General features: G+C 74.7%; 39 protein-coding genes (1 of these 39 running past the window's edge). 26 read left to right on the top strand and 13 right to left on the bottom strand.

Annotated features, from left to right (window positions below):
• The 11 genes from ACGFZ2_RS28400 to ACGFZ2_RS28350 all read left to right on the top strand — a co-directional run.
• Window positions 1-597, top strand: the 3' portion of a protein-coding gene (locus ACGFZ2_RS28400) for a hypothetical protein (protein WP_393458754.1). 882 nt of this gene lie to the left of the window's left edge; the window shows 597 of its 1,479 coding nt (coding positions 883-1,479); its start codon lies beyond the left edge, outside the window; it ends in the stop codon at window positions 595-597.
• Window positions 598-751: 154 nt separating this feature from the next.
• Window positions 752-1,156 carry a DUF2267 domain-containing protein gene (locus tag ACGFZ2_RS28395; RefSeq protein WP_393458751.1) on the top strand — a complete coding sequence of 135 codons (405 nt, stop codon included), beginning with the start codon at window positions 752-754 and terminating at the stop codon, window positions 1,154-1,156.
• A gap of 337 nt (window positions 1,157-1,493) precedes the next feature.
• Window positions 1,494-4,964, top strand: a complete 3,471-nt coding sequence (locus ACGFZ2_RS28390; protein ID WP_393458748.1) for an AMP-binding protein — start codon at window positions 1,494-1,496, stop codon at window positions 4,962-4,964.
• Window positions 4,961-8,080, top strand: coding sequence for a thioesterase domain-containing protein (locus ACGFZ2_RS28385; RefSeq protein ID WP_393458745.1), 3,120 nt, complete (start codon window positions 4,961-4,963; stop codon window positions 8,078-8,080). Before ACGFZ2_RS28390 ends, ACGFZ2_RS28385 begins: the two co-directional genes overlap by 4 nt.
• A 76-nt stretch (window positions 8,081-8,156) precedes the next feature.
• Window positions 8,157-10,466 carry a lantibiotic dehydratase gene (locus tag ACGFZ2_RS28380; protein ID WP_393458742.1) on the top strand — a complete coding sequence of 770 codons (2,310 nt, stop codon included), beginning with the start codon at window positions 8,157-8,159 and terminating at the stop codon, window positions 10,464-10,466.
• Entirely contained in the window at window positions 10,463-13,972 is a 3,510-nt protein-coding gene (locus tag ACGFZ2_RS28375) for an amino acid adenylation domain-containing protein (protein ID WP_393458739.1), read from the top strand. The genes ACGFZ2_RS28380 and ACGFZ2_RS28375 overlap by 4 nt, the downstream gene beginning before the upstream one ends.
• Before the next feature lie 14 nt (window positions 13,973-13,986).
• The gene (locus tag ACGFZ2_RS28370; protein ID WP_393458736.1) at window positions 13,987-19,449 is read left to right on the top strand and encodes an SDR family NAD(P)-dependent oxidoreductase; all 5,463 of its coding nucleotides are present in this window, start codon (window positions 13,987-13,989) and stop codon (window positions 19,447-19,449) included.
• A 29-nt stretch (window positions 19,450-19,478) separates the two neighbouring features.
• Window positions 19,479-20,432, top strand: coding sequence for a TauD/TfdA family dioxygenase (locus ACGFZ2_RS28365; RefSeq protein ID WP_393267892.1), 954 nt, complete (start codon window positions 19,479-19,481; stop codon window positions 20,430-20,432).
• Complete coding sequence (locus tag ACGFZ2_RS28360) at window positions 20,432-20,620, top strand: MbtH family protein (protein WP_393458733.1); 189 nt, start codon at window positions 20,432-20,434, stop codon at window positions 20,618-20,620. The genes ACGFZ2_RS28365 and ACGFZ2_RS28360 overlap by 1 nt, the downstream gene beginning before the upstream one ends.
• Window positions 20,617-23,736, top strand: a complete 3,120-nt coding sequence (locus tag ACGFZ2_RS28355) for an amino acid adenylation domain-containing protein (RefSeq protein ID WP_393458730.1) — start codon at window positions 20,617-20,619, stop codon at window positions 23,734-23,736. The genes ACGFZ2_RS28360 and ACGFZ2_RS28355 overlap by 4 nt, the downstream gene beginning before the upstream one ends.
• Entirely contained in the window at window positions 23,736-29,243 is a 5,508-nt protein-coding gene (locus ACGFZ2_RS28350) for an amino acid adenylation domain-containing protein (RefSeq protein WP_393458727.1), read from the top strand. Before ACGFZ2_RS28355 ends, ACGFZ2_RS28350 begins: the two co-directional genes overlap by 1 nt.
• 39 nt (window positions 29,244-29,282) lie before the next feature.
• Here the strand turns inward: ACGFZ2_RS28350 and ACGFZ2_RS28345 are convergent, their stop codons facing one another.
• From ACGFZ2_RS28345 to ACGFZ2_RS28315, 7 genes are all read right to left on the bottom strand, one after another.
• Complete coding sequence (locus tag ACGFZ2_RS28345) at window positions 29,283-30,554, bottom strand: hypothetical protein (protein WP_393458724.1); 1,272 nt, start codon at window positions 30,552-30,554, stop codon at window positions 29,283-29,285.
• 64 nt (window positions 30,555-30,618) lie between these two features.
• Window positions 30,619-31,134: an NUDIX hydrolase gene (locus ACGFZ2_RS28340; protein ID WP_393458721.1), complete on the bottom strand. Its 516-nt coding sequence runs from the start codon at window positions 31,132-31,134 to the stop codon at window positions 30,619-30,621.
• A 99-nt stretch (window positions 31,135-31,233) separates the two neighbouring features.
• A complete protein-coding gene (locus ACGFZ2_RS28335) occupies window positions 31,234-32,136 on the bottom strand; it encodes an alpha/beta fold hydrolase (protein WP_393458718.1) in 903 nt (300 codons plus the stop codon).
• A gap of 32 nt (window positions 32,137-32,168) precedes the next feature.
• Window positions 32,169-33,134 carry a class D beta-lactamase gene (gene blaOXA / locus ACGFZ2_RS28330; protein WP_393458715.1) on the bottom strand — a complete coding sequence of 322 codons (966 nt, stop codon included), beginning with the start codon at window positions 33,132-33,134 and terminating at the stop codon, window positions 32,169-32,171.
• Window positions 33,135-33,171: 37 nt separating this feature from the next.
• On the bottom strand, window positions 33,172-33,333 hold the full coding sequence (locus ACGFZ2_RS28325; RefSeq protein WP_393458712.1) for a transposase: 162 nt from the start codon (window positions 33,331-33,333) through the stop codon (window positions 33,172-33,174).
• A 59-nt stretch (window positions 33,334-33,392) separates the two neighbouring features.
• Window positions 33,393-34,883, bottom strand: a complete 1,491-nt coding sequence (locus ACGFZ2_RS28320) for a glycerophosphodiester phosphodiesterase family protein (RefSeq protein ID WP_393458709.1) — start codon at window positions 34,881-34,883, stop codon at window positions 33,393-33,395.
• 134 nt (window positions 34,884-35,017) lie between these two features.
• Window positions 35,018-35,140, bottom strand: coding sequence for a hypothetical protein (locus ACGFZ2_RS28315; protein WP_393267907.1), 123 nt, complete (start codon window positions 35,138-35,140; stop codon window positions 35,018-35,020).
• A gap of 134 nt (window positions 35,141-35,274) precedes the next feature.
• Between ACGFZ2_RS28315 and ACGFZ2_RS28310 the strand changes: the two genes are divergently transcribed.
• The 9 genes from ACGFZ2_RS28310 (at window position 35,275) to ACGFZ2_RS28270 (ending at window position 45,649) form a co-directional block, all read left to right on the top strand.
• Entirely contained in the window at window positions 35,275-35,598 is a 324-nt protein-coding gene (locus ACGFZ2_RS28310; protein WP_393267910.1) for a GNAT family N-acetyltransferase, read from the top strand.
• 709 nt (window positions 35,599-36,307) lie between these two features.
• A complete protein-coding gene (locus ACGFZ2_RS28305) occupies window positions 36,308-37,597 on the top strand; it encodes an MFS transporter (RefSeq protein WP_393267913.1) in 1,290 nt (429 codons plus the stop codon).
• Between the two features lie 270 nt (window positions 37,598-37,867).
• Entirely contained in the window at window positions 37,868-39,049 is a 1,182-nt protein-coding gene (locus tag ACGFZ2_RS28300; RefSeq protein ID WP_393267915.1) for a hypothetical protein, read from the top strand.
• Window positions 39,046-40,377, top strand: a complete 1,332-nt coding sequence (locus ACGFZ2_RS28295; RefSeq protein ID WP_393458706.1) for an MFS transporter — start codon at window positions 39,046-39,048, stop codon at window positions 40,375-40,377. Before ACGFZ2_RS28300 ends, ACGFZ2_RS28295 begins: the two co-directional genes overlap by 4 nt.
• Entirely contained in the window at window positions 40,370-41,461 is a 1,092-nt protein-coding gene (locus tag ACGFZ2_RS28290) for a hypothetical protein (RefSeq protein ID WP_393458703.1), read from the top strand. The genes ACGFZ2_RS28295 and ACGFZ2_RS28290 overlap by 8 nt, the downstream gene beginning before the upstream one ends.
• Complete coding sequence (locus ACGFZ2_RS28285) at window positions 41,433-41,669, top strand: phosphopantetheine-binding protein (RefSeq protein ID WP_350708107.1); 237 nt, start codon at window positions 41,433-41,435, stop codon at window positions 41,667-41,669. The genes ACGFZ2_RS28290 and ACGFZ2_RS28285 overlap by 29 nt, the downstream gene beginning before the upstream one ends.
• The gene (locus ACGFZ2_RS28280) at window positions 41,666-42,874 is read left to right on the top strand and encodes a cytochrome P450 (protein ID WP_393267922.1); all 1,209 of its coding nucleotides are present in this window, start codon (window positions 41,666-41,668) and stop codon (window positions 42,872-42,874) included. Before ACGFZ2_RS28285 ends, ACGFZ2_RS28280 begins: the two co-directional genes overlap by 4 nt.
• Entirely contained in the window at window positions 42,871-44,172 is a 1,302-nt protein-coding gene (locus tag ACGFZ2_RS28275; protein ID WP_393267925.1) for an amino acid adenylation domain-containing protein, read from the top strand. Before ACGFZ2_RS28280 ends, ACGFZ2_RS28275 begins: the two co-directional genes overlap by 4 nt.
• Entirely contained in the window at window positions 44,165-45,649 is a 1,485-nt protein-coding gene (locus tag ACGFZ2_RS28270) for an aminotransferase class V-fold PLP-dependent enzyme (RefSeq protein ID WP_393267928.1), read from the top strand. The genes ACGFZ2_RS28275 and ACGFZ2_RS28270 overlap by 8 nt, the downstream gene beginning before the upstream one ends.
• 110 nt (window positions 45,650-45,759) lie before the next feature.
• On the opposite strand, the gene ACGFZ2_RS28265 is transcribed toward ACGFZ2_RS28270, so the two are convergent.
• The 4 genes from ACGFZ2_RS28265 to ACGFZ2_RS28250 form a co-directional block, all read right to left on the bottom strand.
• Window positions 45,760-48,369, bottom strand: coding sequence for a tetratricopeptide repeat protein (locus ACGFZ2_RS28265; protein WP_393458700.1), 2,610 nt, complete (start codon window positions 48,367-48,369; stop codon window positions 45,760-45,762).
• Window positions 48,370-48,584: 215 nt separating this feature from the next.
• Window positions 48,585-48,806 (bottom strand): nucleoside monophosphate kinase, encoded by a 222-nt coding sequence (locus ACGFZ2_RS28260; RefSeq protein WP_393267932.1) that lies wholly within the window; start codon window positions 48,804-48,806, stop codon window positions 48,585-48,587.
• Window positions 48,807-49,719: 913 nt separating this feature from the next.
• Window positions 49,720-50,100, bottom strand: a complete 381-nt coding sequence (locus ACGFZ2_RS28255; RefSeq protein WP_393458697.1) for a hypothetical protein — start codon at window positions 50,098-50,100, stop codon at window positions 49,720-49,722.
• Between the two features lie 92 nt (window positions 50,101-50,192).
• Window positions 50,193-50,795: a DUF4291 domain-containing protein gene (locus ACGFZ2_RS28250; RefSeq protein WP_393267937.1), complete on the bottom strand. Its 603-nt coding sequence runs from the start codon at window positions 50,793-50,795 to the stop codon at window positions 50,193-50,195.
• 88 nt (window positions 50,796-50,883) lie between these two features.
• Between ACGFZ2_RS28250 and ACGFZ2_RS28245 the strand changes: the two genes are divergently transcribed.
• Complete coding sequence (locus tag ACGFZ2_RS28245) at window positions 50,884-51,366, top strand: type II toxin-antitoxin system PemK/MazF family toxin (protein ID WP_393458694.1); 483 nt, start codon at window positions 50,884-50,886, stop codon at window positions 51,364-51,366.
• Between the two features lie 44 nt (window positions 51,367-51,410).
• Here the strand turns inward: ACGFZ2_RS28245 and ACGFZ2_RS28240 are convergent, their stop codons facing one another.
• Window positions 51,411-52,061 carry a flavodoxin family protein gene (locus ACGFZ2_RS28240; protein WP_393267939.1) on the bottom strand — a complete coding sequence of 217 codons (651 nt, stop codon included), beginning with the start codon at window positions 52,059-52,061 and terminating at the stop codon, window positions 51,411-51,413.
• Between the two features lie 230 nt (window positions 52,062-52,291).
• On the bottom strand, window positions 52,292-52,942 hold the full coding sequence (locus tag ACGFZ2_RS28235) for a GGDEF domain-containing protein (RefSeq protein ID WP_393267944.1): 651 nt from the start codon (window positions 52,940-52,942) through the stop codon (window positions 52,292-52,294).
• Window positions 52,943-53,207: 265 nt separating this feature from the next.
• On the opposite strand from ACGFZ2_RS28235, the gene ACGFZ2_RS28230 reads away from it, so the two are divergent.
• The 5 genes from ACGFZ2_RS28230 to ACGFZ2_RS28210 all read left to right on the top strand — a co-directional run bounded on the left by ACGFZ2_RS28230 (window position 53,208) and on the right by ACGFZ2_RS28210 (window position 57,583).
• On the top strand, window positions 53,208-53,447 hold the full coding sequence (locus ACGFZ2_RS28230; protein WP_350684094.1) for a DUF397 domain-containing protein: 240 nt from the start codon (window positions 53,208-53,210) through the stop codon (window positions 53,445-53,447).
• Between the two features lie 133 nt (window positions 53,448-53,580).
• A complete protein-coding gene (locus tag ACGFZ2_RS28225; RefSeq protein ID WP_393458691.1) occupies window positions 53,581-54,468 on the top strand; it encodes a helix-turn-helix domain-containing protein in 888 nt (295 codons plus the stop codon).
• 165 nt (window positions 54,469-54,633) lie between these two features.
• Window positions 54,634-55,689, top strand: a complete 1,056-nt coding sequence (locus tag ACGFZ2_RS28220) for a LacI family DNA-binding transcriptional regulator (RefSeq protein ID WP_393458688.1) — start codon at window positions 54,634-54,636, stop codon at window positions 55,687-55,689.
• A gap of 2 nt (window positions 55,690-55,691) precedes the next feature.
• Window positions 55,692-55,895, top strand: coding sequence for a hypothetical protein (locus ACGFZ2_RS28215; protein WP_393458686.1), 204 nt, complete (start codon window positions 55,692-55,694; stop codon window positions 55,893-55,895).
• A 131-nt stretch (window positions 55,896-56,026) separates the two neighbouring features.
• Complete coding sequence (locus ACGFZ2_RS28210; RefSeq protein ID WP_393458683.1) at window positions 56,027-57,583, top strand: protein kinase; 1,557 nt, start codon at window positions 56,027-56,029, stop codon at window positions 57,581-57,583.
• Window positions 57,584-57,671 lie beyond the last annotated feature (88 nt).

Here is a 57,671-nt window from a genome sequence, read left to right as displayed (position 1 = left end):
GAGTGTCCGCTGCTCAACGCGGCGATGGGCGCCGCCGAGCACGCGCTCGCCCGGATCGCGCCGGTGGTCGGGGCCGACCCCGGCCCGCACCGGGAGCGTGCCGTCCGGATCACCGAGGCCCTGGTGCGCCGGCTGTACGACCCCACGACCGGCACCTTCCAGCCCCGGGACCTGCGCGCCGACCGCCTCGTGCCGGCCCGGACGGTGCTCGGCCTCGTCCCGCTGATCCTGCCCGACCTGCCCGCCCGGCAGGCCACGGCGCTGGTCGCCGAGGCGTGCTCGCCGCGGTTCGGGCTGGCCGCCCGGATGGACCGGCCGCTGCCCAGCCACGACCGCACGGCGCCGGACTTCGAGCCGCTGCGCTACTGGCGCGGGCCGAGCTGGATGAACATCAACTGGCTGGTGCGCCGGGGGCTGCTCACCCACGGCCGCCCCGACCTGGCGGCCGGCCTGCGCGACTCGATGATCGAGCTGGTGGCCCGCTCCGGCTGCCACGAGTACTTCCACCCGGACACCGGCGCCGGGCTCGGCTCACCCGCCTTCGGCTGGACCGCCGCGCTGCTGCTCGACGTCCTCGCCGACGACCGGACCGGCTGAGCCTGCCGCTCGGCGCCCGCCAGCATGATCCGCTCGACCTGGTCGGGGTGAACTCGTCCCGCTGGTCGCCGCCGGGCGCGTACGCGGCCCGGTTGCGTCGTTTGCCGGCGGCGGGCGCGGGTATGCGCGGGGCCGGTGACGACAGGAGGGCACCGTGCGGTTTCCCCTATTCGTCGACGCGGTGTCCCGCCGGGCGGGGCTGTCGACCGCGCAGTCTGCCACGATCGCCCGCGCCGTGCTGCAGACGATGGTGGAGCGGATGACCGGCGACCGGTCGGGCGACCTGGCCGGGCACCTCCCCGACGAGCTGGACGGCTACCTGACCGGGCCCGACCCCGCCGACGGCCGGCCGGCCCCCCTCGGGCCGGCGGAGTTCCTGCGCCGCGTGGGGGAGCGGGCCGGAGTGGACGAGGCCACCGCCCGCGTCGGCACCGGCGCCGTCTTCGCCACCCTGCGGGAGGCGGTCACCGTCGACGAGTTCCGCGACATGGTCGCCCGGCTGCCCGGGGACTTCGACGGCACGAGCCAGCCGATCCCCCGCCCGCCATATGACAGCTGACGACCCAGCCGGTCATCCGTCGTTCACAAAGTCGTCTGTGGACATCGACCCCGGTCGCAGGAAGACTGAAGGTCCACGAGCCGTTTGGCCGGAGAATCGTCGGCCGGCTCGCAAGTAGACGGAAGCTCCTCTATGCGCTAGAGGGATGATCGGACGGTTTTACCCATCCGTTGCGTGAGGGGTCCGTCGACTGTTCGGATGGACTCTAAACGATGATCTTTCCCGCCATGCATCGAGCCTTATGCTGCTTCCATTGTGAAGTCCTGGGGGGGATCGATGGTTGCGTTTGTCGAACGCTGCGCGCTGTCCATGAGCGGGTCCGCCACCGCGCGCTGACATGGCAGAACCGACCGTAGTCAATCGTTTCGGTGCTGTCGCCGCCCGCCAGCCCGATCAGCCGGCCGTCCTCGGCGAGGCCGCCCCGCTCAGCTATGCCGCGCTCGCCGGCGCCGCCGGCGGGCACGCCGCCGCCCTCGCCGGAGCCGGGTGCCGACCGGGCGACCGGGTGGCCCTGCTCACCGGGCACGGGCCCGCGACCATCGCCGCCATCCTCGGCACGCTCGCCGCCGGGTGCGCGTACGTGCCGCTGGATCCGGGCTTTCCGGAGCAGCGGCTGCGGCACATGCTCGCCGCCGCGGAGGTCGGCACCGTCCTGTGTGGAGTCGAGCACGCCGGGCTGGCCCGCCGGCTCACCGCCGACCGGCCGGCCGTCCGGGTGCTGACGGTCGACGACCTCCCGGCCGCGCCGCTGCGGCCCGTGCCCGTCGACCCGGACGCGCTGGCGTACGTGCTGTTCACCTCCGGATCCACCGGCGTGCCGAAGGCGGTCGGCCAGACCCACCGCAACCTGCTGCACGTGGTGGACAACCAGATCGCGGCCCTCCACATCGGCCCGGAGGACCGGCTCAGCCTGCTCGCCTCGTTCAGCTTCGACGCGGCGATCCCCGACCTCTACCCGGCGCTGCTCGCCGGGGCCGCCGTCGTCCCGGTGGAGCTGCGCCGGCACGGCCTCGCCCACGCCGTCGAGCAGCTTGCCCGGCACGGAGTCACCGTCTACCACTCCACCCCTACCGTCTACCGCTTCCTGCTCGACACCCCCGGCCCCCGCCTCGACCGGGTACGGGTCGTGCTGCTCGGCGGCGAGCAGGCCACCCACGCCGACGCGGCCCGCGGGCGGGACCGCTTCGGCCCCGACTGCGTGCTGGTCAACGGCTACGGCGCCACGGAGATGACCTTTGCCGCCCGGTACGCGCTGCCGCTCGCCGACGCCGACCCCGCCGCCACCGGGCCGCTGCCGATCGGCACGGCGCTGCCCGGGTACGAGCTGCGCCTCGGCGAGGGCGACGAGATCGTGGTGCGTAGCCGGCACCTCGCCCCCGGCTACCTCGGCCAGGACAGCGACCGGTTCGCCGTCGACCCCGACGGCGTGCCGACGTACCGGACGGGGGACCTCGGCGCGCGGCTGTCCGGCGGCGACCTCGTCTGCCTCGGCCGGCTCGACCGGCAGGTGAAGGTGCGCGGGTTCCGCGTCGAGCTGACCGAGATCGAGGCCGTGCTCGCCGACCAGCCGGGCGTCGCCGCGGTCCGCGCCATCGCGCGCGACGGCGAGCTGCTCGCGTACGCCCGGCCGGGCGGTGCCGGGCTGGACCCGGTGGCCCTGCGCGACGCCCTCGCCCGACGGCTGCCGGAGTACGCGCTGCCGCGCGCGGTGGTGGTGGTCGACGAGTTCCCGCTCACCGTCACCGGCAAGATCGACGAGCGGGCGCTGCCCGACCCGGCGCGGGAGGTGCCCGCCGGGGAGGCGCCGGCCACCCCCACCGAGCGGATCGTGCACGACATCTGGTGCGAGGTGCTCGGTCGCCCGGCCGTCGGCCGCTCCGACAGCTTCTTCGACGTCGGCGGCCAGTCGCTGCTGCTCGGTCGGGTGCAGCAGCGGCTCGCCGAGCGGTTCGGGGTGCGACTGCCGATGCTGCGGCTCTTCGAGCACCCGACCGTGGCCGCCCAGGCCCGGCTGGTCGACACCCCGCCGGAGCCGGTCCGCGCGCCGGCCGTGCCCGCCCCGGTCGCCCCGGCGACCGCCGCCCGGGAGTACACGGGCGACGAGATCGCCGTGGTCGGCCTCGCCGGCCGGTTCCCGGGCGCGCCCGACGTCGGCACCTTCTGGTGGAACCTCTGCGCCGGCGTGGACTCCATCCACGACCACAGCGACGAGGAACTGGCCGCCCTCGGCATCGGCCCCGGCCTGCGCGCCGACCCCCGGCACGTCAAGGCGGCCGGCCGGCTGGACGGGGTGGCCGACTTCGACGCCGAGTTCTTCTCCTTCGGCGCCGACGAGGCGGCCCGCACCGACCCGCAGCACCGGCTCTTCCTCGAGACGGCCTGGGAGGCCCTGGAGGACGCCGGGCACGACCCGGCCCGGTTCCCCGGGCTGGTCGGCGTCTACGCCGCCACCTCCGCCAACCGGTACTTCCTGTTCCACCTCATGGACAACCCGGCCGTGATCGGCGACGTCGACCCCGACGACTGGGAGGCCCGGCTCGTCGGCCGGCAGTTCACCGACCACCTGCCCGGGCAGGTGGCCTACCGGCTGGGCCTGACCGGGCCGGCGGTCGCCGTGCAGAGCGCCTGCTCCAGCTCGCTGGTCGCGGTCTGCCTCGCCGCGCAGAGCCTCGCCGACTACCAGTGCGACATCGCCCTGGCCGGCGGGGTGAACGTCACCTGGCCCCGCTACCGGCACACCCCCGGCGGTCTGGCCTCCCCGGACGGCCGCTGCCGCGCCTTCGACGAGGCCGCCGCCGGCGCCGGCTTCGGCTCCGGCGCCGGTGTGGTCGCGCTGCGCCGGCTCGCCGACGCCCAGGCCGACGGCGACCGGATCTACGCGATCCTGCCCGGCTGGGCCGTCACCAACGACGGCGCCGACCGCGCCGGGTTCGCCGTCCCCGGGCCCGCCGGGCAGGCCGCCGCCGTCGCCGGCGCGCTCGCCGCGGCGGAGGTCGCCCCCGGTGAGGTCCGCTTCGTCGAGGCCCACGGCAGCGGCACGCCGCTCGGCGACGCCATCGAGGTCGCCGCGCTGCACGAGGTGTACGCCGGCGCCGGGCCCGCCGAGACGTGTGCGCTCGGCTCGGTGAAGACCAACATCGGCCACCTCGACGCGGGCGCCGGCATCGCCGGGCTGATCAAGGCCGTGCTCGCCGTGCAGCACGGCGTCATCCCGCCGAACCTGCACTTCACCCGTCCACACCCGGAGATCGACCTGGCCGGCGGTCCGTTCTACGTGCCGACCAAGGCGCGGGACTGGCCCGAGGCGACCCGTCGCGTCGCCGGGGTCAGCTCGTTCGGGCTGGGCGGCACGAACGCGCACGTGGTGGTCGAGCAGCCGCCCCCGGCCGAGCCGGTCGACGGCGCGGACGCGCCCGCGTACCTGCTGCCGGTGTCGGCGCGGACCCCGACGGCGCTGCGGGCGGCGCTGACCCGGCTGCGGCAGCACCTCGCCGGGGCCGCCCCGGCGCTCGCCGACGTGGCCGCCACCCTCGCCCTGGGTCGGCGCGCCTTCGGCTGCCGGGCGGCCGTGGTGGCGGCCGACCCCGCCGGCGCCGTCGCCGCGCTGGACGAGCTGCTCGCCACCGACGCCCGGCTGGCCGGCGAGCCCGGCGAGCTGCGCGAGCTGGCGGCGGCCTGGGTCGCCGGGCGGGACGTGGACTGGGCGGCGCTGCACCCCGAGGGCTCGGTCCGGCGGACCGGGCTGCCGACCTATCCGTTCCAACGCCAGCGGTACTGGATCGACCCCCCTCAGAAAGGTGCGCGGTGAACTGGTTCGTCTCCGCCGGCCGCCGTGACCCGGCACCGGTGCAACTGTTCTGCCTGCCCTACGCCGGCGGCGGCGCGAGCGTCTTCCGGCGCTGGCAGGACGGGCTCGGCCCGGACGTCGAGGTGCTGCCGGTGCAGCTGCCGGGCCGGGAGAACCGGATCAGCGAGGACCCGGAGTTCCGGGTGGCCGACGTCGCGTCCGCCATCGCCGACCGGGTCCGCGGCCCGTACGCGATCTACGGCCACTCCATGGGCGGCCGGGTCGGCTTCGAGGTGGTCCGCGAGCTGCGCCGCGCCGGTCGTCCGCTGCCGCTGCGGCTCTACGTCGGCGGTGCCCGCGCCCCGCACGTGACCGCGGCCAGTCTCTTCGACGGGCTGTCCGACGTGGACGACGACGAGCTGCTGCGCCGCCTCGGCGCCGGCGGCGGCCTGCCGGCCGAGCTGCTGGCGCACCCCGAGCTGGTCGAGTTGCTGCTGCCGCTGCTGCGCGCCGACTTCGGCCGGGTCGACAGCTACCGCTACACCCCGGGCGAGCCGCTGCCGGTGCCGATCGTGGCGTTCAGCGGCCGGGACGACCGCGCCGTCCGCCGGGAGCACAGCGACGCGTGGCGGGAGCACACCGCCGCCGGCTTCATCCTGTACGAGATCGAGGGTGGGCACTTCTTCCTCAACGACCGGCTCCCCGACCTGCTCGCCGCGATCCGCGTCGACCTCGACGGCGTCCTGGCGGCGGCGACGGAGCGGGTCCCCGTCGACGATCATGCTGCCCGGGGCGCCGGTGCGGCCCCGGCCGCCAGGGCGGGCGGGCACCGGGTGCCGCTCGGCGACACCGGGTGGTCGGTGTGGCGGGACGCCATCCTGCGTACCACCGGCTTCCCCGCCGACGGCCTGACCATGCTGTCCGCTCCGCAGGCCGCGGCGGCCGCCGACGAGCTGCTGGCCACCGGCGACGGCGCGGAGCGGTTCGACAAGGAGTTCGCCGAGGCGGTGGCGGCGACCGGGCGCCGGCTCACCGCGCTGGCCGCCGATCCGCTGCTGCGCGAGGCGGTCGGCTGGCAGAACCGGGGTGCCCTGGTCGCGCTGGACGGCCTGGCGCGCGGCGGCCCCGACCCGGCCCGCAACGTGCGGCGGCGGGACCGGGAGCGCGCCCTGCTGAAGTACTGGCAGCGGTACTGCGGCAAGAACGAGACGGTCGGCTTCTTCGGCCCGAGCTGCTGGGTCACCCTCGACCCGGCGCGCCCGGAGACCGCCGACGTGCGCCCCGGCCCGGGCCTGACCCGGCGACGCTGGGTGTGGTTCGAGTCCTGGGCGCTCAGCGCGTACGCCGACCGGATCGGCCGGGACGTGGCGGTGCGCAGCTGGTGGGCGCCGATGCTCTGCCCGCAGCTCAGCCTCGCCGACCGCACGGTCCGCCGGCCGGGCCGGCCGCCGGTGGCGCTCACACCGGTGGAGGCGGCGCTGCTGGCCGCCGCCGACGGCCGGCGCGCGGCCCGCGAGCTGGTCGCCGACCCGGCGATCGGGTTGCGCCGGCCGGAGGACGGCTACGCGCTGCTGGACCGGCTCGTCGAGCGCGAGCTGATCACCTGGGACGCGGCGCTGCCGGTGAGCCCCGACGCCGAGGACGTGCTGCGGCGGCGGATCGAGGAGATCGGCGACGAGCCCGCCCGGCTGGGCGCCCGCGCCGGCTTCGACCGGCTGTGCGGCGCCCGGGACGAGGTGGCCGCCGCGGCCGGCGACCCGGAGCGGCTGCGTACCGCCCTGGACGCGCTCGACGCGACGTTCACCGAGCTGACCGGGGAGCCCCCGCGCCGCCGCGCCGGCCAGATGTACGCCGGCCGCACCCTCTGCTACGAGGACACCAGCCGGGACCTCGACGTGGTCTTCGGCAAGCCGCTGCTCGACCGGATCGCCGCCCCGCTCGCGGTGCTGCTCCAGGCGGCCCGCTGGATGGTCGACGCGCTGGAGCGGGCGTACGACGCGGCGTTCCGCGAGCTGTACGACGAGCTGCGCGCCGAGGCGGGCGACGGCCCGGTGTCCCTGGCCGACCTGTGGTTCCTGGCGCAGGGCCTGTTCTGGGGCGACGGCGCCCGGCCGGTCGACGCGGTCGCCGCCGAGTTCGCCGACCGCTGGGCCGGACTGTTCGGCCTGGCCGCGCTGCCGCCCGGGACGACCGAGGTCCGGCTGCCGGTGGCCGACCTGGCCACCCGGGTCGCCGAGGCCTTCCCCGCCGCGCGGCCGGCCTGGCCCAACGCCCGGCTGCACAGCCCCGACCTGCAGATCTGCGCCGCCGACGCGGAGGCGCTGGCACGCGGCGACTACACCGTGGTCCTCGGCGAGCTGCACGCCGCCTGGGCGTCCTTCGACTGCCAGGTCTTCACGCCGTCGCACCCGGACGTGGAGCGGCTGCGCGACGCGCTGACCGAGGACCTCGGCGAGCGGCGGATCCGGCTGCTCGTCCCGACCGACTGGCCCCGGCGCACCAGCCGGGTCGCCGAGGCGCTCACCGGGCCGACCGACCGGCAGTTGGCCTTCGCGCCCGCGCCCGGCGCCGACCCCGACCGGGTGCTGCCCACGGTCGACCTGACCGTCGCGGAGGAGGGCGGCCGGCTGGTCGCCACCGCCCCGGACGGGCAGCGCTGGACGCTGCCCGAGATCTTCTCCCCGCTGCTCAGCGCGCACGCCGTCGACGGGTTCAAGCTGGTCAGCCCGGCGCCGTACACGCCCCGGATCACGGTCGGCGAGCTGGTGGTGGCGCGGCAGACCTGGCGCACCACGGTCGGCGCGAGCGGGCTCGCCGCCGTCACCGGCGAACGGGAACGGTTCCTCGCGGTCCGGGACTGGCGCCGCCGCCTCGGGCTGCCGGAGCAGGTCTACGTGAAGCTCGGCACCGAGACCAAGCCCTGCTTCGTGGACCTCAGCAGCCCGGCGTTCAGCGCCATGTTCTGCGCGATGGTGCGGGCCGCCCGCACCGACGGCGGCGACGACGCCTCGCTGATGGTCAGCGAGATGCTGCCCACGGTCGGGGACGCCTGGGTGCCCGACGCGGCCGGCCGGCGCTACTTCAGCGAGCTGCGGCTGCACATCGTGGACGCCGACGAGCGGGAGGACGCCCGATGAGCGTGCGTCAGCGAGTGAATCATCGGTGCAGCGCGTTGGTGCCTCATGGCGGCACGGAGCGAAGCGGAGTGCGGTCATGAGCCACCGGATCCCCCTCGGCGACACCGGCTGGTCGGTGTTCCGCGACGTCGTCCTGCGTACCGCCGGCTTCCCGGCGGCCGGGCTGGCCGCCTTCGCCGCGCCCGAGGCGGCGGCCGCCGCCGACGCCCTGCTCTCCGGCGAGGGCGAGGCGGACACGTTCGAGAAGGCGTTCGCGACGGCGCTGGCGGACGGCTCCGAGGTGGCCAACCAGATCGCCGCCGACCCGCTGCTGCGCGAGGCGGTCACCTGGCAGAACCCGGAGATGCTCATCGCGCTGGACGGCCTGCTGCGCACCGACCCGACGGTGCGCAACGTACGCCGCCGCAAGCGCGAGCTGAGCCTGCTGCGCTACTGGCAGCGCTACTGCGGCAAGGCCGAGACGATCGGGTTCTTCGGCCCGGTCTGCTGGGGCCGGATCGATCCCGACGAGCCGGCCACCCGGCTGCGGCCCGGGCCCGCGTTGGTGTCCCGGCGCGAGGTCCACTTCGAGGCGTGGGCGCTGATCGCGTACGCCGACCGGCTCGCCGACGACCTGGCCGTGCGGCGCTGGTGGGCGCCGACGCTGCCGCCGCACCTGAGCCTCTCCGACCGGCAGGTCACCCGCCCGCTGCTCCCGCCGACCGAGCTGACCGGAACGGAGGCCCGGCTGCTCGCCGTCTGCGACGGGCGAACCCCGGCGGTCACCCTCGTGGAGCGGCTTGTCGCCGGCGGGGAGGCCGGGCTGCGCAGCGCCGACGACGGCTACCTGCTGCTCGACCGGCTGGTCGACCGGAGCCTGCTGACCTGGGACGCCGGCCTGCCGGTCAGCCCGGACGCCGAGCGCGTGCTGGGGCAGCGGATCGAGGCCATCGGCGACGCGTCCGTCCGCGCCGAGGTGGCGACCGCGTTCGACCGGTTGCGCGCGGCGCGCGACGCGGTGGCCGCGGCGGCCGGGGACCCCGACCGGCTCGGCGCCGCGCTGGCCGCGCTGAACGCCGAGTTCACCGCCGTCACCGGCCGGCCCGCCACCCGCCAGGCCGGGCAGATGTACGCCGGTCGCACGGTGCTCTACGAGGAGACCGCCCGCGACCTGGACTTCACGGTCGGCTCCCGGGTGCTGGACGCGCTGGCCGAGCCGCTGGCGATCGTGCTGGCGGCCGCACGCTGGCTGACCGCCGAGGTCGGTGCCGCCTGCGAACGGCTCTTCGCGGAGCTGCACGCCGAGCTGCGCGGCGACGGGCCGGTGCGGCTGGCCGACATCTGGGCCCTGGCCCAGGGGCTGCTGCTCGCCCCGGACGGCCCGATCGCCCAGGCCGGCGCCGGGCTGACCGCCCGCTGGGCGGAGCTCATCGGCCTGGACACGGTGGCCCCTGGGCAGACCGAGCTGCGGCTGCGCAGCGCCGACCTGGCCGGGCGGGCCCGTGCCCTGTTCGCCGCCGACCGCCCCGGCTGGCCGTCCGCCCGGATCCACAGTCCGGACGTGCAGATCGCCGCCGCCGGGCTGGACGCCCTCAACCGGGGCGACTTCCTGCTCGTCCTCGGCGAGCTGCACCCGGCCTACGTCCCGTTCGACAGCGCGGTGCTGACCCCGTTCCACCCCGACCAGCCGTCGCTGCGGGCCGCGTTGGACGCCGAACTCGGGCCGGCCCGGGCGCGGGTGCTCTACCCGGAGAGCTTCCCGCGGATGACGACCCGCATCACGTACGCGCTCAACGGTCCCCGGGACCGGCAGTTCGGCATCGACACGGCCCGGGGCGCCGACGTCGACCGGCTGGTCCGCGCCACCGAGGCACGGGTGGAGAACGACGGCGACGAGTGGCTCGCGGTGCTGCCGGACGGCACCCGCTGGCCGCTGATGGAGATCTTCGCCAACCTGCTCGGCGCGTTGCTGCTGGACACCTTCAAGCTCCTCGCGCCGGCCCCGCACACGCCCCGGATCACCATCGACCGGCTGGTCGTGGCGCGGCGGACCTGGCGGACGACGGTGGCGGAGACCGGCCTGGCCGGCGTCACCGGCGAGGCCGAGCGGTTCCTCGCCGTACGCCGGTGGAGGGCGGGTCTGGGGCTGCCCGAGCGGGTGTTCGTCAAGGTGGGCACCGAGATCAAGCCCTGCTACGTCGACCTCACCGCCCCGCTGCACGCCCAGTCCCTCTGCGCCATGGTCGACGCCGCCGCGAAGAGCGGCCCCGACGTCACCGTGACGGTCGGCGAGCTGCTGCCGGACCCGGCGGACGCCTGGGTGACCGACGCGAGGGGACGCGGCTACGTCAGCGAGCTGCGGTTGCAGATCACCGATCCAGTGAGCTACCGGGGAGAGAACGGGTGACCGACATCCTGTCCACCAGCGCCGTCCACGGGGAGACCCTGCCGTGGCCGGACGCGACGCTGGCCGAGCTGATCGCCGCCCAGGCCGCTCGGACCCCGGACGCGGTCGCGGTGCGTCAGTGGGACACCCGGCTCACCTACGCCGAGCTGGTCGGCCGGGCGGCCGGGGTGGCCGCCGCGCTGCGCGGGCGCGGTGTCGGCCCGCAGACGCGGGTCGGCGTCTGCGGAGCCCGCAACCCCGACCTCGTGGCCACCGTGCTCGGGGTGCTCTTCGCCGGCGGCTGCTACGTGCCGCTGGAGCCGGGCGGCCCCCGCCGGCGGCTGCGGGAGATCGTCGCCGACGCGGGGGTGACCGTGGTGGTTGGTGACGCCGCCGTGGCCGAGTTCGGCGACGTGCCGGGCGTCGAGGCGCTCGGGCTGCCCGGGCCGGCGCCGCTGGCCGCCTGCCCGGCCCGCCCCGGCGACCCCGCGTACGTGCTGTTCACCTCGGGCTCCACCGGCCGGCCCAAGGGGGTGGTCGTCACCCACCGGAGCGTGGTCGAGTTCGTCACCGGCTGCGCCGCCGTGACCGGCGCCGACGCGGGTGTCCGCAGCCTCGGCTACGCCTCGCTCAGCTTCGACGCGGCGATCATCGACCTCTTCGTACCGCTGCTGCTCGGCGGCGCCGTCCAGCTCGTCGGCGCCGACGACCGGGCCGACCCGGTGCGGCTGGCCCGGTTCATCGCCGCGCACGAGGTGAACTGGGGGCTCCTCACCCCGACCGTGCTGTCCATGCTGGACCCGGCGGAGCTGCCCGCCTGGCGGGTGGTGCTCTGCGGCGCCGAGGCGGTGCCGGCCGAGCTGGCCGCCCGCTGGGCCCCCGGCCGGCTCTTCGTCAACGCGTACGGCCCGACCGAGGCCACGGTGATGGCGGTCAGCGGCGAGCTGACCGGTGCCGAGACCGACCCGGTGCCGATCGGCCGCCCGGTCCCCAACCACCGCGTGTACGTGGTCGACGCCGGGCTGCGCCCGGTGCCGCCAGGGGAGGCCGGCGAGCTGCTGGTCGGCGGTCCCGGGCTGGCCGACGGCTATCTCGGCCGGCCCGGCCTGACCGCCGAGCGGTTCGTCCCCGACTCGTTCGGCGAGCACCCGGGGCAGCGGCTCTACCGCACCGGCGACCTGGCTCGGCAGGAGCCCGACGGCCGGCTGGTCTACCTCGGCCGCATCGACCGGCAGGTCAAGATCCGGGGCCAGCGCATCGAGCTGGGCGAGGTGGAGGCCGTGCTGGCCGACCTGCCCGGCGTACGGCAGGTCGCCGTGGAGGCCGTCCCCGGCCCGGCCGGCACCGAGCTGGTCGCCTTCCTCACCCCGGCCGACGCCCCCGACGACGAGCGGCTCCGGGCGTACGCCCTGTCCCGGCTGACCGCCGCGATGCTGCCGACCCGGGTGCTGCGCCGCGACGCCCTGCCGGTCAGCCCGACCACCGGCAAGTTGGACCGGCCGGCGCTGCGCGCGCTGGCCGCCGCCGCCGACGTCGCGGTCCCCGCCGGCCCCGTGGACGCGGACGAGCCGCTCGCGGCGGCGGTGGCCCGGATCTGGGGCCGGCTGCTCGGCGGGACGCCCACCCCGGAGACCGACTTCCTCGCCGCCGGCGGCAACTCCATCGCCGCGATGCGCCTGGTCGCCGCGCTCCGGGCCGAGCTGGGCCGGCACGTCGACACCCGGGACGTCTTCACCGGCCGTACCCTGGCCGGCCTGGTGGAGCGGATCACCGCCGCCGCCCCGGCCGACGGCGACGGGCTGACCACCGGCAACCCGCCCACCCTCTCGGCGCCGCAGCGCCGGCTCTGGTTCGTCGACCAGATCGCCCCCTCCAGCGCTCCCTACAACATCGCGGTGGCGCACCGGCTGCGCGGCCCGCTGGACACCGCTGCCCTCGGGGCGGCGCTGCGGGCGGTCGCCGAACGGCACGACGTGCTGCGCTGGCGCATCCCGCAAACTGCCGGCGTGCCGTACGCGGTCCGCGAGGAACCGACCGACGTGGCCGTCCCGGTGGTCGACCTGACCGGCAGCGCCGACGCCGAGGCGGAGCTGGCCGGGATGCTCGCCGCCGGGGCGGCGCACTCCTTCGACCTGGCCACCGGGCCACCCTGGCAGGTGACCGTCTACCGGCTCGGGCCGGACGAGCACGTCCTGGCGATCACCCTGCACCACGCGGTCTTCGACGGCTGGTCGGAGAAGCCGCTCTACGACGACCTCGCGGCGGCGTACGACCGGGCGCTGGCGGGCGGCAGCCCGACGCTGCCCGCGCTGCCCGCCACGTACGCCGACTACGCCGTGTGGCGGGCGGAGCGGGACCGGCGTCGCGGCGCCGCCGACCTGGACTGGTGGGTGGCGCACCTGCGCGACGTGCCCACCGTGCTGGACCTGCCCCGCGACCGGCCCCGGCCGGCGGTGGCCACCTACACCGGCGCCGAGGCGGCGGTGTGGCTGCCCGAGGCGTGTGACCGCGGGGTGCGGGAGCTGGCCGAGCGGCGCGGCACCACCGTGGCGGCGGTGCTGATGGCCGGCTTCGGCGAGCTGCTGCGCCGGCTCACCGGCCGCGACGACCACGTGGTCGGCGCCATCGTCGCCGACCGCCGGCTGGCCGCGTTCGACGACGTGGTGGGCTTCTTCATCGACACCGTGCCCGTGCGGGTGCGCGGCGGCGCGGCCAGCTTCGCCGAGCTGGTCGACCGGTGCGCCGGCGAGCTGCACGAGGCGACCGCCCACCCCGGCGCCCCGCTGGAGCGGATCGTCGAGGCGCTCGCCGTGGGCCGGGACACCTCCCGCGCGCCACTGGTGCAGGTGCTGTTCAACGTGCTCAACTTCGCCCCGCCCCGGCTGGCGTTGACCGGCCTGGACACCGAGCCGGTCGCGGTGCCCAAGCCCGGCTCGCCGTTCGACATCACCGTCTACGTGGTGGAACGGGCCGGCCGGTACGGCGTCGAGGTGGTCTACAACCCCGACCTCTTCGACGCCGGCCGGATCGACGACCTGCTGGCGGACCTCGCCGCACTCGTCGGCGCGCTGGTCGCCGCGCCGGACACACCGACCGACCGGGTGGCCACCGAGCTGCCCCGCCCGACGGTGGCCACGCCCCAGCTCGGCGCGATGACCGTCGCCGCCGGCGAGGCGCCGCGCGGCGTGCTGCCGGCCGGCCCGGACGGGCTGACCGACACCGAGGAGCTGATCGCCGGGATCTGGCGCGAGGTCCTCGAACGCGACCAGGTCGGGGTCACCGACAACTTCTTCGACATCGGCGGGCACTCGCTGGCGCTGGCTGCCGTGCACGCCCGGCTCACCGCCGCCACCGGCCGCTCGATCAAGATGCTCGACCTCTTCCGCCACCCCACCATCCGGGCGCTCGCCGCCAGCCTCGACGGCGCCGCCGACCGGCCGGAGCTGGCCCGCGCCGCGCTGCGCGCCGCCGCCCGACGCAGTCGTACCCGCCGCAACCCACCCCGCCGCCCCGGCGGCACCGCGTGACGAAGGACAGCCTGATGAGCAACCCGACCGCAACCGACCTCCCCGAGGGCGACGGCATCGAGCCGATCGCCATCGTCGGGCTGGCCGCCCGCCTGCCCGGCGCGGCCGACGTGAACGAGTTCTGGCGCAACCTGGTCGACGGGGTCGAGTCGGCCACCGAGCTGACCCGGGAGGAGCAGCTCGCCCGCGGCGCCACCGCCGACGAGGTCGACGACCCGGGCTGGGTCAACCGCGCCCCGCTCGTCGACGGGTACGACGAGTTCGACGCCGGGCTGTTCGGCATGACCGCCCGCGAGGCGGAGATCACCGACCCGCAGCACCGGCTGTTCCTGGAGTCCTGCTACACCGCGTTGCAGGACGCCGGCTACGACCCGACCCGCTACGACGGCTCGATCGGCGTGTACGCCGGCACGGGCGGCAACACCTACCTGCACCGCTTCGTGCTGCGCAACAAGCGGGTCGGCGGCAACCTCCACGGCACCGTCTCGCTGGCCACCGGCAACTCCCCGAACTACGTGGCCACCAACGTGTCGTACCGGCTGGACCTGCGCGGCCCGAGCCTGACCGTGCACACCGCCTGCTCCACCTCGCTGGTCGCGTTCCACCTGGCCTGCGAGGCGCTGCGCAACGGCGAGTGCGACATGGCCCTCGCGGGCGGCGTCAACATCGAGCTGCCGCACGTCGGCTACCTGGGCATGGACGGCTTCACCTCGCCCGACGGCCGGTGCCGCCCGTTCGACGCGGACGCCAACGGCACGGTCTGGGGCAGCGGCGCTGGGGTGACCCTGCTCAAGCGGCTCTCCGACGCGATCGCCGACGGCGACGCGATCCGCGCCGTGGTGCTCGGCAACGCGATCAACAACGACGGCGCCGGCAAGGTCGGCTTCACCGCCCCGAGCGTCGACGGGCAGATGGAGGCGATCGCCCAGGCCGTCGCGATGGCCGACGTCGACCCGCGCACCATCAGCTACGTCGAGGCGCACGGCACCGGCACCGCGATGGGCGACCCGATCGAGATCGCCGCGCTCTCCGCCGTCTACACCAAGGACACCGACGAGCGGGGCTGGTGCGGCATCGGCTCGGTGAAGTCCAACATCGGCCACCTCAGCCAGCCCTCCGGCATCGTCAGCGTGATCAAGACGGTGCTCGCCATGGAGCACGGGCTGATCCCGCCGACCATCAACTACGAGACGCCGAACCCGGCGATCGAGTTCGCCGACACCCCGTTCTACGTGGCGAACACGCTGACCAAGTGGGACACCGACGGCACGCCCCGCCGCGCCGGGGTCAGCTCGTTCGGGATCGGCGGCACCAACGCGCACGTGGTGCTGGAGCAGGCGCCGGCGGCGTACCGGGAGCGGCGGGTCCGCCCGGCGCAGCTGCTGCACGTCTCGGCGAAGACCGCCGGCGCGCTGGAGACGGCGGTGCAGCGGCTCGCCGAGCACCTGGAGTCCGCCGCCGACCGGGGGCCGGAGCACCTCGCCGACGTCGCGCACACCCTGCGCGTCGGCCGCCAGCAGTACCCGCACCGCGTCGCCGTGGTCGCCACCGACCTGGCCGACGCGGTCGCCGCGCTGCGCACCAAGCGCCGCCGGCAGGCCGGCGTGGCCGAGGGCCCGGCGCCCCGGACGGCGTTCCTCTTCTCCGGCCAGGGCTCCCAGTACGCCGGGATGGGTGCGCAGCTCTACGCCGAGGAACCGGGCTTCGCGGCCGTCGTGGACGAGTGCGCCGAGCTGCTCCGCCCGGAGCTGGGCCTGGACATCCGCGACCTGATCCTCGACCGCGACCCCGAGGCGGGGGAGAAGCTCACCGAGACCCGCTACACCCAGCCCGCCCTGTTCGTCGTCGAGTACGCCCTGGCCGTGCTCTGGCAGTCCGCCGGCGTGCGGCCGGCCGCGATGATCGGGCACTCGATCGGCGAGTACGTCGCCGCGACGGTGGCGGGGGTGCTGAGCCTGCCCGACGCGCTGCGGGTGGTCGCCGCCCGGGGCCGGCTGATGCAGTCCGTCGCGCCGGGGTCGATGCTCGCCGTGCCGCTGGACGAGTCGGTGGTCGCCGAACGGCTGCCCGAGGGACTGGCCATCGCCACCGTCAACGGCCCGGGCACCTGTGTGGTGGCGGGCCCGAGCGACGCGGTCGCCGCCTTCGCCGACACGGTCGGCGCCAAGACCAAGGCTCTGCGGACCTCGCACGCCTTCCACTCGCCGATGATGGACCCCATCCTCGCCGAGTTCACCGCCCTGATGGCGACGGTGACGCTGCGGCCGCCGGCCGTCCCGTTCCTGTCCAACGTGACCGGTACCTGGATCACCGAGCAGCAGGCCACCGACCCGGCGTACTGGGCGGCGCACCTGCGCCAGCCGGTGCGCTTCGGCGCCTGCGTGGCCACCCTGCTCGCCGAGGGCACGTGGTCGCTGGTGGAGTGCGGCCCGGGCCGCCAGCTGGCGAACCTGGCCCGGATGCAGGTGGCCAAGGCGTCCGAGGCGCAGCGCAAGCTCGTCCCGCTGGGCAGCCTGCCCGGCCCGGGCGAGCCCACCGGCGACCTGGCCACCCTGCTCGGCACGGCGGCGGCGCTCTGGTGCGCCGGTACGCCGGTGCGGCTGGGCTCCGACCCGGACGCGCGGCGGGTGCCGCTGCCGACGTACCCGTTCGAGCGGCGCCGCTACTGGGTCGACCCGGACCCGGTGCAGCCGGGCGCCGCCGCGCCGGTCGAGACCGGGCCCCGGCCGCTGCCCGAGTGGTTCGCGGTGCCGGTGTGGCGGCAGGCGGCCCCCGAGCCGCGGACCGCGCCGCTGGGCCGCTGCCTGGTCCTCGCCGACGGCCCGCGCGGCGACGCGCTGGTCGCGGCGCTGCGGGCCGCCGGTGAGCAGCCGCTGACGGTACGCCCCGGCGACGGCTTCGCCGCCGAGGCCGACGGCTGGCGGCTGCGCCCCGGCGTGCGGGACGACTACGACGCGCTGGTCGCCGCCCTCGCCGCGGACGGCGTGCCGGCCCGGCTGGTGCACGCGTTCGCCCTCGACGGCGAGCCGACCGGCGCCGACATCGCCGCCACCTGGGCCGCCCAGGACCGGGGCTTCTTCAGCGCGCTGCACCTGGTGCAGGCCCTGGCGGGCGCCGGCCTGACCGCCGAGGAGGGCGCGTTCACCCTGGACGTCGTCACCGCCGGCATCGGCGACGTGACCGGCGCCGACCTGACCCGGCCGGAGCACGCCACCCTGGCCGGCCTGGCCCGGGTGCTCCCGGCCGAGGTCCCCGGCCTGACCGTCCGGCTGCTCGACGCCGGCCCGGCCGACGCGGGGGAGCGGGCCCTCGTGGCCGAGCTGCGCCGCCCGGTCGACCCGGAGCGGCCCGAGGTGACGTTGCGCGGCGGACGCCGCTGGGTGACCGGCTACGAGCAGGTCACCGTCGACGCCGAGGGCGAGCCGGGGGCGCTGCGCGAGGGCGGCCGGTACGTGATCACCGGCGGGCTCGGCGGTATCGGCATCACCCTCGCCGAGGACTTCGCCACCCGGGCCCGGGCGAAACTGGTGCTGCTGGCCCGCTCCGGGCTGCCGGCCCGCGAGGAGTGGGACGACCACCTGGCCGTGCACGGCGGCGACCGGGCCGGCCGGGCCATCGCCGCGATCCGCCGGATGGAGGCCGCCGGCGCCGAGGTGCTGGTGCTCGCCGCCGACGTCACCGACCCCGCCGACCTGGCCCGCGTGCGGGCCGAGGCCGAGCGCGCGTACGGGGGAATCGACGGCATCGTGCACGCGGCCGGCCTGCCCGGCGGCGGCATGGCCGAGATCAAGGAGCGGGCCGAGGCGGAGCGGGTGCTCGCCCCGAAGCTCGCCGGCACCCTCGCCCTGGCGCGGGTCTTCGGCGACCTGCCGCTGGACTTCGTGGTGCTCTGCTCCTCGGTCACCGCGGTGATCGGCGGCTTCGGTCAGGTCGACTACTGCGCGGCGAACAACTTCCTCGACGCGTACGCCCGGGCCGGTGCCGGCTTCGCCGCGCCCGTGGTGTCGCAGAACTGGGGCGGCTGGGCCGAGGTGGGCATGGCCGTGGAGACCGACGTCCCCGCCGGCTTCCGGGCCGCCGCGCGGGACACGGTCGCCACCCCGGTGGACCACCCGGTGCTCACCACGAAGGTCACCGGCCCCGACGGCACCGTGCTGCACGGCCTGGTCTCCGCCACCAGCCACTGGCTCCTCGACGAGCACCGCATCGGCGGGGTGCCCGTGGTGCCGGGCACCGCCCACCTGGAGTCCGTCCGCGCGGCGGTGACGGCCGCGCTGCCGGCCCCGGCCGGGGACGCCGCCGTGGAGCTGCGCGACGTGGTGTTCCTGGAGCCGTTCTCGGTGCCCGACGGCACCGTCGCCCAGTACCGGGTGGAGCTGACCCCCGCCGAGGACGGCGTCGACTTCGCCGTGTGCAGCCTCGCCGCCGGCCAGTCCCGCACGCACGTGCGCGGGTCGGCGGGCTGGACGGTCGAGCCCGCCCCGCCGGCGGAGCAGCCGGCCGTGACGGGCCGCCGGGTCGACGACGACTCGTCGTTCGGCCGTGGACGCACCAGCATGCTGACCTTCGGGCCGCGCTGGGCCGCGCTGCGCGAGCACCACCTCGGCGACGGCGAGGAACTGGCCCGCATCGAGGCCCCCGCCGAGGCGGTCGGGGACCTGCCGTCGTGGGGCCTGCACCCGGCGCTGCTGGACGTGGCGACCGCGTTCGGCCGCGGCCAGGGCTCCGGCACCTACCTGCCGCTGTCGTACGGGCGGATCGTGGTGCGCGGGTCGCTGCCGGCGCGGTTCCACAGCCACCTGCGGCACCGGGACAGCGCCACCGCCGAGGTGGTGGCCGCGGACCTGTCGCTGCGCGACGCCGACGGCCGGGAGCTCGTCGCCATCAGCGACTTCGTGCTGCGGCGGGTCGACCAGGGCGCGGTGACCGGTGGCCTGGCCGCCGCGCCGGAGGCGGACCCGGCGGCGACCTCCGCCGGGCCGACCGAGGACATCCGGCCGGTGGACGGGGTGGAGGCGTTCCGGCGCAGTCTCACCGCCGGGCTGGGTGCCCAGGTCGTGATCACCACTCGGACGGTGGCGGACATCCGCAGCCGCGCCGGCCGGATGACCACGGAGAGCCTGGAGAACGAGCCGGAGACGACCTCCACGGCGCCGTCCGGCACCGGCGGCGGCTCGGCCGCGCCCCGCACCGAGTTGGAGATGATCATCGCCCGGGTCTGGCAGGACGGGCTCGGGGTGGCCGAGGTCGGCGTCGACGACGACTTCTTCGCCCTCGGCGGCAACTCGCTGGTGGCGGTGCAGCTGATCGCCGCGATGCGCAAGGCGACCGGGGTGCGGCTGCCGATGCGCAGCCTCTTCGAGACGCCCACCGTGGCCGGGATCGCGGCGCGGATCGAGGAGATGCGGGCCGCCGCCCCCACCGACGAACCGGCCGCGCCGACCACCCCCAACATCCCGCGGCTGCCCCGCGCGTGACGACGAGCGACAACAGGAGTGAGGAAGCAATGAGCGACACGATCGCCACGCTGCCGGTGGTCGTCGAGAACGACGGCCGGGAGCTGACCGAGCTGATCGCCGCCCGCCGCGCGGAGCTGCGCGCGAGCCTCGTGGAGCACGGCGGGCTGCTGTTCCGCGGGTTCGACGTCGGCGGCGTCGAGGGCTTCGACCGGGTGGTGCGGGCGCTGGCCGGCGAGCCACTCGTCTACACCGAGCGCTCGTCTCCCCGGCACGCCATCGCCGGCCGGGTCTACACCTCGACCGACTACCCGCCGGACGAGGAGATCTTCCTGCACAACGAGAACTCGTACCAGGCCCGTTGGCCACTGACGCTGTTCTTCTACTGCATTACCCCGCCGCTGACGCAGGGCGCGACCCCGCTCGCCGACGTGCGCCGGGTGTACGCCGAGATCGACCCGGCGGTCCGCGAGGAGTTCGTCCGCCGCCGCTGGATGCTGGTGCGCAACTTCCACGGCGACTTCGGCACCCCGTGGCAGCACGTGTTCAACACCGACGACCGCGCCGAGGTCGAGGCGTACGCGGCGGCGAACCGGATCGAGCTGGAGTGGCTCGGCAAGGACGGGCTGCGTACCCGCGCGGTCCGTGACGTGGTGCACCACCGGCCCGGCTCGGACACCCCCCGCTGGTTCAACCACGCCACGTTCTTCCACCTGAGCACCCTCCCGAAGGACTACCAGGAGGGGCTGCTGGCCATGTTCGGCCCCGAGGGGCTGCCGTCGAACACCTACTACGGCGACGGCGGCGAGATCCCCGCCGACGTCATGGACCACCTGCGGGCCGCGTACCGGGCCGCCAGCGTCCGCTTCGACTACCAGCGCGACGACGTGCTGGTGGTGGACAACATGACCGCCGCGCACGGGCGGGAGCCGTTCACCGGCCCCCGCAAGATCGCCGTCGCGATGGCCGAACCGCACACCCCCGAGAGCGCTGGAGAGAAGTGATGGCCGAAGCCCGATTCCTGGTCGTTCGCAACGACGAGGAGCAGTACTCGATCTGGTCGGCCGACCGCGACCTCCCGGCGGGCTGGCACGAGGCCGGCTTCGCCGGCACCCGTGAGGAGTGCCTCGCGCACATCGACACCGTCTGGACGGACATGCGCCCGCGTTCGGTACGGGAGGCTGGCGCATGAGTACCCCGAAGGAGTGGACCTTCCCGGCCTCCTACGCCCAGGAGCGGGTCTGGATGGCCAACCAACTCGACACCGACTCGCCGGTCTACAACGTCTCCAACCCGTGGCGCTTCGCCGCCGGGATCACCCCGGAGCAGGCCAACGACGTGTTCGGCCAGGTCGTCGCCCGGCACGAGTCCCTCCGCACCCACCTGCGGATGGACGACGGCACCCTCACCCAGGTGGTCCGCGCTGCCGAGCCGGTCGCGCTGCCGGTCGACGACCTGCGCGGCCTCGCCGGGCCGGAGCGCGACGAGAAGGTGGCGGCGCTGCTGGGCGGGCTGGCCCGCACGCCGATCCCGCTGGACGCGCCGCCGCCGTGGCGGGCCCGGCTGGTCCGGCTCGCCGACGACGAGGTCGCGCTGCTGTTCGTGGCGCACCACGCGGTCTTCGACAGCCACTCGGCGGTGGTGTTCACCAACGAGCTGGCCGCGTTCAGCCGGGCCGCGCTGACCGGCGCGCCTGCCGACGTGCCCGAGCTGCCCATCCAGTACGCCGACTTCGCGGTCTGGCAGCGCGACCAGCTCACCGGCGCGGAACTGGACCGGCAGCTCGGATTCTGGCGGAACCACCTGGCCGGCGCGCCGCCGGTGACCGCCCTGCCGCTGGACCGGCCGCGCCCCGCGCAGCTCGGCTTCGCCGGCGACGAGGTGCGCTTCGACCTGCCCGACGGCCTGCTCGACCGGGTCGGCCAGCTCGCCGCCGGCTCCGCCGCCACCCCGTACATGGTGCTGCTCGCCGCGTTCACCGCGTTGCTGTCCCGGATCTCCGGCGACGACGACGTGGTGGTGGGCGTCTCCACCGCCGGCCGGGACACCGCCGAGGTGGCCCCGCTGATCGGCATGTTCGTCAACCCGGTCGCGCTGCGCTGCGACCTGACCGGCGACCCCACCTTCGCCGAGCTGCTGGGCCGGGTGCGCGGCGGGCTGGTCGACGCGATGGAGCACGGTTCGACCCCGTTCCAGAAGATCGTCGAGTCGATCGCCCCGCAGCGGGACCCGTCGGTGCAGCCGATCTTCCAGACCGCGCTGAACTTCATCCCGGACTCGGGGCTCGACGCGGTGGAGCTCGGCACCACCAAGGACGACCTGGCGTTCGACATCACCACCGGCCCCAGTCGGCTGGTCTACCGCACCGCGCTGTTCGACCGGGCCACCGCCGAGGCGGTCGTCGCCCGGTACGTCCGGCTGCTCGCCGCGGCCGTCGCCGACCCGGCCCAGCGGATCTCCGCCCTGCCGCTGCTCGACGACGCCGAGCGGCACCAGGTGCTGTCAGGCTGGAACGAGACCGCGCACGAGGTGCCGGCGTCCACCCTGGTCGCCGAGTTCGAGCGGCAGGCGGCGGCCACCCCGACCGCCATCGCCCTGGTCCGCGACGGCGTCACGCTGACGTACGCCGAGCTGAACGCCGCCGCGAACCGCCTGGCGCGCGTCCTGGTGGCGCGGGGTGCCGGACCGGAGGCCCGGGTCGCGCTGGCCCTGCCCCGCTCCGCGGAGCTGGTGGTGGCGATCCTCGCGGTGCTCAAGTCCGGCGCCGCGTACGTGCCGGTGGACACCGGCTACCCGGCCGGGCGGATCGCCTACCTGCTGGCGGACTCCGAGCCGGCGCTCGTGCTCGCCACGCCCGAGACCGCCGGGCTGGTGCCCGCCGGCGCGCTGGTGCTCGACGGGCCGCTCGACGGCGACGACGCCGACCTGACCGACGCCGACCGGGTCGCCCCGCTGCGTCCCGGGCACCCCGCGTACGTCCTCTACACCTCCGGCTCCACCGGCCGCCCGAAGGGCGTGGTGGTGGAGCACCGGGCGGTCACCGCCTACCTGGCGTGGGCCCGGGACACCTACCCGGGGCTGGCCGGCACGGCGCTGCTGCACTCGCCGGTGTCGTTCGACCTGACCGTAACCGGCCTGCTCGGCCCGCTCACCGCCGGCGGCACCGTTCGGCTCGCCGCCATCGACGAGGCCGCGGCCCGCGTCGGCGACCGGCCGGCGTTCCTCAAGGTCACGCCCAGCCACCTGCCGCTGCTCGACGCCGAGCTGTCGCCGACGACCGACCTGGTCATCGGCGGCGAGGCGCTGACCGCGGAGCAGCTCGCCGACTGGCGGGCCGCCCACCCGGGCGTCGCCGTGATCAACGAGTACGGCCCGACCGAGGCGACGGTCGGCTGCGTGGCCGCCCGCGTCGCGCCGGGGGAGGAGCTGCCCGCCGGGGCGGTGTCGATCGGCCGGCCCACCTGGAACACCCGGGTGTACCTGCTCGACGCCGCGCTGAACCCGGTCCCGCCGGGCGTGGCCGGTGAGCTGTACGTCGCCGGTGACCAGCTGGCCCGGGGCTACCTGCGCCGGCCCGGCCTCACCGCCGAGCGTTTCCTGCCCTGCCCGTACGGGCCGCCGGGGCAGCGGATGTACCGCACCGGCGACCTGGCCCGCTGGCGGGCCGACGGCACGCTGGACTACCTCGGCCGCCGCGACAACCAGGTCAAGATCCGTGGCATGCGGATCGAGCTGGGCGAGATCGAGTCGGCCCTGCTGGCCCGGCCGGACGTCCGCGAGGCGGCCGTGGTGGTACGCATCGACTCCGGCGAGCCGACCCTGGTCGGTTACGTCGTCGGCGCGGCCGACGAGGCGGCGCTCGCGGCCGACCTGGCCCGGGAGTTGCCGGCGCACCTGGTGCCGGCGGCGTTCGTCCGCCTCGACGCGCTGCCGCTGACGCCGAACGGCAAGCTGGACGCCGCGGCGCTCCCCGCCCCGGCCGTCGCCCCGGCCGCCGACGCGTTCGTCGCCCCGCGCACCGACGCCGAGGCGCTCGTCGCCGAGGTGTACGCCGACATCCTCCAGGTGGACAAGGTCGGCGCGCTGGACGACTTCTTCGCCCTGGGCGGCAACTCGCTGCGCGGCATGCGGGCGATGGCCCGGATCCGGGCCGAGGTGGACGTGGACCTGCCGATGCGGGCGCTGTTCAGCACCCCGGTGGTGGCCGACCTGGCCGCCCAGATCGAGCAGCGGATCGCCGCCGAACTCGACGAGCTCTCCGAAGCCGAGGTCGCCGCGCTGCTCGCGGCGGAGAAGGACACTCCCTGATGACCGACGTGAAGGACCCGGCGCGGGACGCGGCCCGCCAGGCGCTCATCGCGCAGCGCCTGCGCAAGCGGCAGGCCGCCACGCCCACCGCCCGGATCACCCCGCGTCCGCCGGACGCAGAGGTGCCGCTGTCGTACGCCCAGGAGCGGGTCTGGTTCATGGACCAGCTCGCTCCGGGCGAGGCGGCGTACCACATCGCGGTGCCGCTGCGGGTGCGCGGGCCGATCGACGTCGCGGCGCTGCGTCGGGCGCTGGCCGACCTGAGCCGGCGGCACGAGTCGCTGCGCACCCGGTTCCCGGCCGACGCCGACGGCCGACCCACCGTGGTGGTCGCGGACTCCGTCGAGGTGCCGCTGACCATCGTGGACGCCCCCGACGAGGCCGCCGCGCAGGCGCTGGTGGACGCCGCCGCCGCCGAGCCGTTCGACCTGGCCGAGGGCCCGCTGCTGCGCGCCCTGCTGATCCGGCTGGCCGACGAGGACCACGTGCTGTTCCTCGGCAAGCACCACATCATCGGCGACGGCTGGTCGGTCGACGTGCTGCTGCGGGACCTCATCACCCTCTACCGCGGCGGGGAGCTGCCGGCCCTGCCGATCCAGTACGGCGACTTCGCCCACTGGGAGGCCCAAGAGCTGGACGGGCCGCAGGCCCGCGGACACCTCGACTACTGGAACCAGCGGCTGGCCGGCATCACCCCGCTGGAACTCCCGCTGGACCTGCCCCGCCCGGCCACCCAGACCTACGCCGGCGACTTCGTCGAGTTCCGGCTGGACCGGGCCGCCGCCGACGGGCTGAACGCGCTCACCCGCTCCTACGGCGGCACCCTGTTCATGACGCTGCTCGCGGCGTACCAGGTGCTGCTGGCCCGGCACGCCGGCCAGGACGACTTCGCCGTCGGGGCGTCCGTGGCCGGCCGCTCCGCGCCGGAGCTGGAGAACGTCGTCGGCATGTTCATCAACATGCTGCCGCTGCGGGCCGAGCTGGCCGGCGACCCGACCTTCGCCGAGCTGCTGGAGCGCACCCGGCGCAGCGTGCTGGACGGGCTGGAGCACGGCGAGGTGCCGTTCGCCAGGGTGGTGCACGAGCTGGGCCTGCCCCGCGACGTGAGCCGCTCCCCGGTTTTCCAGGCGATGTTCGTGCTGCAGAACTACGAGATCGGCCGGTTCAACGAGGTCTCCGACGCCACCGACGTCACCTTCAACTGGACGCCGATGGAGCTGCGGGCCACCCGGTTCGACTTCGAGTTCCACGCGGTGGAGATCCTCGACGGGCTCTACGGCAAGCTGGTCTTCAACACCGACCTGTTCACCCGCGACACGGTGGAGCGGGTGGCGCAGCGGTTCAGCACCCTGCTGCGCGCGGTGGTGGCCGCCCCCGACACCCCGATCTCCGCGCTGGACCTGCTCCCCGCCGACGAGCGGGACCTGCTGGCGGGGTGGAACGACACCGCCGCCGACTTCCCGGCCGCGCAGACGCTGCACGGGCCGATCGAGGAGCGGGCCGCCCGCACCCCCGACGCGGTGGCCGTCACCTTCGAGGGCCGCAGCGTCACGTACGCCGAGCTGAACGCCGCCGCCAACCGGGTCGCGCACCGGCTGCGCGCCGCCGGCGTGGGCCCGGAGACCCTGGTCGGGGTCTGCGCGGAGCGCTCGGTGGAGCTGGTCGCCGGGCTGCTCGGCGTGCTCAAGGCCGGCGGGGCCTACCTCCCGCTGGATCCGGAGTACCCGGCCGACCGGCTGTCCTTCATGGTCACCGACGCGGCCGCGCCGGTGGTGCTGGTCCAGGAACACCTGCGTGACGTGCTGCCGGACACGGGCGCCACGGTCCTCGCCCTCGACGACGAGCGGGTGTGGGCCGACCAGCCGGCGGACGACCCCGCGCCGGTCGTCGACCCCGGGCACCTGGCGTACGTCATCTACACCTCGGGCTCCACGGGCCGCCCGAAGGGGGTGCCGAACACCCACCGGGGCATCGTCAACCGGCTCGACTGGATGCAGAAGACCTACGGGCTCGGCGCCGACGACGCCGTGCTGCAGAAGACCCCGGCCAGCTTCGACGTGTCGGTGTGGGAGTTCTTCTGGCCGCTGCGCGAGGGCGCCCGGCTGGTCGTCGCCAAGCCCGGCGGGCACAAGGACGCCGGCTACCTGCGCGACCTGCTGGTCGCCGAGCGGGTGACCACCGCCCACTTCGTCCCGTCGATGCTGACCGTCTTCCTCGCCGAGGACGGCGTCGAGGCGGCGACGGCGTTGCGCCGGGTGATCTGCTCGGGCGAGGAACTGCCGCTGGCCTCGGCGCTGGACTTCACCGCCCGGCTGCCGTGGTGCGGGCTGCACAACCTGTACGGCCCGACCGAGGCGGCCATCGACGTCAGCTCGTGGCACTGCGACCCGGCCCTGCTGGCCGGGCTGACCAGCGTGCCGATCGGCGGGCCGATCGCCAACCTGCGGCTGCACGTGCTCGACGAGCGCGGCGAGGAGTGCCCGGTCGGGGTGGCCGGCGAGCTGCACATCGGCGGGGTCGGGCTGGCCCGCGGCTACCACCGCCGGCCGGCGCTGACCGCCGAGCGGTTCGTGCCGGACCCGTTCTCCGGTGAGCCGGGCGCGCGGCTGTACCGCACCGGCGACCTCGCCCGCTGGCGGACCGCCCCGGGCGGCACGGGCGGGGTCATCGAGTTCCTCGGCCGCATCGACCACCAGGTCAAGCTGCGCGGCCTGCGGATCGAACTGGGCGAGATCGAGAGCGCGCTGCGCGAGCAGCCGGGCGTGGCCGAGGCGGCGGTGATCGTCCGCGAGGACAGCCCCGGCGACAAGCGGCTGACCGCGTACGTGGTCGGCGGGGCGGAGCACGCCACGCTGAAGTCGGCGCTGAAGGAGACGCTGCCCGAGTACATGGTGCCGAGCGCGTTCGTCACCCTCGACGCGCTGCCGCTGTCGCCGAACGGCAAGCTCGACCGCCGGGCGCTGCCCGCGCCGGTGGTCACCCGCGAGGCGTCCGTGGCGTTGGTGGAGCCGCGCGACGACACCGAGCGGCTGCTGGCCGGGATCTGGTCGGAGGTGCTCGGCGTCGACACGCTCGGCATCGACGACGACTTCTTCGACCTCGGCGGGCACTCGATGCTCGCCACCCAGGTCGTGGCGAAGATCCGCAAGGCGGAACACGGCGGCCGGCCGGTCGGCGTGATGGACCTGTTCCAGCAGCGGACCATCCGCGAGCTGGCCGCCTTCATGTCCGGCAGCGCCGAGGCCGACGGGCCGCGCCGGCTGCTCTACGAGCTGACCAAGCCGATCCCGGCGGCCAAGCGCGTGCTGTCGTACGTCTGCGTCCCCTACGGCGGCGGCAGCGCGATCGTCTACCAGCCGCTCGCCGACGCGCTGCCGGCCGGGCACGCGCTGTGGTCCCTCGCCATCCCCGGCCACGACGTCGGCCTCAGCGAGGACGGCCTGCCGTTCGACGAGCTGACCAGCCGGGTCGCCGAGGAGATCCTGGAACGCGTCGAGGGGCCGATCGCCCTGTACGGCCACTGCGGCGTCGGCAGCGCCATCGTCGCCGAGGTGGCCCGCAAGGTCGAGGCGGCCGGGCGGAACCTGGAGGCGCTCTACATCGGGGCGATGTTCCCGTTCGCCCGCCCGAAGGGCGCGTTCGCCACCCTGCGCAACCGGATGGAGCAGCTGCGCAGCAACCGGCACTACGCGAGCTGGCTCAAGTCGATGGGCGTCGACACCGACGAACTGGACCCGGAGCAGGCGGACCGGATCATCAGCAACATGCGGGCCGACTCCCGGGCCTCGGAGGAGTACTTCACCGGCCTGCTGGACCGGCAGGCGGCCAAGCTGCGCGTGCCGATCGTCTCGGTGGTCGGCTCGGAGGACCCGGTCACCGACTACCACACCGAGCGGTACGCCGAGTGGCAGTTCCTCAGCGACACCCTCGGCCTGGTGGTGCTCGACCAGGCCGGGCACTTCTTCCTGAAGTACCGCGCCGAGGAACTGGCTGAGATCGTCACCCGGGTCCACCCGGCGATCGTGGCCGGCGACGTCTCGGCTCTCACCCCGGCCGCCCGGGGCGAGGACGCCGGCTGGTGGGTCGCCGACCACCAGCGCATCGGCGTCGACGACCGGCCGGAGAAGACGGTGGTCAAGCCGTCCATGGCCAGGTTCGTGGCGGTCACCGCAGGGCAGCTGGTCTCCACCACCGGGTCGGCGCTGACCGCGTTCGCCCTGCCGATCTGGCTGTTCACGCAGACCGGCTCGGTGGCCAACCTCGGGCTGCTCTGGGCGCTCGCCCTGATCTGCGGCGTGCTGATGCTGCCGATCGCCGGGGCGATCACCGACCGGGTCAGCCGTCGGAAGATCATGATGATCGCCAGCAGCAGCGCCGGCTCGATCCAGCTGGTGCTGGCCGCGCTGCTCTGGACCGACAACCTTCAGCTGTGGAACATCTACCTGCTGGTGGCGTTGAGCCAGGTCGCCGGGTCGTTCCAGCGCATCGCGTTCCAGTCGGCGGTGCCGCAGCTCGTGCCGAAGCGCTACCTCGGCCACGCGATGGGCATCACCCAGCTCACCAACGGCTTCGCCATGCTGCTGATGCCGGTCTTCGCGGCCGGCCTGCTGGCCGCCATCGAGCTCAAGGGCATCCTGCTCATCGACGTGGCGAGCTACGTGGTGGCGGTGCTGACCCTGGCCGTGGTCCGCTTCCCCGACCTGCTCGGGTGGCGGCCCAAGGAGCGGCTGCTGGTGGCCATCGCCAACGGCATGCGCTACTCCTGGCAGCACCGGGGCTTCCGGTTGATGCTCGGCTACTTCGCGCTGGGCAACATCTTCCTGGCGCCCGCCCTGGTGCTCACCACGCCGCTCGTGCTCTCCTTCGGCACCGCGACGCAGGTGGCCCAGGTGGCCCTCGCCGAGGCGCTCGGCGCAGTCGCCGGCGGCGTGCTCATGTCGCTCTGGGGCGGCCCCCGGCACCGACGGATGATCGGCGTGCTGATCGGCAACCTCGGCACGGCGGTCGGCTGCATGCTGATCGGCCTGGACGCCTCGGTGGCGATGATCTGCGTCGGCGCGTTCTGGCTGGCGATGGCGATGACCACGGCGCAGTCGATCTACGCCACCATCGTCCAGGTGAAGGTGCCGCAGCGCTTCCACGGCCGGGTGTTCAGCCTCAACCAGACCATCTCCTGGTCGACCCTGCCGATCGGGTTCGCGCTGCTCGCCCCCGGCGCGACCGCCCTGTTCGAGCCGATGCTCGCCCCGGGCGGGTCGCTCGCCGGGTCGGTGGGCGCGGTGATCGGCACCGGTCCGGGCCGCGGCATCGGCTTCGCGTACGTCTGCTTCGGCGCGGCGCTGGTGCTGATCACCCTCGGCGGCTTCGCGATCCGGCTGCTGCGCCGGTTCGACATCGAGGTGCCGGACTCGCTGCCCGACGACCTGATCGGCGCGCAGGAGCGGGAGAAGCGGCTCGCCGCCCGTGCCGCCGAGCGCGCCGAGGAGAAGGTGCCGGTAGGGGTGTGAGTCGTTCCCCGGGGGCCCGGTTGACGGGCCCCCGGGGGCTCACTCGCCGTCGTACCGGTCGGCGAGGTCGGCCTCGGGCACGTCCTCAGGGTCGGCGACCCAGGCCGAGAAGACCGGCACCCCGTCCCACGGGCCGGCCGCGCCGCCACCGGCCCGACCGTCGGTGGCGACCGCCACCACGGCGTACGGGTGGCCGAAGCGCAGCTCGGCGATCCGGACGGTCCCCTCCGGCGGCAGGCTCTCGAGCGTGGCGAAGCCGGTGACCGCGGCCGCCTCGAAGCCGTACCGGCCGTAGCGGGCCATCGCGGCCTGCGCCACCTCGAACCCCAGCCCCGCGGCGCCCAGCAGCTCGCCGAACACCCGCGCGACGGCGGGAAAGCCCAGCTCAGGTGCCGTCAGAACGTGCCGGCTCTCCGCCGACCAGCAGGGCAGCACCGCCGTCGCCCGCTCCTCCCGGCCGCCCGGCGCGAACGTCTCGCCCGGCTCCTCCCGCAGCGTCCACAGCGGAGCGTCGCCCAGCGGAAGGTCGTACAGGGAACGCCGGGACGCCGGCAGGTGGTCCTCCGGCGTGGCGGCGGCGACCGCCGCGACCTCGTGGGCGGCGGCCAGGACGTCCCCGGCGGGCACGTCGGACGCGGCGGCGACCGAGACCACCAGCAGCCCGGCCACACGGTCGGCGGTCCGCGCCGGCCGGGCGGCGGCGGCGTGCACGGCGACGGTGCCGGCCCGCGCGGTGTCCGCGATCCAGCACCGGTGGCCGTACTCCGGGGTGCGCAGCGCCCGGCCCAGCCGGCCGGCCCAGGCGCTGCCCGGGCCGAGGGCGTCGGCGGGCGCGACCTCGAACGGGTCCATCCAGGAGACCCGGGTGGCGAGGGCGCTGGCCAGGATCAGCAGCACCTCCGGCGTGACCGTCAACGGGAACGCGTCGATGAGGTCGAGCGTGTTCTCGCGGGCCCACGCGTCGAGCCCGGCCTGCTCCGGCAGCGGCCCGGTGGCGGTCGGCCCGGGCAGGGTCGCCCGCCACCCGTCGAGCCCGGCGGTCCCGGACCCCGGCCGGTGCCAGAACGCGGTCGCCGACGGCACCAGCGGGTGCGGTGCCTCCAGCAGGGCGCGGGCCGCCTCGGCGGCCGTCTTCGCGTCCGTGCCGAGCGCCTCCTCCAGCGCCGTGCGGGTCGCGTCCGTGGTCGCTGGCGCGGCGAGCGCCAGCAGCAACCACGCGCCCAGCGGGGAGGCGACGTGGTGCCCGTCGCCGATCACGGCGTGCAGGCGGTCGGCGTAGCGGGCCAGGGAAGTGCGGATGTCGATCGTCACCGCTCCACTGTGCCCGCTGGTCGGGCGCTCGTCACCACCGTCGGCCGACCGGTCTCCGGTGCGGTCACGACCAGAACTCGAACGGTTCGTCGATCTCCTCGCCGGCGAGGAAGGGGGTCAGCAGCCGGGGAAGCTGGCCCGGGTAGAACCGTTCGCCGCTGCCCACCACCTCGGCGATTGGCCACCACCGGAACCCGAAGTAGTCCTCCACCTCGTAGTCGAGCCGGTGCGCCTCGTCCACGTCCGGCCCGGGGCCGTTCAGCCGTACCGGGGCGATCACCTCGTCCTGGAGGTGCCGCCACTGCCGGTGCACGAAGCTGGCCCGGCGCCGCCAGGTGGGCGGACCGATCTGCGCGGGGTCGGCCACGATGCCGGTCTCCTCGCGCAACTCGCGCACCGCCGTGTCCAGGTACGTCTCGCCGGGGTCCATCCCGCCGCCGGGCAGCTCCCACCAGGTGCCCAGGCGGGGATGGTCCGGGTCGCGGGTGTGGAACAGCAGCACCCGGCCGTCGCCGTCGAGCACCACCAGCCGCACCGCGCTGCGTTCGACGACCGGCAGGTCGTCGGGCAGTTCGACCATCCGCGTTCCTCCCTGGTGTACGCGCGGCCGGTCCGGCCTCACGCTCGACCGTGAACGGCACCGCGGGGCCCGGTGCCGGCGGTGCACCCGCGGCCGGGGTCAGTCGTCGATGCGGCGGCCGCCGGTCTGGGGCACCTGCCCACCACCGCCGCTACGGGCTGAGGCAGCGATGTCTGCCTCGTCCCACAGTTGCAGTAGCAGGCGGTTGACCTGCTCCGGGCGCTGCTGATGCGGTGCATGGTCCGCCCCCGACACCCGATGGAGACGGGCGCCGATCCGGCTCGCCACGATGCCGGCGGTGACGATCAGCGCCTCGCCGACGCTGGACCGGTAGTCCGGCTGCGCGGTTTCCCAGGTTCCGGCGAGCACCAACTTGGGGCAGTCGTGCGACCGGAGCGCGTCGACTGGCAGGTCAGCCTCCCAACACGGCCGTTCCCGCAGGGCGGTCCCCGCAGCCCGCACCGCGAACTCCCAGGGCTCGGGCACGGGCTGATCGGCGCCGTACGCGGCGAGGAGGTATTCCTCCGCCGACATCGATCGCGCGGCCGCCACGTACCGCCGGTTGTTCCTCAGCGCGGCGGCCACGACTGGATGGTCGGCCGCAACCGCCAGCGCCGATGGCTCGATCAACGCCAGCGACCGCAGCAACTCCGGGCGGCGAACCGCGGCGAGGAGCGCGACCACGCCGCCGTACGAGTGACCCACGAGGTGAGTGGGCCGATCCATCAGCCCGACGATGTCGTCGGCGTCGACGTCGTAGTCGCTCTGCTCGGTGTCCGGACTGGCGCCGAAGCCGCGCCGGTCGACCACCAAGATCCGTCGGTGACCGGCGAGCGGCTGCTGCGCCGCGAAGGCGGCGAGTCCCCATGTCATCGTGCCGTGGATCAGGATGACCTGGTCGTCGCGTGCGTGGGGCGCGTCCCACGTGGTGACATGCAAGGGGAGCATGGTCCTGACGGTAGTCGATGGCAAGGTCTGTCCGGCAAGCTGAAGCCAATCCACGAGCGCTTCTCCGGTGCCCGCTGTGGGGACGGTCAGGCGGCGGGCAGGGCGCCGAGGCGGTGCAACAGTTGCCGGCCGAGCGGCAGCCGCTTGTCGGCATCGGCGTCGGTGCGGATGTCCACGTTCAGCGCGAAGCAGTACAGCCGGTCGCCGCGCTCGACCCAGCCGACCCACCACCCGGTGCCCGGCTCGGTGGCGTCCGTCTGGCCGGTCTTGGCGTACAGGGTGTGCGTGGCGGTGCGTTCCAGGCGCAGGATGTCCCGGACGGTCGCCTGGTGCCCCCGGCCGGCCGGCAGTTCGCCCTGGGCCAACCGGGCCAGCCACCGCGCCTGCTCGTCGGCCGAGATCGTCAGCGGCCCGCGTAGCCAGAACTGGTCCACCGCGGCGCCGACCTCGCCGTTGCCGTAGCCGAGTCGGCGCAGCCACTCCCGCTCCCGCTCCGGCCCGATCCGCCGGGCCAGTTCCTGGAAAACCGGCACGTTGGACACCCGGACCGCGTCACGCAGCCCCATGTCCCGCTCCCAGGCCGCGACGCGCTGGGGCCGGCCGCCGTACGGGACCTTCTCGTGCTCGTCGCGCACCACGCCGGTCTCGAGCGCGATCAAGCTGTGCGGGACCTTGAACGTCGAGGCCGGGATGAACCGGCGCTCGGCCCGGGCGCGGTCCACCATGACGACGCGCGCCGCCGTCACGTCGTACAGGACGAAGGTGCCCTGGAGGCCGGCCTGCCGGAACAGGCTCGCCAGGTCGTCGCGGGTCTCGACCGCCGGCGCGGCCGGCGAGGGCGCCGCGGCGGTGGCGGCGGTGGCCGACGGGCCGTCGGTCGGCGGGGGCTGCGGGCGCTCGCTCCCGGCGCAACCGGCTGCGCCGGCCAGCAGGGCCAGGGCGAGAGCCGTCGCGCCCGCGACGCTCCGCCTGCGGCGAGCCGGCCACGGACCGCGTGGGCGGTACGGCTCACACCGGCGGGCGTCGGGCAGGCCCCGCACCTCGAAGCTCACCTGCCACCGCCTCCTTGCTCCGGCACCGACACCTCAGTCAAGCACGTGCCGTCGGCGCTCCAGCAACGAAACACCGGTAGGCCACGTCCCACGGCACGAGGTCATGCGGTGCGCGCCGCCACGCGGTACCCGTACGCAGCACGTACAGGATCGTGTCGATGACCAGCCGACGGGGACACCGCAGCGGCCGAAGCGACACAGACGTGATCTTCGCTGACTACGTCAGCGAAGATCACGTCCAGGTGTCACAACACTCGTTCAGGGGCGGACCGGGTCGAACTGGAGGTAGTCGAGGTTCCAGTTCTGGTAGGCGTCGGCCGGCAGGCTCACCCGCACGGTGTGGTGGCCGGCCGCGAGTTCCTGGACGACGCCACTGGGCTGGAGCACCTGCTTGTTGTGGCTCGTGGTGTTCAGGACCGCCACCCGTTCGCTCTCCGGGCCTCCGTCGAACGACAGCGTGTACGCGCCGGCCGGAGAGTACGGCGAGGACACCCGTGCCGAAACGGCGTACCTGCCGCTGCGAGGCACCTCGATGGCGTACGTCAGCCACTCGCCGCCGCGCAGCCACGAGAGCCGCACGTTGCCGTCGGCGTCACTGATGTCCACGTCCTCGCCGGGGCGCATCGCCAGCCCGCCGCGGTTACCGGCGTCGAGGTCGTGGTAGCCCACGCCCTCGCCCGGAAGGAAGTCCTCGGCCTGGACCCGGACGCTACCCTTCGGCAGCGGGTCGCCGTCGCCGGTCTGCAGCCACCGCTCGAGCTTCTCGACGTCGTCGGTCTGGATGACGGTGGCGCCGAAGCTGGTGACCAGCCCCTCCCAGCCGCGACGAGGATCGATGAGCGAGGCCTCATCGGTGAAGTGGTCCGCCAGGCCGTTCCACATCGAGTTGACCCAGACCCTGCTGCTCGCCGCCAGCCGGTCGAGGAACGGTTGGCGTGCCACGACGTCGTACTGACTGTCGAAGTTGACCTCGTAGCCGACCGGCTGGTCGCCGCCGAACGCCTCGACGTCGGCGAGATTGGCGTCGCCGATCATGTGCAGGTAGAGCGCGCCTTCGTGGCCGGCCAGGAACCGCTGGACCTCAGCCACCGGCGCAGCGCTCTTGTAGAGCCCGTTGCGGACCGTCCCGGTCTCGACGAGCACCTTCCAGATCTCCTCGCGGAACGGCCAGCCCTTGTCGAGATTGACGAGACCACGCGTCTTCGCAACCTCCATGGCCTCGGCGAGAGTCGGAACCCGCTCGTCGGTGACCGCCGCCTGAGCGCCGCCGAGGCCCTGCTTCAGGCGGAGCGCCTTGACCTGGGCGAGAGTGAGGTCGGCGACGGCGCCGGTTCCGTTCGTCGTGCGGTCGACGGTGGTGTCGTGCATGAGCACGGGGACGCCGTCCCTGGTCAGCCGCACGTCGATCTCGGCGATCTCAGCGCCGTCCTCGTAGGCAGCAGCGATCGCGGGCAGGGAGTTCTCCGGGGCGTCACGCCACTGGCCGCGGTGCGCGGCGGTGAGGATCTTGGCCTTCGGACCGTGGTCGAGGATGTCGTGGTAGGCGCGCTCGGCCGGCGTGCCGCCACCCCGACCCGGCCCGCCATAGAGGAGCGCCGGGGGAGGAGCGCCTACGCCGCTGGCGGCGACGGCGAGGGCGGCAGGTGCCTGCCGGCCGGTCGTGAGCGCTGCTCCGGCGACAGCGCCGGCAGCGACAAGGGAGAGCGCGGTTGCGACGCGTACGGCGTGGTTGATGGGCGATCGGTTCATGGTCGCCGAACCTAGGGCCGGACCAGCCGCGCTACGCGTACCGGGCGTTGACTTTGCTTGACGTTCCGGTGAAGGTCGGTCGCTCCGACCAGCCGGCCACGGGCCGCCGCCGCTGGGTAACCAGTGAGGGACGGTCAGGCGGCGGGCATGGCGCCGAGGCGGCGCAGCAGTTGCCGGCCGAGCGGCAGTCGCTTGTCCGCGTCGGCGTCGGTGCGGATGTCCACGTTCAGTACGACCGAGGGCTTGTGCAGTTGCATCCGGGGGATGTGGGGTGGTTCTGGCGGTTCGGGGCGGAGCGGACGGCGGAGGCCACGCGGACTTGGAGTCGGGCTGGGGAGGTTGTGGCGGTCGGGCTGCTGGATGGCGCGTCACCGACGAGCGCTGGCCCGCGATGGCGGCAGGTGCGCCGTATGTCGACGCGCGGTGCCTGGTCGTTCGTAATGAGCAGGGCGAGGCGGTGGCGGCCGTGACGGTCTGGTCGGCGGGTGAGGGCAGGCCAGGGCTGATCGAGCCGATGGGGGTGCACCGGGCACGCCGCGGTCACGGTTACGGCCGAGCGATCACGGTCGCCGCGGCGCGCGCACTGCAGGATCTGGGCTCGTCCAGCGTGGACGTGTGCACCCCGAGCTCCAACGTCGCCGCCGTCGCCACCTACCAGTCGGCCGGCCTCGAGCAGTTGCCCGAGAGACGGGACCTGTATCGCAACGCTTCCTGAGGCTTTCGGTGCGGGGTCGGGGTGTGGCCAGTGATCGCGAGGCCGGTCTCGGCGAGGCAGCCGTCGACTAGCGGCCAGCGCCTCCGGCACGCCGCGTGCACATCCGGCACCGTGATGTCGAGATGCGCGTCGCTGGCGGTTGCGGTCCTGGCGAAGGTGAAGAAGGAGCGCGCTGCGTGCCGAACGGGCTGCCGGTCACGGGTTCGAGCACTGCCGGCTCCGGCGCGTCGGCTCCCACCATCATGGCCGGCGAATGCGTGTAGCAGCACGGGTCTGACCCCGGTACGGGATGTGCGTCATCGTGGCGGCGTGCGGCTGGTACGACGACCGCCGCCGTCACCACCGCGGCCACGGACATCGCCGCCGCCTGCATCAGCGCACCTTCCTGCTCCGTCGACGCCTCATCTCGCCCACCCATCTCGCTGTCGAGTCCAACCATGTCGTTCCCATCGTGGGGACACCGCAGCGGCAGTGGGGCTCTGTTCGACGCAATCGACACGGTCGGGCCATTCCCCACGCAGACACGCCGCCCGTGAGTGCGCCAGGTGCGATCGCGTGATCACGAGCGGAGCCCGCCGGCCGCCCGAGCCCACCCGTACGGATCCGAACATCCCCGAACGCCTGGCCCCGGCCCCGACGGCGCAGGCGTGGATACGTTCTGGACCCAGTGCCCTGAGGGCAGCCGGCGGTGGGACAGGACGGGGGCGGAGTGACCGAGCGCGCCGCGACGTACGCCGAGGTGTTCGCGGTGCGCGAGTACCGCTACCTGTTCGTGGCGTACCTGCTGTCCCTGGCGGGTGACCAGCTCACGGCCGTGACCGTGGCGTACCTCGTCTACACCGGCACCGGTTCGGCCGCGCTGGCGGCGGCCGCCTACGCCAGTTCCTACCTCGCCTGGCTCGCGGGCGGGCCGCTACTGTCCGGCCTCGCCGACCGGTTCCCCCGGCGGCGGATCCTGGTCGCGTGCGACCTTGCCCGGGCGGCGCTCGTCCCGGCGGCGGCGCTGCCGGACCTCCCCGCGCCCGCCCTGGTGGCGCTGCTGTTCGCGGTCAACCTGATGCGGCCGCCGTTCGTGGCCGCGAGGGCGGCGCTGATGCCCGAAGTGCTCGACGGTGACCGTTACGCGGTGGCGAACGGCGTGGACAACATCTGCGCCCAGGTCGTGCAGGTGCTCGGCTTCGCCGTCGGGGGGAGCCTGGTGGCGCTGCTGTCGCTGCGCGGTGCGCTGCTGGCGGACGCCGGCACGTTCCTCGTCTCCGCCCTTCTGATCATGATCGGCGTTCGTTCCCGCCCCGCGCCCCAGCCGCCCGGCCGCCCGGCCCGCCGCGGCCGGGCGGCCGGCCTGCGGGTGATCTTCACCGATCCCCGGCTGCGCGCCTACGTCCTCGTCCTGTGGGCAGCCAGCGCCTTCACCTACGCCGCCGAAGGACTGATGGCGCCGCTGGCCCGACAGTACGGAGGCGGCGCCGGCACCGTCGGGCTGTTGCTGGCGGCGGCGCCGACGGGGATGGCCCTCGGCGGGGTCGCCCTCACCCGGCTTTGTCCGCCGGCGGCCCGGCCACGACTGATCCTGCCCCTGGCCGCGCTCTCCGCCGGGGTGCTGGCGGCGGTCTGGCTCGTCCCTCCACTGTGGGTCGTCCTTCTGCTGTTGGTGCTGGCCGGCACCGCGAGCGCCTTCGCCATTCCGCTGAACGCGTTGTTCGGCCGGGCCGTGCCGACGCAGTACCGGGGACGCGCGTTCGGGGTGGCCATCACCGGTCTGAGCGGGCTCCAGGGGGCGGCGATGGTCATGGCGGGTGTGGCCGCGGACCGGTGGCCGGCGACCACGGTGATCGGGTTCAGCGGACTGTCGGGCGCGGCGGCGGTCCTCGCCCTCGTGCCGCTGTGGCCGCGGCGGTCTGCCTGCACGCCGACGCCGTTCGAGATCCCGGTCGAACAATGCCGAACGACCTCGACCGCCGACAGCCCTACCGCCGAGGCGGGCGGCGGCCGACGCTGAGATCACGGGCGGGCACGGGGCCGCCACGAAGGGAGAGGAGAAGCGCATGCGCAGCGTCCGCAAGCGTGGCGTCAGCTGGACCTGACCCTGACGTTCCATCACGTCGGCGACGTGCCTCCGGCTCCGACCTCACCGCCGGAGGAAGCCGACCGCTCTCACGAAAGGAGGTGCGGGCGATGCGGAAGGACGACTGCACTGCCTGAGATCCGTGAACCACGGTGGGTGGTCACCGCGGGTGACCACCCACCCCCCCTCGACGCTGGAGGAGTCATGCGCGGTCAGGGTGGCCACCCGCTCACCATGGGTCAGCTCTCCATGTGGCGAGCCCTCTCGGTGCGCCCTCCGGAGCAACTCTGGGAGTCCAACCAGGACGTGGTCTGGCCGGTTCCGGCCGGAACCACCGAGGAGCAGGTACGTCGGGCGCTCACCGCGCTGGCGGTGCGGCACGAGTCGCTGCGCACCGTCTACCGGCCGGCGGACGAGCCCGACGCCGTGCGGCAGGTGGTCCTGCGCGACCCGCTCGTGCGCTTCGCCGAGGCGTCCGTACGGGAGCCGTTCGACCTGGCCGCCCAGCCGGCCTGGCGGGCCTGGGTGCGTGATTCCGACGACGGTGGACCGCCGCGGGTCCATCTGGTGATCCACCACCTCGCGGCCGACGGCGCCGCCGTGCGGATCCTGGAATCCGACCTGCGCGCCCTGCTGCGCGGTGACCGCCTCGCCGACGCCCCCGCGCCCCGCGAGGTGGCCGAACTCCAGCGCGCCGACGACTTCCGGGCCAGGCTGACCGCGGCCGGCGAGTACCGCCGGCGGATCGTCGCCGCCGCACCGCGGGTTCCGGTGTCCCGGGGTTCCCTGGTGCGGGCTCGCGCGCACACCGGCATCCCGTACGGCGCGGTTCGCCACGCGGCGCGGCGCCTGCAGGTCACCGTGCCCACCCTGCTGCTCACCGTCTACGCGCAGGCGCTGGCCGCGACCACCGGCCGGACGGACCAACTGCTGTGGCAGTTGGCCGCGAACCGGATGGACCGCGCGGTGCGGCACCTGGTGTCGTCGATGACCCAGTGGGTGCCCATGCTCGCCGCCTGCGACCCCGACGGGCCGCTGCGCCCGATGGCCCGCGAGGTCAACGTCGCGGCGGTGCGCGCCATGCAGCACGGCGTGTACGACCCGTTCGCCGTCGCGCCCATGGACTTCGACCACGGCAGCTTCTTCACCTTCATCCCGGCCCCCGCCGACGCCGACCCCGCGCCGTCCGAGGTGACGCCCCGGCGTGTTGAGTTCCTTCCGCCCCGCGCCTACAGCGGGGCCAGCTTCTACCTGATCGCCTGGGTGCACCCCTGCGTGCAGCTCACCATGCGGGTGATGCGCAGCGGGTACGGGCGCGCCGAGGTGGAACGCTTCCTGACCACCATGACCGACCTCCTGCTGCGCGCGGTCGAGGACCCGGCATGAGCGACAGTCTGTGGCGGCACCGTGACTTCATGGTGTTGTGGTCGGGCCGGACTCTCAGCGAGGTGGGCGACGCCGTCTCGATGCTGGCCATTCCGCTGCTGGCCGTCACCGTGCTGGACGCCTCCGCCGTCGAGGTCGGCGTCCTCGGCGCCACCCGGATGATCGCCTACCTGTTCCTCTCCCTGCCCGCCGGGGTGTGGGTGGACCGGATGCGCAAACGACGGGTCATGGTGGCCTGTCACCTCGTGCGGGCCGGGCTGGTGGCCACCGTCGCCATCGGCGCGTGGGCCGGCTGGGTCACGATGGCGCAGCTGTGGATCGTGGCGCTGCTGTCCAGCGTCTGCACCGTGCTGTACGAGACCGCGCACCAGAGCTTCCTGCCGTCGGTCGTCGCCGGCAACCAGCTACTTGACGCCAACGGCAAGCTGACGACCACGTACTCGGTCTCGCGAATTGCCGGATACGGCGTGGGCAGCGTACTCGTGTCGGCGCTGGGCGTGGCGCGTACCGCGGGCATCGACGCGCTCGCCTACGTGGTCAACGCCGTGTCCCTCATGCTGCTCCGCCGTCCAGAGCAACCGCCGGCCGTGGCGCGGCGCCGGAACTTCCGCCGGGAGCTGGGCGCCGGGCTCTCCTTCGTGTTCCGCCACCCGATCATGCCCAGACTGGTGGCGGCCTCGGCGTCGCTCAACCTCTTCAGCCAGATGATCTTCGCGCTGGCGGTCCTGTACCTCGTGCGTGACCTCCACCTGAGCGAGCACATGGTCGGTGTGGTGTTGGCGCTCACCACGCTGGGCGGGATCGGCGGCGGCCTGGTCTCCGCGCGGCTGGCGCGCCTGGTGGGCACGGCCCGGGTCATCTGGATCGCCCCACTGGGGCTCGGCTGGACGGTGCTGCTCGTACCGCTCGCCCAGCCCGGTTGGGGTGCGATCGCCTACACGGCCGGCATGGCGGGGCTGGGCGCGGTGTTCGCCATCTACAACGCGGCGGCGGTCAGCTACCGGCAGCGGGTCTGCCCGCCGGACCTGCTGGGCAGGATGACCGCGTCGGTCCGGTGGGTGATCTTCGGGGTGATGCCGGTCGGCGCCCTGACGGGCGGACTGCTGGGCAGTTGGCTGGGGGTGCGCCCGACGCTGTGGATCGCCGCCGCCGGAGTGTGGGCGTCCGGTCTGTTGCTCTACCTCTCGCCGCTGCGGCGGTGGCGCGACCTGCCGGAAGAGGCCGGCACGCCGGACGGCGGGCAGCCGCCGCCGAGACTCTCGGCGCCGCACGGGCGGTCGCCGGTCGACCCGGCCGGAAAGGCCATGGGAGGTGTACGAGGTGGATGACCAGCCGTACGCGCAGCACATTCTGTCCTGGGCGGGCGGGCCGGCGGACACCGACCGGTTCGTCGCGCTGGGCGGGGCACGGCTGCCCGCCGAGCCCGACCCGGCAGCCCTGCGCCGGGCCCTGGACGCGCTCCTGGCCCGGCATCCCGTACTCGGTAAGGGGCCGGTGCCGCTGCGAACGGTCGACGACGTGTGGGCGGCGGCCGCCGCCGGCCGGTACCCGCCCGACGCGCGGTGCCTGCTCTGGGCGTACCTGGCCGGCCGCGAGTTGCTTCTCGTGGCGCACCACACCGTCTCCGACCCGTGGTCCATGCGGCTGCTGCTCCGCGAGGTGATGAAACCAGGGACCGGCCCGGCCCCCGCCTACCGCGCCAGCGTGTCCTCCCCCGCGCCCAGGCGGATGAACCGGTCCCTGCCGTTCTGGCGCCGGATGCTGGCCGACGTGCCGACCCTGGCCTCGGACCCCGGCGGCGACACCGGCACGGCCGAGATCAGGACGCCGAGCGGCATCACCCAGCAGCAGGCGGCAGCGGTCGCCCGGACCGTGCGCAGCACGCCATTCGTCGTCCTGCTCACCGCGTTCGCGCGGGCCCTCGGCCCGCTGTGCCCGGGCGAGGCGGTCGTCCCGGTGCTGACCCACGGCCGGCAGCGGTCCGACTGGGACACCGTGGGGCTGTACATGAACGTGCTGCCGGTGCGGCTCGGCACGCCGACGGTGGGCGCGGTGCACCGCGCGTTCGCCGAGGCGTACGCCCACGAGATTCCGTTTCCGGTGCTGCTGGACGCGGTGCCGCAGGCCGACGCGCTGTTCGCCGACGGCGGACCGGCTCTGGCCCAGTTCGAGGTCATCCAGGTGCCCGACGGCGCCGGGATCGAGCCGCTGACGATCCCGGCCGGGCTCGGGCTGGGCGGGCCGGTGCTGCCCGTCAACGGGCTGGCGTTCTGGCTCGAGCCGGGCGCGGGCGGAGGCTACACCGCCTGCCTGCGGTACCGCCGCTCCTACCGGGAGGCCGAGATGCAGGCCCTGACCCGGCGATTCATCGACAGTTGGGAGGATGTCCGTGCCGACGCGGAGCGAGCTTGAGTCGATGCTGACCCGGCTCTGGAGCGAGAAGCTGAACGTCACGCCGGTGGGCGTCGAGGACGACTTCTTCGCCCTCGGCGGCGACTCGCTGCTCGCCGCCGACCTGCTGATGGACCTCTACGAGCAGCTCGGCGTCGAGGTCGACGCCGCGGTGCTGTTCCTCAAGCCGACCATCGCCGAACTGGTCGACGAGGTGCTGGCCGCATGAGGACCCCGCCCTGCCTCCGGACCCGGCCACCGGGCCGGATCGACCTCGCCGACCCCGCCCTGCACGGCGTCGGCGACCCGCACGCCGCCTGGCGGACGCTGCGCCGGTGGGATCCCGTCGGCTGGCAGCCGGTCGAGGGCAGGCCGGGCTTCTGGGCGGTCACCCGCTACGCCGACGCCAGGACCGTCCTGGCCGACCACGCCAGGTTCACCTCCACCGGTGGGGTGATGCTCACCATGCTCGGCCGGGCGGAGCCGGCGCAGAACCAGCAGTTCGCGGCGACCGACCCGCCGCGGCACGGCCTCATCCGGGGGCCGCTGCAACGGCAGATGACCGCGCGTGCGGTGGCGCGGCACGCGCCGGCCATCCGGTCCTTCGTCCGGCAGCTGCTCCGCCCCGCCGCCGGGACCCTGGACTTCGCCGAGCTCACCTCCGCCCTGCCGCTGGCCTTCCTGGGGCCGCTGATGGGCATTCCCGCCGCGGACTGGCCCGACCTGGCCCGGTGGGTGTCCATGTCGGTGGCCGAGCACGACCCGGATGTCGCGCTGCCCGACGGCCCGTCGGCGACCCTCGACCGCGGGCACCGGGAACTTTTCGCCTACCTGCTCCACCTGGTGCTCGAACACCGTCGGCGCCCACGCGGAGACCTGGTGGACCTGCTGGGGGCCATGCCGCTGCGCCCCGGAGCGATCGTCGCCAACTGCTACAGCCTGCTCCTCGGCGGCAGCGCCGCCATCCCGCACGTGCCCCGCGCGGCCCTGGCCGAGCTGATCCGTACCGACCGCTACGAGCAGTGGGCCCAGCGGCCCGAGCGGGTCGGCCGCGCGGTGGAGGAGGCGCTGCGGTTCACCTCTCCCGCCGGGCACTTCATGCGGCTGGCGACACGGGACACCACCGTCGGCGGCGTACGCGTCGCGGCGGGCGACGCCGTCGTGGTGTGGCTCGGGTCGGCGAACCGCGACGAGACCGTCTTCCCCGACCCCGACACGCTGGACCCGGACCGCCACCCGAACCGGCACCTGGCCTTCGGGGACGGGCGGCACTACTGCCTGGGAGCGGCCGTCGCCAGACTGACGTTGCGCGTCTTCTTCGAGGAACTCTTCGCCACCTTCGCGTCCTTCGAGCCGGCCGGCGAGGTCGAGCGCGTACGGTCGACCTGGCTGGGCGGGATCAAGCGGATGCCGGTCGTGGCCGGGCGACGATGATCACCGAGGCGCTGGCCGCTCAGCTGCGCTCCCGCCGGGAGACGCCGGCCGTGACGGATCCCGAGCAGGCCCTGACGTACGCGGACCTGGACGGCCTGTCCGGTGCGGTCGCCCTCCATCTCCAGCAGCGGGGCGTGGCCGCCGGGGAGCCGGTGGTCGTGCACACCCGGCTGTCGTGCTGGGCCGTCGTGGCCATGCTCGGCGTACTGCGGGCGGGAGCACGTTACGTCCCCGTCGACGCGGCCTTCCCGGCGGCGCGCCGCGAGCTGATGGCCGCGGGCAGCGGTGCCCGGGTGACACTCACCGAGAGCCTGCTGGCGTCGCTGCGCCCGGCCCGCTCCGGCTGGCGGGACGGACCCGACGCGTACACGCTGTTCACCAGCGGTTCGACCGGCGTGCCGAAGGCGGTCACGGTGTCGCGGGCGGCGCTGAGCTACTCGACCGGCGCCCGGCTGGAGTACTACGGTCGTGCGCCGCAGCGGTTCCTGCTGTGCTCGTCCATCTCGTTCGACAGCTCCGTGGCGGGCATCTACTGGACGCTGTGCACCGGGGGCACACTGGTCATCCCGAGCGACCGGCCGTTCGACGTGCGGGCGCTGGTCCGGGCCGGCACCGTGCACCGGCCCACCCACACCCTGATGGTGCCGTCCCTGTACCGGCTGGTGCTGCGCTCGCCGGTGCCCAGCCTGACCACCGTGATCGTGGCGGGGGAGAGCTGCCCGCCCGGCCTGGTCGACCTGCACCACGAGCGGATGCCCCACGCGACGCTCTACAACGAGTACGGTCCCACCGAGTGCACCGTCTGGAGCACCGTGCACAGGTGCGCGCCGGGCGAGGACCCGGTCCCCATCGGCCGGCCGATCCCCGGCACCACGATCTCCATCGACGACGGCGAGCTGTGCATCTCCTCGCCCGGGGTGGTGTCCGGGGGACCGGCCTACCGCACCGGCGACCGGGTCAGCCTGGGCGCCGACGGCCTGCTCCGCTACCACGGGCGCGTCGACGAGCAGCTCAAGGTCGGCGGGATGCGCATCGAACCGGCCGAGATCGAGCACGCCCTGATGTCCCACCCGGCGGTGCTCCTCGCCGGCGTCGCCGTCCCCTACCAGGGCGTCGCGTACGTGGTCTGCGCCGAACCGGTGCCTCAGCGGACCCTGCGCGCGCACCTGCTCGACAGGCTGCCCGCCGTGGCCGTACCCACCGCCTTCGAGCGGATGGAGCGGCTGCCCACCCTGCCCAACGGCAAACTCGACAGGCGCGCTCTGGGCCGGTCCGACCACACTCCACCTCATGGCTGAGCGGCACGGGTCCCCGGCGCCGGCCGGCGTGCGCGTCGCCGCGACCGCCGCGTACGCGAGCACCGCCCGGATCGACGAGCTACGCGCCACCGAGTATCGGCACCTCGACCGCGACGGACGCGTCTACCTCGACTACACGGGGGCCGGGGTGGCCGCCCGGGCACAGGTCACCGCCCACCACGACCGGTTGCTCGCCGGCCCGTACGGCAATCCGCACTCGGAGAACCCCACCTCCGAGGCGACCGGCGCGCTGCTCGCCTCGGCCCGACGCGCGGTGCTCGACTTCTTTCGCGCCGACCCCGGCGAGTACGTGGTCGTCTTCACCCCGAACGCCAGTGGCGCCTGCCGCCTGGTGGGCGAGGCGTACGTCTTCGGCCGCGGCCGCCCGCTCGTGCTGACCTGGGACAACCACAACTCCGTCAACGGCGTCCGGGAGTACGCCCGCGCGGCCCGCGCGCCGGTCCGCTACGTGCCGCTGGCCAGGCCCGACCTGCGGGTGGCCGAGTCCGACGTGATCGCCGCGCTGGCCGCCGGCCGAGGCGGGCCGGGCGGTCGTGGCCGGCGGGGCAGGTCCGGCCCCGCCGGGCTCTTCGCCTACCCGGCACAGAGCAACTTCACCGGCGTGCAGCATCCGCTCGGGTGGGTGGAACTGGCCCGGCAGCGCGGCTACGACGTGCTGCTCGACGCCGCGGCCTTCGCCCCGACGAACCGGCTGGACCTGAGCGTCGTGCAGCCGGACTTCGTCTGCCTGAGCTGGTACAAGCTCTTCGGCTACCCCACCGGGGTGGGGGCGCTGTTGGCCCGGCGCGAGGCGCTGGCCCGACTGCGCCGACCCTGGTTCGCCGGTGGCACCGTCCGGGCGGTCAGCGTGCAGGGCGACTGGCACCAGCCGATGGGGGACGAGTCGGGGTTCGAGGACGGCACGCTGAACTTCCTCAGCCTCCCCGACGTGGAGTTCGGGCTGCGCTGGCTCGACTCGATCGGCGTTGACCTCGTCCACACCCGGGTCGGCCTGCTCACCGGGTGGCTGCTGGAGCGGCTGACCGCCTTGCGACACCGCAACGGCCGGCCGCTCGTCCACGTCTACGGGCCGTCGACGGGCGACGCCCGGGGCGGCACCGTGGCGTTCAACTTCCGCTACCCGGACGGCTCGCTGGTCGACGAGCGGCTCGTCGCGCTCGAATCGTCGGCGGCCGGCTTCGCCCTGCGTACGGGCTGCTTCTGCAACCCGGGCGCGGCCGAGGCCGCCTTCGGGATCAGCCGCCGCTCGCTGCGCCGTACGAACCTCGCCCACGCCGGCACGATCGACGAGCATCTCGCCGCGCTGCGGCTGCCGACCGGCGGAGCGGTACGCGTCTCCTTCGGTCTGGCCTCGACCGCGGCCGACGCGGAACGCTTCCTGGCCTTCGCCGAGTCGACCTACCTGGACCGCGCCGGCCCCGCCGACGTCCGGCTGGCACCACGGATACGCTGCTGAGCACGGCGAGCGCCCGCCCGGCAGCCGCCAGACGCGCGTCGTGAGGCCGCGGGCGGGAGCGCACCGGGGTGGCGTCGACACCCGGAACCGCGCTGCCCCGCCAGCGACGGTCAGGCAGTCGGGTCCGCCGCCAGGGCGGCGCGGAGGCGGGTGCACGCCTGCGGGTCCAGCCCGTCGAGCCGGCCCAAGGCCTCCCGCCAGTGCCGGCGCGCCACGGCGCGGTGTCCGAGGCCCGCGTGGGCGTTGCCGAGCACCTGTAGCGCCAAGCCGATGCCCCGCCGGTGCTCGTAGCGTCGGCAGATCTCCAGCGACTCGGTCGCGCGAGCGATTGCCTCCCGGTGGTCACCGCCAGCGTGCAGCGTCTCGGCGAAGTTGACCAGCGCCTGGGCCTCGCGCAACGGATCGGTGCCGCCGTCGGCCACGGCGCGTCCCGCCTCGTGGCAGGCGACGGCCCGGGCGTGGTCGCCGAGGCGCTGGTATACCAGGGCCAGGTTGTCGAGCACCAACCCCTCCTTGTGCCGGTGGCCGAGTTGCCGCCGGATGACCAGGGCGGCCCGCAGGTGGTTCAGGGCGCCGGTCAGGTCGCCGCCGTCGCGCAGGGCGTTGCCGAGGTTGTTCAGGATGGCGGCCTCCCGGCTCCGGTCGCCGAGTTCGCGCTGGACGGCCAGGCACCGCTCGAGGATGGGGATCGCCTCGTCGAGCCGGCCCTGGCGCAGTAGCGCGACGGCGACGATGTTGAGCCCGGCGGCCTCGCCCGAGCGATCGCCACATCGGCTCGCCGCCGAGGCGGCGAGGTGGCCGAACTGTTGCTGCTCGGCGATGTGCCCGGCGTAGTCGAGGAACTTGACCGCCACAAGGGCAAGGTCGCGGACCTCGGTGAGGGCCCGTCCCGCCGTCGCCTGCTGGCCGGCCACCAGCAACAGGTTGGTGTGCTCCCGCTCGAACCAGGTCCACGCGTCGGCCGCGTCGGCGAGGGGCGGGCCGGGTCGAGTCGGGCCGGTCGGCTCGTCGATGCCGAACCGGTCGTCGGGGTAGAGCAGCCGCGCCGCGCGGGTGGTGGCCGCGAGCAGCCACGCGGTGAGGTTACCGAGGGCCGACTCCCGGTGGTGCGGGTCGTCCACCGCCTGCGCCCGCTCCCGGGCGTAGAGCCGGACGATGTCGTGGAACCGGTATCCGCCGCCACCGGCCGACTCGATCAGGTGCGCGTCGGCCAACGCGTCCAGGGCCTGCTCGGCGACGGTCACCGGCAGGTCGGCCAGTGCCGCGCAGCCGTACGGCGTGAGGTGCGTCCAGTCGGGCAGCGCGGCGAGCCGGAAGAGGCGGGCCGCCTGCCAGCGTCCGCCCTGCCGCGCGTCCCCGAACACCTGGTAGCCCAGGTGCAGGCTGGCCCGTACGGACAGGTCACCGATCTCCAGGACGTCCAACCGCATGCCCTCGTCGTCCATCCGCTCGGCGAGGCCGGTCAGCGAGGCGTCCGGCCGGGCCGCGGCGCGGGCGCCGACGATTCGCAACGCCAGCGGCAACCCGCCGCACCGGCGGACCACCGTCGCGGCCGCGGCGGGCTCCGCCTGCACGCGGTGGGCGCCGGTGAGCCCGGTGAGCAGGGCGAGCGCCTCGTCGTCGGGTAACGGGCCGAGGCGGATCCGCGCCGTCGTGTCGAGGTCGGGGAGCATCCACCGGCTCGTGACGATCGTGGTGCATCCGGGCCCGCTGGCCAGGAGCGGTCGGACCTGCGCCGCCGATGCGGCGTTGTCCAGCACCATGAGCACGCCCCGTCCGGCGGTCCACGTGCGCAGCAACGCCGAGGCCTCGTCGAGCGAGGCAGGGACGGTGGGCAGGCCCAGCGCCCGCAGGAACCGGCCCAACACGTCCGCGGGCTCGGCCGCCGCGACGCCGTCGGTGGCCCCGCGCAGGTCCGCGTAGAGGCAACCGCCGTCGTAACGTCCCACGATCCGGTGCGCGACGTGCAGGGCGAGCGCGGACTTGCCGACCCCGCCGGCACCTTCGACGAGGCACACCGCGGCGTCGGTCTCCGTGGCCGTGAGCAATTGGCCGACCTCCGCCGAGCGGCCCGTCATCATCGGGGGCGCAGGTGGCAGTTGATAGGGGACCGGTGTCCCCGACCCGCTCTCCACCGGCGGCGGCTCGCTTGCCGCCGGCCACGACAGCCCCCGTAGTACGGCCCGATCCCGGCCGCCGCCGGACGCGGCGACCCGTCCCCGTTCCGGGCCGGCCGACCCGGTCCCGCCACCTGCGGGGATCAGGCGTAGGGCGGCGGAGCGCTGCGGGTGGGATCTCGGCCCGGCACCCGTGGTGTCCGGCCCGCCGACCGGGCCGCTCGGACCGTTGACGCGCGCGGCCGGACCGATCGGGGAGTGACCGGGCCGGCCCGAGGAGCGCGCCCGCGTGGCCGTCGGGGGCGTCGCCGCCGTACGGGCGGCGGCCAGCCGGCCCCAGACGGCCAGCCACGCTGTCGCGCGGTCGTCCGGCACGTCGCAGGCCCGCAGCAGCGCCGACACCAGATCACGGCGGGGCAGCGTCGACCGGCCCAGCATCGTCGCCAGGGTGCTCGCCGGCAGCACGTCCCCGTTGCGCTGCGCGCGGCGGGCGATCTCGCGATAGGCGAGGCCGGACTGGTCGCGGACGCGACGCAGCAGCCTGACGTACTGCTCCGGACTGGTCGCGGTGGTCGGGTCGACGCCGAAGTCGGCGGCCGTCATGCGCGCCCTCACGTCAGATGTCATGTGCCCGGGCCGAGGGCGCCGGGCGGTTCTGCCAGAGTGCGTCACACGGTACAGGGCCCGGGCCAGGCACCGTCGCCCCGATACTCCGAAATGGACGGTCCTACGGGGATGTGCAGCCAGACGATCGGGTCATCCAGCACCCGGAACAGGTTTGGAGAGTCCGCTCAGCGTTGTACGGGCGCAACACCACGTCAGGCGAGGCGGTTACGGATCATGGACAGGAGAACCTGGTCTGGTACGAGTTCGCCAGCGTTCATATGCTGTAGGGCCTGGAGCGCGGCAGGGGTTTTCGCCTGCATCTCGGCCTGGACGGCGTCCGTCAGGCTGAGGCACGGAACGCCGAGGCTCGCGGCGATGGAGCCGGCGATGGTATCCCGATCGGAGCCGGGTGGTCCGAGGACGGCCAGGCGCATCGACGCAGCCTATCGTTGTAGCCGGCGCTTCGCCGCTGCCCTGCGCGGGATGCATGGTCGGCTGCTCGTCGATTTGTTCCCCGTCGCGGACATCGCGGATCTTCTGGCAGCGGTCCGTTCGCGCCGAGAGTTGCCTCGGGAACGGCGCACGGATCTGCCGCTCTCGTTTGCCGGGGCGCGAGGTATTCGAGCGGAGATGCCGAGGGCGTGCGAAGGGAGTGCAGGTCTGGCGCCTGACGGCTCAGTTGCCGGTGGGGTCGGTCGCCATTGGGTGGCTCCGGCCGATCAGGTCCTGCTGCTACGCGGCGAGTTGGCGAACATGGCCTGGGCGGTGGAGAAGACCGTCCAGAGCCGTACCGGCCGCCCGCTGGATCTGCACGAGGACGAGGTGACCCGGCGGGCGGGGCAACAGGGCCCCGACGGCGACGGCCTTCGGCGGTACCTGCTACAGACGCTGGTACCCCGCAACTGGGTTCCGCTGCTGCCCAGGTTCGACAGCGACGGGACCGGTAGCGTCACCGGGCGATGGCTGGCGCGGGGCGCCATACGTGAACCAGTCGGCGGCGCCGCCATCCCACCGCGCGGAAGACTCCCGGAACCTGGTACCCCGTTGGAGATCTATGACGAGGAGGTGCCACAGACAGGGGTGAGGCTGACCCGACTGTGGACATTGGGTCGGTCTGCGGATGGCCGGAGTCACCTGTGGCGGGCACGCCGCAAGGGCCCGGGCCGCGGCGAAGGCTCCAGCGGCATTCGGTTCGACACCACCACGGGGGCGTAAGAGCGACCAGAATAGGGCGGCCTCAGCGGAATGCCGTGTGACGCCGCTCAAGGCCCCACCAGCCAGACCCCACAGCCGGTGAAAGCAGTTCTCCGCCGCAGGCGATGTCCCGCCCAACCGTGCACGAGGTCGTTAGGCCACGTTGAACGTCGAGGCCGGGATGAACCGGCGCTCGGCCCGGGCGCGGTCCACCATGACGACGCGCGCCGCCGTCACGTCGTACAGGACGAAGGTGCCCTGGAGGCCGGCCTGCCGGAACAGGCTCGCCAGGTCGTCGCGGGTCTCGACCGCCGGCGCAGCCGGCGAGGGTGAGGCGGCGGTGGCCGACGGGCCGTCGGTCGGCGGGGGCTGCGGGCGCTCGCTCCCGGCGCAACCGGCCGCGCCGGCCAGCAGGGCCAGGGCGAGAGCCGTCGCGCCCGCGACGCTCCGCCTGCGGCAAGCCGGCCACGGGCCGCGTGGGCGGTACGGCTCACACCGGCGGGCGTCGGGCAGGCCCCGCACCTCGAAGGCCACCTGCACCGCCTCCTTGCTCTGGCACCGACACCTCAGTCAAGCACGTGCCGCACCACGGGGCGGGCCGACGCCCGCCCGGTCGCGGAATCCCCTCACGGGATCGTCGCGCCGACGACGGCGGCCACGTCCGACGGCAGCGGATACGGGCGCTCCGGCGGCAGCAGCGCCTCGGCGGCCGAGTCGTCGCCGGCGTCGAGCGCCGCGCGTACCGAGTGGGCCGTCGGGGTCATGTCGGTGAGGGCGACCAGCCACTCGTCGACGTACCGGCGCACCGCCTCGCCGGCCAGCCCGACCTGGAGCGACCGGTGCGGCAGCGGCGCCAGCCGCAGCGACCGCTCGGGGTCCCACTGGACCCGCACCGGGCTGGCGCGCAGCCGCCGAGACCAGGTCTCCCGGTCGGGGTAGCGGTCGCGGTCGAAGCTGCTCAGGCAGGAGTGGGCCAGGGCCCACTCGAAGCCCGACCGGGTGATCTCAACGGCCAGCACCCGTTCCTGGCCGGGCTTCGTGGCCCAGCCGCAGCGGTACATCATCCAGCGGAACGACGGCTTGATCCACGTCATCCGCTCCCGCTTGAACGGTGGCACGAAGCGGCCGGCGGCCAGCGCCGCGCGGGCGATCTCCGGCGGGTACGCCTGGTACACGGTCACGGTGTCGGCGGTGAAGTCGGCGCGGATCTGGTGGGCGGGGACCGTCATGTCGCCGATCCTGATCGACCACGGGCCCCGGGTCCACCGGATTGTCCCGGTCCGCCCGGGCCGCGCGGCGGCAGATAGGCTGCCGCTCGTGGCAGGTCTTCTGAGGAGTGTCGCGGCGCGCATCGGCGGTGTCATCCCGTCGCCCCGGCGGCCCGGCCCCGCCCCGGCGCAGGTCGCCCGGCGCCGCCAGGTCGCCGCGCTGCAGCGCCGCGTGCTGGCGTACGCGCCGGAGCTCGACGGGCACGCCGACCCGGGCGAGATCGTCTGGACCTGGGTGCCGTACGAGGACGACCCGCGCCAGGGCAAGGACCGCCCCGTGCTGGTGGTGGGCCGGCACAGCCGGACCCTGTTCGGGCTGATGCTCTCCAGCCAGAGCGAGCGCGACGGCCAGCGGCACTGGCTCGCGCTCGGCCCGGGCGAGTGGGACCGGGACAACCGGCCGAGCTGGGTGCGCCTGGACCGCGTGCTGACCATGCGGGAGGACAGCATCCGCCGGGAGGGCGCGGTGCTGGACCGGGCCCGCTTCGACCGGGTCGGGCAGGCCCTGCGCGCCAGCTACGGCTGGCGCTGACCGCTCGGCTTCTGCCGGTGCCGACGACCGCCGGGCGCTGACGGTCAGGCCGGCTCCCGGCTGGGCCCGACCCCGGCGCCCTTCGCGTCCGGCGGCGGGTACGGCTGCTCTGCCAGCAGCCGGGCGAGGTGTGCGCTGTTGAGCGCCAGGGCCTTCGTGGTGCGGCCCGTGGTGTCCGGCTTCGGCCGGGCGTCGATGTAGTCGACCTTGTGCAGTGCCTCGCCCACCCAGTAGCTGGCGCCGGCCGCCGGGCAGGTGAACCCGACCTCGTTGAGGGCCTGCTGCACCTGGCCGATGGTGTGGTGCGCGCCGTCCTCGTTGCCGACGACGGCGACGCCGGCCACCTTGCCGTAGGTGAGCAGCCGACCCTCGGCGTCGGTCTCGGACAGCTCGGCGTCGAGGCGCTCGAGGACCATCTTGCACACGGCCGACGGCTGGCCGAGCCAGATCGGCGTGGCGACGACGAGGATCTGCGCGGCCAGCAGCTTGGCCCGGATGTCCGGCCACCCGTCCCCGTCGCCCTCGTCGGTGGAGACCCCGAACCGCACGTCGTGGTCGACGACCCGGACCAGTTCGCCCTCGACGCCCTGCTCGGCGAGTTCCTCGAGCACCTCGCGCCCGAGCACCTCCGCGCTGGACGGGGCGGGTGACCGCTTCAGGGTGCAGTTCAGGACCAGGGCCCGGATGGTGGCCACGAGCGTTTCCTCTCCGCCGGCGCTGCGCTGACCCTGTCGGCATACCCGGCAGACGGCGCGAGACACGTCGAAACCACGTTCTGCCGACGCCGTAAACGGGTGGGCCGGACTGGTGTCACCCCACGGTCTGGTCACCCTGGCCGACGCGGCGCTGGCCGACCCGGCCTGCCAGCGCTGACCGACGCCCGACGGGGCCGGTCGCCGCGGTCGGCCGGGGCGGCTCCGCCGGGTCAGCACTCCGCCAGGTGGGTGGTGTCGACGAGTTGCCGGGGTGCGCCCGCCGATCCGAGGCTCTTGGCCCGGTACATGGCGGCGTCGGCCCGGTCGAGCGCCTCGGTGAGCTGCGTCGGCCCGGTGACCGGCGCCAGCCCGACGGACGCGGTCACCCGGACGCTGAGCCCGCCGAGGGGGATCGGCGCGGCGAGGCTCTCGCAGAGCCGGCGGGTGGCGTGCTCGATCCATCGCCGGTCCACCGTCGGGCTGGTGAGCAGCCCGGCGAACTCGTCGCCGCCGAGCCGGGCGACCAGGTTGTCCCCGGCGAACGCGGCGAGCCGCTGGGCCACGCTGATCAGCACCTGGTCGCCGGCGGCGTGCCCGTAGCGGTCGTTGATCTGCTTGAAGTCGTCGAGGTCGAGCACCACGGCGATCAGCGGCTGCCCGGCCGCGTCGGTGAGCAGCGTGGCGGCGATCCGGTAGAACCCGCGGCGGTTGGGCAGGCCGGTGAGGGGGTCGTGGCTCGCGGCGTGCCGCTCGGCGGTCAGTTCCGCCTGGAGGTGCCGGATCTCGGCCTCGGCGCGCAGCGCGCGGCTGCGTAGCTGCCAGGTGGTGACGAGGGCCCCCGCGGCGCAGATGCCGGACGCGACGGTGAACGGATCCGGCACGAGACCTCCCATCGCCACGATGCCCGTGGCCCCGGCGCGCGGCGTGCCGCGCCCCGTCCCGGGGCCCTTTCGTCGCTGGTGGCAGCCCAGCGGTTGGTGACGCAGAGTGAGCGGATGGGCACCGCGCACCTGCGTTATCATGCTCGCTGGCCGGTGCAGATGCAAGAGCAGATGCACGTGCAGCCAACCCCTTTCGTCGATGCCGTGCGACTCTCCGCAGCCCCGCCCGCCCGGCAGCGGCGTCCCGCGGAGAGAAAGACGCCCCATGCAGCAGCCACCGAACGGCGTTCCCGCCAACCAGTTGCCCCCGCTCAACTGGCAGAAGAGCCGCCGGAGCAATCCGAGCGGCAACTGCGTCGAGCTGGCCCAACTGCCCGGCGGCGCCGGCATCGCCCTGCGCAACTCGCGACACCCGGAGGGACCCGCGCTGATCTACACGATGGACGAGATCGCCGCCTTCGTGCTCGGGGCCCGCGACGGCGACTTCGATCACCTCATCGGCTGAGCGCTCGTCCCGCCTGCGGTACCGACGGCCCCGCTCCCTGGGAGTTCTCCTCACTCACGGTCCATGGCATGCTTACACGTCGGCCGGGGGTGGGGCTCCCGGCCGGGCACGATCCGGCATGCGGAGGTCGGCAGTGACGATGGTTCCCGCCGAGGGCGGCCCGGACACCGGGCCCACCGTGCTGCGCATGCTGCTCGGCGGTCAGTTGCGTCGTCTCCGCGAGTCCAGCGGGGTGACGCGGGAAGGCGCCGGCTGGGAGATCCGGGCCTCCGAGTCGAAGATCAGCCGGATGGAGCTGGGCCGGGTCGGCTTCAAGGAGCGCGACGTCGCCGACCTGCTCACCCTCTACGGCGTCACCGCGCCCGAGGAACGCGAGGCGCTGCTCAAGCTCGCCCGGGACGCCAACAGCCCGGGCTGGTGGCACCGCTACGGCGACGTGCTGCCGAGCTGGTTCCAGTCGTACCTCGGCCTGGAGGCCGCCGCGGCACTCATCCGGTCCTACGAGGTCCAGTTCGTCCCCGGCCTGCTCCAGACCCGGGAGTACGCCCGGGCGGTGGTGCTGCTCGGCCACGGGACGGCCGCGCCGGCCGAGATCGAGCGCCGGGTCGCCCTGCGCATGCAGCGCCAGCGGTTGCTGCGCCGCGAGAACCCGCCGCTGCTCTGGGCGGTGGTGGACGAGGCCGCGCTGCGCCGGCCCATCGGCGGCCGGGAGGTGATGCGCGGCCAGGTGGCGGCACTCATCGAGGCGACCAAGTCGCCGCACATCCGGCTCCAGGTCATCCCGTTCGCGGCCGGCGGGCACGCCGCGGCGGGCGGCGCCTTCACGATCCTGCGCTTCGGCGACCAGGACCTGCCGGACATCGTCTACATCGAACAGCTCACCAGCGCGCTCTACCTCGACAAGCGCGACGACCTCGACTACTACGCGGTGGCGATGGAGCGACTCTGCGTCGAGGCCGAGCCGCCGGAGCGTACGCCGGAGATCCTCGGCCGGATCCTGGACGACCTCTACCCGGGCTGACCGGCCGCAGGGCCCCGCCCCGGGCGGCGGTGCGGCTACCTTCTCCTCTCCGCCCGTCGCGGCGTGTCGGCGCCGCCGATCGCTGCGTCGCATTGACGCCGCCGTCCGTCGGCACTAATCTCTGTACCGATCCAGACTGAATCGATACAGAGGAGCGAGCGCGCGGTGAAGCCGACCCTGCAGGCCGTCGCGGACGCCGTCGGCGTGTCCCGCAGCACCGTCTCCAACGCCTACAGCCGCCCCGACCAGCTCTCCGCCGCGCTGCGCCAGCGGATCCTCGACACCGCCCGGCAGCTCGGCTACCCCGGTCCCAACCCCACGGCCCGGTCGCTGCGGCGCGGCTGGGTCGGCGCCGTCGGGGTGCTCTTCGAGTCCCAACTGTCGTACGCCTTCACCGACCCCTTCGCGGTCCGCTTCCTGGCCGGCGTCGCCGAGGCGGCCGAGCGGCACGGCACCAGCCTGCTGCTCGTGCCCGTGCCCGCCGACGAGGCGGCCGCGCGGCGGGCGGTGGAGAACGCCGCCGTCGACGGCTTCTGCGTCTACTGCGTCGGCGACGAGGGCTGGATCGTCGACGTGCTCCGCGACCGAGGCCTGCCCGTCGTCACCACCGCGCCCCGCGACGACGCGGGCCCCGACGACCGCTACGTCGGCATCGACGAGCGCGCCGCCACCCGCGCCGTCGCCGCGCACGTGGCCGGGCTCGGGCACCGCCGCGTCGCCCTGCTCGGCGACGCCGTCCGGCCCGGCGCCGCCCCGGGCGAGGTGCGGCTCGCCGACGTGGCCGACGTCGCGCATCCCACCACCCGGGCGCGGCTCGCCGGGTTCGCCGACGCCTTCGCCGAGGTCGGCGTCGCCTGGTCCGAGCTGACCCTGCTCGCCGCCACCGGCAACAGCCGGTCGGCGGGCGCCGCGGCCGTCGCCGCCGCGCTCGCCGCGCCGCAGCCGCCCACCGCGGTGCTGGCCTGCTCGGACGTGCTCGCCCTCGGTGTCCTCGACGCGCTCGCCGAGGCCGGCTCGCCACCGGTCTCGGTAACCGGCTTCGACGACATCGCCGAGGCCGCCGCGGCGGGACTCACCACCGTGCGGCAACCCGCCGAGGAGAAGGGGCGCATCGCCGCCCGACTCCTGCTCGACCCGCCCGCCGACCCGGCGGCCGGCCACGTCCTGCTGCCCACCGCACTCGTCGTCCGGACCTCCACCGGACCCGTCCCGAGGAGCTGACCATGGAACAGCCCACCGGCATCGTCGTCGCCATCGACGCGGTGACCCGGCACGTCAACTCCGCCCGGCCGGACGCACCGGTCCGCGCCGAGCGTCCCCGTACCGCGCGGCTCGCCCCCACCCGGCTGGCCGCCGCCGGCGCCCTGCGCCGGCTCGCCGACCGGATCCAGCCGCCGTCGCTGCCCGCGCCGCAGCGCTGCTCCTGACCCGCTGCGAGCCGCGCGGGTGGTGTGCGTCACCCGCGCGGCCGGTCGTCTCGGCAGCATCGGGACGGCCGGCGCCCAACCGGGCATGGCGGGTGGTGGCCGCCCCGGCGGGCCAGGCAGACTGAACGGCTATGTCGCCGTTCTCGCCCACCCTTCGGTTGCACGACCGGTACGTCCTGCGCGAGCGCATCGGCCTCGGCGGGATGTCCGAGGTGTGGCGCGCCGACGACGAGGTGCTGCACCGCCCCGTCGCGGTCAAGGCCCTCGCCGGGGAGTTCGGCACCGACCCGCACCTGCGGGCCACCATCCAGCGCGAGGCCCGCGCCGCCGCGCGGCTCACCCACCCCCACGTGACCCAGGTGTACGACTACGGCGAGGCCAGCCTGGCCGGCGGCGCGGTCGTGCCGTACCTGGTGATGGAGCTGGTGGAGGGGCGCAACCTCGCCGACCGGCTCGCCGACGGCCCACTCGCCTGGCCGGACGCCGTCCGGCTTGCCGGTCAGGTCGCCGCCGCGCTCGCCGCCGCCCACCGCATCGGCGTGGTGCACCGCGACATCAAGCCGGGCAACGTCATGCTCACCGAGACCGGCGCCAAGGTGCTCGACTTCGGCATCGCCGCGCTCGCCGGCCCGGACCACCCGCTGGCCGGGCAGACCGGCGAGCTGCTGATGGGCACGCCCGCCTACTTCGCGCCGGAGCGGATGCGGCCCGGGCCGCCGAACCCGGCCAGCGACGTCTACGCCCTCGGCGCGCTGCTCTACCGCACCCTCACCGGCCGGGCCCCGCTGCCGGTGCGGACCTGGGAGGACGCGCTGGAGGTGCACGCCGGGCACACGCCCGTGCCGCCCCTGCGGATCCCCGGCCTGCCCGCCGACGTCGCCGACCTGACCCTGGCCTGCCTCGCCGCCGACCCGGCCCGCCGGCCCACCGCGGCCCAGCTCGCCGCCCGCCTCGCCGGCGCGGCGCCCGCCGACCCGCACACCGCGGTCCTGCCGACCCTGCCCGCACCGGCGGCGGGCGCGGTCCCGCCGGCGCACCCGCCCACGCTGGTCGACCGCTCGCTGCCCACCTCGGCGGCGGCCTCCACCGGTCGGCCGGGATCCCCGGTGACCGCCGGCCGGGCCGGCGTGCCGGCGGCGGGCGGCCGACCCGTGGCCGCCGGCGGCCCGCGTCCCGTCCCCGCCACCGGCTCGCGGGCCTCGGGGAACCGGCCGATCGCCGTGCTGGTCGCCGCCGGCGTCGCGCTGCTCGTCGGGCTCGTCGGGGTGCTCGCCCTCGACGACAACGGGAATCCGCCGCCGACCGCCGCCCCGTCCACGGTCACGCCGGCCGAGGAGCCGAGCACCGCGTCGCCGACGCCGGAGGCCACCCCCTCCGCCCCGCCGTCGACCGCCCAGTCGGCCCCGATCGGCCTGCGTCAACTCGCCGCCGAGTTCGCCGCAGTGCTCGTGCAGGCACAGGCCCGGCGCGAGATCGACCGGAAGACGGTCGAGCAGCTGCGGGACAAGCTCGCCGACCTGAGCCGCGGCAAGCCGAAGGACCGGGCCAAGCGGGTCGAGGACCTGCGGGAGCGGATCGCCGAGGCGGTCGAGGAGCAGCGCATCTCGCCCGACACGGCGGCCCGCCTCGATGCCCTGCTCGACCGGGTGGACACCGGGTCGCCGGGCGACGACGAGGACGACGACTGATTCCCTATCGGGGATCGGCTGTCAAGGTGCTGGCTGGCTTGACGGTGTAGGTCGGCTGGTTGGACGATCGCTGGTGGGGGAGGTCGCC

The sequence above is a fragment of the Micromonospora sp. NPDC048063 genome, from assembly GCF_043202855.1.
In the GTDB taxonomy this organism is placed as follows: domain Bacteria; phylum Actinomycetota; class Actinomycetes; order Mycobacteriales; family Micromonosporaceae; genus Micromonospora.
The sequence above is the reverse complement of the archived record's forward strand: the minus strand, read 5'-3'. Positions and strand labels throughout refer to the sequence as shown.

What these genes read in the sequence shown, in the direction of transcription:
- ACGFZ2_RS28310 (WP_393267910.1), top strand. Translation starts at nt 35,275, where the DNA reads ATGGCGGCAGGTGCGCCGTATGTCGACGCGCGGTGCCTGGTCGTTCGT.
- ACGFZ2_RS28390 (WP_393458748.1), top strand. Translation starts at nt 1,494, where the DNA reads ATGGCAGAACCGACCGTAGTCAATCGTTTCGGTGCTGTCGCCGCCCGC.
- ACGFZ2_RS28340 (WP_393458721.1), bottom strand. Translation starts at nt 31,134, where the DNA reads ATGGTCGAACTGCCCGACGACCTGCCGGTCGTCGAACGCAGCGCGGTG.
- ACGFZ2_RS28355 (WP_393458730.1), top strand. Translation starts at nt 20,617, where the DNA reads ATGAGTACCCCGAAGGAGTGGACCTTCCCGGCCTCCTACGCCCAGGAG.
- ACGFZ2_RS28320 (WP_393458709.1), bottom strand. Translation starts at nt 34,883, where the DNA reads ATGAACCGATCGCCCATCAACCACGCCGTACGCGTCGCAACCGCGCTC.
- ACGFZ2_RS28300 (WP_393267915.1), top strand. Translation starts at nt 37,868, where the DNA reads ATGCGCGGTCAGGGTGGCCACCCGCTCACCATGGGTCAGCTCTCCATG.
- ACGFZ2_RS28215 (WP_393458686.1), top strand. Translation starts at nt 55,692, where the DNA reads ATGGAACAGCCCACCGGCATCGTCGTCGCCATCGACGCGGTGACCCGG.
- ACGFZ2_RS28285 (WP_350708107.1), top strand. Translation starts at nt 41,433, where the DNA reads ATGTCCGTGCCGACGCGGAGCGAGCTTGAGTCGATGCTGACCCGGCTC.
- ACGFZ2_RS28365 (WP_393267892.1), top strand. Translation starts at nt 19,479, where the DNA reads ATGAGCGACACGATCGCCACGCTGCCGGTGGTCGTCGAGAACGACGGC.
- ACGFZ2_RS28280 (WP_393267922.1), top strand. Translation starts at nt 41,666, where the DNA reads ATGAGGACCCCGCCCTGCCTCCGGACCCGGCCACCGGGCCGGATCGAC.
- ACGFZ2_RS28270 (WP_393267928.1), top strand. Translation starts at nt 44,165, where the DNA reads ATGGCTGAGCGGCACGGGTCCCCGGCGCCGGCCGGCGTGCGCGTCGCC.
- ACGFZ2_RS28250 (WP_393267937.1), bottom strand. Translation starts at nt 50,795, where the DNA reads ATGACGGTCCCCGCCCACCAGATCCGCGCCGACTTCACCGCCGACACC.
- ACGFZ2_RS28295 (WP_393458706.1), top strand. Translation starts at nt 39,046, where the DNA reads ATGAGCGACAGTCTGTGGCGGCACCGTGACTTCATGGTGTTGTGGTCG.
- ACGFZ2_RS28380 (WP_393458742.1), top strand. Translation starts at nt 8,157, where the DNA reads ATGAGCCACCGGATCCCCCTCGGCGACACCGGCTGGTCGGTGTTCCGC.
- ACGFZ2_RS28230 (WP_350684094.1), top strand. Translation starts at nt 53,208, where the DNA reads ATGCAGCAGCCACCGAACGGCGTTCCCGCCAACCAGTTGCCCCCGCTC.
- ACGFZ2_RS28370 (WP_393458736.1), top strand. Translation starts at nt 13,987, where the DNA reads ATGAGCAACCCGACCGCAACCGACCTCCCCGAGGGCGACGGCATCGAG.
- ACGFZ2_RS28315 (WP_393267907.1), bottom strand. Translation starts at nt 35,140, where the DNA reads ATGCAACTGCACAAGCCCTCGGTCGTACTGAACGTGGACATCCGCACC.
- ACGFZ2_RS28265 (WP_393458700.1), bottom strand. Translation starts at nt 48,369, where the DNA reads ATGACGGCCGCCGACTTCGGCGTCGACCCGACCACCGCGACCAGTCCG.
- ACGFZ2_RS28260 (WP_393267932.1), bottom strand. Translation starts at nt 48,806, where the DNA reads ATGCGCCTGGCCGTCCTCGGACCACCCGGCTCCGATCGGGATACCATC.
- ACGFZ2_RS28350 (WP_393458727.1), top strand. Translation starts at nt 23,736, where the DNA reads ATGACCGACGTGAAGGACCCGGCGCGGGACGCGGCCCGCCAGGCGCTC.
- ACGFZ2_RS28360 (WP_393458733.1), top strand. Translation starts at nt 20,432, where the DNA reads ATGGCCGAAGCCCGATTCCTGGTCGTTCGCAACGACGAGGAGCAGTAC.
- ACGFZ2_RS28210 (WP_393458683.1), top strand. Translation starts at nt 56,027, where the DNA reads ATGTCGCCGTTCTCGCCCACCCTTCGGTTGCACGACCGGTACGTCCTG.
- ACGFZ2_RS28275 (WP_393267925.1), top strand. Translation starts at nt 42,871, where the DNA reads ATGATCACCGAGGCGCTGGCCGCTCAGCTGCGCTCCCGCCGGGAGACG.